This window comes from Paenibacillus sp. LK1 (assembly GCF_002750415.1).
Lineage (GTDB): Bacteria > Bacillota > Bacilli > Paenibacillales > Paenibacillaceae > Paenibacillus > Paenibacillus taichungensis.
The window spans coordinates 402,473-460,143 of the sequence record NZ_PEII01000001.1 but is presented as its reverse complement, the minus strand read 5'-3'; the positions used below and the strand labels follow the sequence as shown (position 1 = coordinate 460,143).

55 protein-coding genes (2 of these 55 running past the window's edge) are annotated in these 57,671 nt (G+C 45.8%); all 55 read left to right on the top strand.

The genetic code is table 11. The features are described from left to right. Positions 1 to 328, top strand: the 3' portion of a protein-coding gene (locus CS562_RS02160) for a flagellar basal body-associated FliL family protein (RefSeq protein ID WP_099853299.1). The gene continues 131 nt to the left of window position 1, outside the view; the window shows 328 of its 459 coding nt (coding positions 132-459); the start codon falls outside the window, past its left edge; it ends in the stop codon at positions 326 to 328. 39 nt (positions 329 to 367) lie between these two features. Continuing rightward, positions 368 to 1,366 carry a flagellar motor switch protein FliM gene (fliM, locus tag CS562_RS02155; RefSeq protein WP_099853295.1) on the top strand — a complete coding sequence of 333 codons (999 nt, stop codon included), beginning with the start codon at positions 368 to 370 and terminating at the stop codon, positions 1,364 to 1,366. Further along, on the top strand, positions 1,356 to 2,624 hold the full coding sequence (fliY, locus tag CS562_RS02150) for a flagellar motor switch phosphatase FliY (RefSeq protein ID WP_099853291.1): 1,269 nt from the start codon (positions 1,356 to 1,358) through the stop codon (positions 2,622 to 2,624). The genes fliM and fliY overlap by 11 nt, the downstream gene beginning before the upstream one ends. A gap of 28 nt (positions 2,625 to 2,652) precedes the next feature. Continuing rightward, the gene (locus CS562_RS02145; protein WP_017689175.1) at positions 2,653 to 3,018 is read left to right on the top strand and encodes a response regulator; all 366 of its coding nucleotides are present in this window, start codon (positions 2,653 to 2,655) and stop codon (positions 3,016 to 3,018) included. Between the two features lie 8 nt (positions 3,019 to 3,026). Then, positions 3,027 to 3,566, top strand: a complete 540-nt coding sequence (locus CS562_RS02140) for a flagellar biosynthetic protein FliO (protein WP_371121409.1) — start codon at positions 3,027 to 3,029, stop codon at positions 3,564 to 3,566. Beyond that, positions 3,563 to 4,318, top strand: coding sequence for a flagellar type III secretion system pore protein FliP (gene fliP / locus CS562_RS02135; RefSeq protein WP_063566400.1), 756 nt, complete (start codon positions 3,563 to 3,565; stop codon positions 4,316 to 4,318). Before CS562_RS02140 ends, fliP begins: the two co-directional genes overlap by 4 nt. A gap of 25 nt (positions 4,319 to 4,343) precedes the next feature. Beyond that, a complete protein-coding gene (fliQ, locus tag CS562_RS02130; RefSeq protein WP_024630226.1) occupies positions 4,344 to 4,613 on the top strand; it encodes a flagellar biosynthesis protein FliQ in 270 nt (89 codons plus the stop codon). 10 nt (positions 4,614 to 4,623) lie between these two features. Further along, complete coding sequence (gene fliR, locus CS562_RS02125; protein WP_099853289.1) at positions 4,624 to 5,412, top strand: flagellar biosynthetic protein FliR; 789 nt, start codon at positions 4,624 to 4,626, stop codon at positions 5,410 to 5,412. 23 nt (positions 5,413 to 5,435) lie between these two features. Beyond that, positions 5,436 to 6,518, top strand: a complete 1,083-nt coding sequence (flhB, locus tag CS562_RS02120) for a flagellar biosynthesis protein FlhB (RefSeq protein WP_099853286.1) — start codon at positions 5,436 to 5,438, stop codon at positions 6,516 to 6,518. A 25-nt stretch (positions 6,519 to 6,543) separates the two neighbouring features. Then, the gene (gene flhA, locus CS562_RS02115; protein WP_099853283.1) at positions 6,544 to 8,577 is read left to right on the top strand and encodes a flagellar biosynthesis protein FlhA; all 2,034 of its coding nucleotides are present in this window, start codon (positions 6,544 to 6,546) and stop codon (positions 8,575 to 8,577) included. Next, positions 8,574 to 9,929 (top strand): flagellar biosynthesis GTPase FlhF, encoded by a 1,356-nt coding sequence (flhF, locus tag CS562_RS02110; RefSeq protein ID WP_099853281.1) that lies wholly within the window; start codon positions 8,574 to 8,576, stop codon positions 9,927 to 9,929. The genes flhA and flhF overlap by 4 nt, the downstream gene beginning before the upstream one ends. Beyond that, positions 9,926 to 10,813, top strand: a complete 888-nt coding sequence (locus CS562_RS02105; RefSeq protein ID WP_099853278.1) for a MinD/ParA family protein — start codon at positions 9,926 to 9,928, stop codon at positions 10,811 to 10,813. Before flhF ends, CS562_RS02105 begins: the two co-directional genes overlap by 4 nt. A gap of 33 nt (positions 10,814 to 10,846) precedes the next feature. Beyond that, positions 10,847 to 12,283: a protein-glutamate methylesterase/protein-glutamine glutaminase gene (locus CS562_RS02100; protein WP_099853276.1), complete on the top strand. Its 1,437-nt coding sequence runs from the start codon at positions 10,847 to 10,849 to the stop codon at positions 12,281 to 12,283. A gap of 32 nt (positions 12,284 to 12,315) precedes the next feature. Further along, positions 12,316 to 14,385, top strand: a complete 2,070-nt coding sequence (locus CS562_RS02095) for a chemotaxis protein CheA (RefSeq protein WP_099853273.1) — start codon at positions 12,316 to 12,318, stop codon at positions 14,383 to 14,385. 42 nt (positions 14,386 to 14,427) lie between these two features. Beyond that, the gene (locus CS562_RS02090) at positions 14,428 to 14,889 is read left to right on the top strand and encodes a chemotaxis protein CheW (RefSeq protein WP_063566392.1); all 462 of its coding nucleotides are present in this window, start codon (positions 14,428 to 14,430) and stop codon (positions 14,887 to 14,889) included. Positions 14,890 to 14,926: 37 nt separating this feature from the next. After that, complete coding sequence (locus CS562_RS02085) at positions 14,927 to 15,520, top strand: chemotaxis protein CheC (protein ID WP_090807429.1); 594 nt, start codon at positions 14,927 to 14,929, stop codon at positions 15,518 to 15,520. Continuing rightward, complete coding sequence (locus CS562_RS02080; RefSeq protein ID WP_063566391.1) at positions 15,513 to 16,010, top strand: chemotaxis protein CheD; 498 nt, start codon at positions 15,513 to 15,515, stop codon at positions 16,008 to 16,010. Before CS562_RS02085 ends, CS562_RS02080 begins: the two co-directional genes overlap by 8 nt. A 3-nt stretch (positions 16,011 to 16,013) precedes the next feature. Continuing rightward, a complete protein-coding gene (locus CS562_RS02075; protein WP_076289519.1) occupies positions 16,014 to 16,457 on the top strand; it encodes a hypothetical protein in 444 nt (147 codons plus the stop codon). A 15-nt stretch (positions 16,458 to 16,472) separates the two neighbouring features. Further along, positions 16,473 to 17,261 (top strand): FliA/WhiG family RNA polymerase sigma factor, encoded by a 789-nt coding sequence (locus CS562_RS02070; RefSeq protein ID WP_072732409.1) that lies wholly within the window; start codon positions 16,473 to 16,475, stop codon positions 17,259 to 17,261. Between the two features lie 74 nt (positions 17,262 to 17,335). Beyond that, positions 17,336 to 18,745, top strand: coding sequence for a flagellar assembly protein A (locus CS562_RS02065; RefSeq protein ID WP_099853270.1), 1,410 nt, complete (start codon positions 17,336 to 17,338; stop codon positions 18,743 to 18,745). A gap of 52 nt (positions 18,746 to 18,797) precedes the next feature. After that, a complete protein-coding gene (locus CS562_RS02060) occupies positions 18,798 to 19,112 on the top strand; it encodes a hypothetical protein (protein WP_076289521.1) in 315 nt (104 codons plus the stop codon). 66 nt (positions 19,113 to 19,178) lie between these two features. After that, entirely contained in the window at positions 19,179 to 19,751 is a 573-nt protein-coding gene (locus CS562_RS02055) for a hypothetical protein (RefSeq protein ID WP_099853268.1), read from the top strand. Positions 19,752 to 19,754: 3 nt separating this feature from the next. Next, a complete protein-coding gene (locus CS562_RS02050) occupies positions 19,755 to 20,387 on the top strand; it encodes an endolytic transglycosylase MltG (RefSeq protein ID WP_099853266.1) in 633 nt (210 codons plus the stop codon). A gap of 240 nt (positions 20,388 to 20,627) precedes the next feature. Further along, positions 20,628 to 21,326: a 30S ribosomal protein S2 gene (rpsB, locus tag CS562_RS02045; protein ID WP_024630243.1), complete on the top strand. Its 699-nt coding sequence runs from the start codon at positions 20,628 to 20,630 to the stop codon at positions 21,324 to 21,326. A gap of 116 nt (positions 21,327 to 21,442) precedes the next feature. Continuing rightward, positions 21,443 to 22,093 (top strand): translation elongation factor Ts, encoded by a 651-nt coding sequence (gene tsf, locus CS562_RS02040; RefSeq protein ID WP_062326078.1) that lies wholly within the window; start codon positions 21,443 to 21,445, stop codon positions 22,091 to 22,093. Positions 22,094 to 22,322: 229 nt separating this feature from the next. Further along, a complete protein-coding gene (gene pyrH, locus CS562_RS02035) occupies positions 22,323 to 23,051 on the top strand; it encodes a UMP kinase (RefSeq protein ID WP_024630245.1) in 729 nt (242 codons plus the stop codon). After that, the gene (gene frr, locus CS562_RS02030; RefSeq protein WP_024630246.1) at positions 23,051 to 23,605 is read left to right on the top strand and encodes a ribosome recycling factor; all 555 of its coding nucleotides are present in this window, start codon (positions 23,051 to 23,053) and stop codon (positions 23,603 to 23,605) included. The genes pyrH and frr overlap by 1 nt, the downstream gene beginning before the upstream one ends. Before the next feature lie 89 nt (positions 23,606 to 23,694). Continuing rightward, entirely contained in the window at positions 23,695 to 24,462 is a 768-nt protein-coding gene (locus CS562_RS02025) for an undecaprenyl pyrophosphate synthase (protein ID WP_063566384.1), read from the top strand. A gap of 16 nt (positions 24,463 to 24,478) precedes the next feature. Beyond that, on the top strand, positions 24,479 to 25,273 hold the full coding sequence (locus CS562_RS02020) for a phosphatidate cytidylyltransferase (RefSeq protein ID WP_099853263.1): 795 nt from the start codon (positions 24,479 to 24,481) through the stop codon (positions 25,271 to 25,273). Positions 25,274 to 25,340: 67 nt separating this feature from the next. After that, the gene (locus CS562_RS02015; protein ID WP_076289525.1) at positions 25,341 to 26,480 is read left to right on the top strand and encodes a 1-deoxy-D-xylulose-5-phosphate reductoisomerase; all 1,140 of its coding nucleotides are present in this window, start codon (positions 25,341 to 25,343) and stop codon (positions 26,478 to 26,480) included. A 113-nt stretch (positions 26,481 to 26,593) separates the two neighbouring features. Continuing rightward, positions 26,594 to 27,865 carry an RIP metalloprotease RseP gene (rseP, locus tag CS562_RS02010; RefSeq protein WP_076289526.1) on the top strand — a complete coding sequence of 424 codons (1,272 nt, stop codon included), beginning with the start codon at positions 26,594 to 26,596 and terminating at the stop codon, positions 27,863 to 27,865. A 62-nt stretch (positions 27,866 to 27,927) separates the two neighbouring features. Beyond that, complete coding sequence (gene proS, locus CS562_RS02005; protein ID WP_076289527.1) at positions 27,928 to 29,382, top strand: proline--tRNA ligase; 1,455 nt, start codon at positions 27,928 to 27,930, stop codon at positions 29,380 to 29,382. A gap of 152 nt (positions 29,383 to 29,534) precedes the next feature. After that, on the top strand, positions 29,535 to 33,854 hold the full coding sequence (locus CS562_RS02000) for a PolC-type DNA polymerase III (RefSeq protein WP_076289528.1): 4,320 nt from the start codon (positions 29,535 to 29,537) through the stop codon (positions 33,852 to 33,854). A gap of 259 nt (positions 33,855 to 34,113) precedes the next feature. Continuing rightward, a complete protein-coding gene (rimP, locus tag CS562_RS01995) occupies positions 34,114 to 34,575 on the top strand; it encodes a ribosome maturation factor RimP (protein ID WP_062326086.1) in 462 nt (153 codons plus the stop codon). Between the two features lie 123 nt (positions 34,576 to 34,698). Continuing rightward, entirely contained in the window at positions 34,699 to 35,796 is a 1,098-nt protein-coding gene (gene nusA / locus CS562_RS01990; RefSeq protein WP_062326087.1) for a transcription termination factor NusA, read from the top strand. Between the two features lie 27 nt (positions 35,797 to 35,823). Then, a complete protein-coding gene (gene rnpM / locus CS562_RS01985) occupies positions 35,824 to 36,132 on the top strand; it encodes an RNase P modulator RnpM (protein ID WP_053783828.1) in 309 nt (102 codons plus the stop codon). Further along, positions 36,122 to 36,451: a YlxQ family RNA-binding protein gene (locus tag CS562_RS01980; protein WP_029880929.1), complete on the top strand. Its 330-nt coding sequence runs from the start codon at positions 36,122 to 36,124 to the stop codon at positions 36,449 to 36,451. The genes rnpM and CS562_RS01980 overlap by 11 nt, the downstream gene beginning before the upstream one ends. Beyond that, positions 36,444 to 39,026, top strand: a complete 2,583-nt coding sequence (infB, locus tag CS562_RS01975) for a translation initiation factor IF-2 (protein WP_076289529.1) — start codon at positions 36,444 to 36,446, stop codon at positions 39,024 to 39,026. The genes CS562_RS01980 and infB overlap by 8 nt, the downstream gene beginning before the upstream one ends. 25 nt (positions 39,027 to 39,051) lie before the next feature. Continuing rightward, positions 39,052 to 39,411 (top strand): 30S ribosome-binding factor RbfA, encoded by a 360-nt coding sequence (rbfA, locus tag CS562_RS01970; RefSeq protein WP_062326091.1) that lies wholly within the window; start codon positions 39,052 to 39,054, stop codon positions 39,409 to 39,411. Positions 39,412 to 39,430: 19 nt separating this feature from the next. Continuing rightward, positions 39,431 to 40,408 carry a DHH family phosphoesterase gene (locus CS562_RS01965; RefSeq protein ID WP_099853261.1) on the top strand — a complete coding sequence of 326 codons (978 nt, stop codon included), beginning with the start codon at positions 39,431 to 39,433 and terminating at the stop codon, positions 40,406 to 40,408. Beyond that, a complete protein-coding gene (gene truB, locus CS562_RS01960) occupies positions 40,402 to 41,325 on the top strand; it encodes a tRNA pseudouridine(55) synthase TruB (protein ID WP_076289531.1) in 924 nt (307 codons plus the stop codon). Before CS562_RS01965 ends, truB begins: the two co-directional genes overlap by 7 nt. Before the next feature lie 66 nt (positions 41,326 to 41,391). Then, a complete protein-coding gene (locus CS562_RS01955) occupies positions 41,392 to 42,330 on the top strand; it encodes a bifunctional riboflavin kinase/FAD synthetase (RefSeq protein WP_063566432.1) in 939 nt (312 codons plus the stop codon). A 159-nt stretch (positions 42,331 to 42,489) separates the two neighbouring features. Next, the gene (gene rpsO, locus CS562_RS01950; RefSeq protein ID WP_056700672.1) at positions 42,490 to 42,759 is read left to right on the top strand and encodes a 30S ribosomal protein S15; all 270 of its coding nucleotides are present in this window, start codon (positions 42,490 to 42,492) and stop codon (positions 42,757 to 42,759) included. Between the two features lie 252 nt (positions 42,760 to 43,011). Beyond that, positions 43,012 to 45,114: a polyribonucleotide nucleotidyltransferase gene (pnp, locus tag CS562_RS01945; RefSeq protein WP_063566373.1), complete on the top strand. Its 2,103-nt coding sequence runs from the start codon at positions 43,012 to 43,014 to the stop codon at positions 45,112 to 45,114. Positions 45,115 to 45,336: 222 nt separating this feature from the next. Further along, the gene (locus CS562_RS01940; RefSeq protein ID WP_257219306.1) at positions 45,337 to 46,332 is read left to right on the top strand and encodes a polysaccharide deacetylase family protein; all 996 of its coding nucleotides are present in this window, start codon (positions 45,337 to 45,339) and stop codon (positions 46,330 to 46,332) included. 98 nt (positions 46,333 to 46,430) lie between these two features. Further along, positions 46,431 to 47,714, top strand: a complete 1,284-nt coding sequence (locus CS562_RS01935; protein WP_076289533.1) for a M16 family metallopeptidase — start codon at positions 46,431 to 46,433, stop codon at positions 47,712 to 47,714. Continuing rightward, entirely contained in the window at positions 47,674 to 48,120 is a 447-nt protein-coding gene (dut, locus tag CS562_RS01930; protein ID WP_170867769.1) for a dUTP diphosphatase, read from the top strand. The genes CS562_RS01935 and dut overlap by 41 nt, the downstream gene beginning before the upstream one ends. A gap of 227 nt (positions 48,121 to 48,347) precedes the next feature. After that, the gene (gene dpsA / locus CS562_RS01925) at positions 48,348 to 49,247 is read left to right on the top strand and encodes a dipicolinate synthase subunit DpsA (RefSeq protein ID WP_099853258.1); all 900 of its coding nucleotides are present in this window, start codon (positions 48,348 to 48,350) and stop codon (positions 49,245 to 49,247) included. Further along, positions 49,244 to 49,840: a dipicolinate synthase subunit B gene (locus CS562_RS01920; protein ID WP_024630269.1), complete on the top strand. Its 597-nt coding sequence runs from the start codon at positions 49,244 to 49,246 to the stop codon at positions 49,838 to 49,840. Before dpsA ends, CS562_RS01920 begins: the two co-directional genes overlap by 4 nt. A 423-nt stretch (positions 49,841 to 50,263) precedes the next feature. Further along, positions 50,264 to 51,481, top strand: coding sequence for an aspartate kinase (gene dapG / locus CS562_RS01915; protein WP_076289534.1), 1,218 nt, complete (start codon positions 50,264 to 50,266; stop codon positions 51,479 to 51,481). Between the two features lie 47 nt (positions 51,482 to 51,528). Further along, a complete protein-coding gene (gene dapA, locus CS562_RS01910) occupies positions 51,529 to 52,404 on the top strand; it encodes a 4-hydroxy-tetrahydrodipicolinate synthase (RefSeq protein ID WP_099853255.1) in 876 nt (291 codons plus the stop codon). Between the two features lie 477 nt (positions 52,405 to 52,881). Next, positions 52,882 to 54,561, top strand: coding sequence for a ribonuclease J (locus CS562_RS01905; protein ID WP_053783840.1), 1,680 nt, complete (start codon positions 52,882 to 52,884; stop codon positions 54,559 to 54,561). A 215-nt stretch (positions 54,562 to 54,776) separates the two neighbouring features. Next, the gene (locus CS562_RS01900) at positions 54,777 to 55,550 is read left to right on the top strand and encodes a ClpP family protease (RefSeq protein WP_373561665.1); all 774 of its coding nucleotides are present in this window, start codon (positions 54,777 to 54,779) and stop codon (positions 55,548 to 55,550) included. Continuing rightward, entirely contained in the window at positions 55,547 to 55,777 is a 231-nt protein-coding gene (locus CS562_RS01895; RefSeq protein ID WP_063566367.1) for a YlzJ-like family protein, read from the top strand. The genes CS562_RS01900 and CS562_RS01895 overlap by 4 nt, the downstream gene beginning before the upstream one ends. Positions 55,778 to 55,867: 90 nt before the next feature. Further along, positions 55,868 to 57,671, top strand: partial view of an FtsK/SpoIIIE family DNA translocase gene (locus tag CS562_RS01890; protein ID WP_099853253.1) — the 5' portion only. The gene runs 938 nt beyond the window's last position; only the first 1,804 of its 2,742 coding nucleotides appear in the window; its start codon is at positions 55,868 to 55,870; its stop codon lies beyond the right edge, outside the window.

The window sequence follows — 57,671 nt, the reverse complement described above, 5'->3', positions numbered from 1 at the left end:
GAAGATGACTGCGGATGAGATTGTTGCAGTGTCCTCAGAGCTTGGAGAAATTAAAACCAATTTGGCTGATATAGACCATATTGTAGTTGTAAGTTTTTCTTTCAAATTGTCAGACAAAAAGGCTAAAGAAGATTTTGAGAAAATCAAGGAAATCACGGTGAAGCCTATTATCATCCAGACTTTTGCGGATACCAAATCTGATGAGCTGGCTACAGCAAAAGGTCGCATTCAATTTAATAAAAAATTGACCGAACTTATTAATGAAGCCTTGCCGGAAGGTAAGCTGACTAGCACTAGTTTTTCTTCTTTTTTGACAGCACCAATATAATGAACAGGACACGCTGTAAATCTGTAAGGGGGTGAGAACATGGTGGATGTATTATCACAAAATGAGATTGACGCCCTATTAGCTGCTCTTTCCTCTGGTGAGATGGATGCTGAGGAATTGAAAAAGGAAGAAACTCAAAAGAAAATTAGATCGTACGATTTTAAGCGGGCGGTTCGTTTTTCCAAAGATCATATTCGAAGCTTGACTCGTATTCACGAAAACTTTGCACGCTTTCTCACCACTTATTTTTCAGCCCAACTGCGGACGTTCGTTCAGATCAATGTCGTTCAGGTTGAACAGTTGCCTTATGACGAGTTTATCCGTTCTATTCCGAAGATGACGATATTGAACATATTTGAGGCGGAGCCATTACAGGGACGGATGGTGATGGAGGTTCACCCCAACGTGGGTTATGCAATGCTGGATCGCCTGCTTGGCGGAACAGGAAATGCACCGACAAAGATCGCATCAATGACGGAAATTGAGACGACGATTATGGAGCGGATTTTCAGCCGTGCGTTTGAAAGTTTGCAGGAAGCATGGAAGACGGTGTTGGATATTTCTCCAAGGATGGAAGCGCTGGAGACCAATCCGCAATTTATGCAGATTGTTTCCCCCAATGAGACCATTGCTTTGATCTCACTGAGTACCAAAATCGGTGACACCACAGGCATGATCAATTTGTGTATCCCGCATGTCGTTCTTGAACCTATTATGTCCCGGTTGTCGACTCATCAGTGGTTTGTTTCGGAGAAAAAGACAAGAGCTCCGGAAGAATATGATGCTCTCAAAGAGCGTGTGAACAAAGCCAAATTGCCCGTCGTTGCGGAGTTGGGAGAATCCAGGATTTCGATTGCTGAATTTTTGGGTCTGTCTGTTGGCGATGTCATTACGTTGAACAAACCCGTTGATGAGGGACTATCTATTAAAGTTGGAGATAGGCTGAAGTATATAGGTAGCCCGGGAACGATCAAGGATCGTGTGGCTGTGCAAATAGACAAGATTGTCACCGAAGGAGTTGAAGAATTTGACGAGTAAGGATTATTTATCCCAAGAAGAAATCGATGCTTTGCTCAGACAATCGGAATCGATGAACAGTTCGGAACCGGCTGTAAAAACAGTTGATGATTTTTTGACCGAGCTGGAACAGGATGCCTTGGGGGAGATTGGTAACATTACATTTGGTAGTGCGGCGACAGCTTTGTCCACACTATTGGGCCTAAAAGTAGATATTACAACACCTAAGGTGTCCATCATCAGTCGGACACAGTTTGATGAAGCATTTCCTAAGCCCCACGTTGCAGTCCATGTGAATTATGTGGATGGATTTGAAGGGATTAACTCGCTAGTCATCAAAAAACGGGATGCTCAAGTCATAGCCGATTTGATGCTTGGTGGCGAAGGGAATCCGATTGATGAAGAACTGAATGAAATCCATATCAGTGCAGTACAGGAAGCGATGAATCAGATGATGGGTTCGTCTGCTACTTCAATGTCCACAATCTTTAACCGTTTCGTGAATATTTCTCCTCCGGGAATTGATATTCTCAATATGGAAAGTGGCGAGGGAGTCAGCAATCTTCCAGAAGATGAGACGTTGATCCAAGTATCGTTCCGTCTGTTGATTGGCGATCTGATTGATTCCAATCTCATGCAGCTGCTTCCAGTCCATTTTGCCAAAGAAATGGTAGAGATGTTGATTGGAGGAGCTCAAGAGTCTACTGCTAGTGCACCAGTTGCGTCAACACCTGAACCAGCACCAACACCGGCAGCAGCACCTGTTGCCGCTGAGCAACCTCCGGTTCAGCAACAGATGCCGCCACAAGCGCAACAACCGCCTGTTCAAGATTATAATGGCTATGGACAGGGCCCGATGGGAATGCCTCAAGGAATGCCGCCACAGCAGCCGTATGGCATGCCTCCGCAGCAACCTTATGGTGTACCGCAGCATTACGGCGGTGTGCCGAATAGGAATGTAAACGTACAACCGGTTCAATTCGCCAATTTGCAAAATGGGGCGTTCGGCCAGGTAGACGAAAACAATTTGAATTTATTGATGGACATTCCCCTTAAAGTCACCGTAGAATTAGGAAGGACCCAGAAGCAAATTAAGGATATTTTAGAACTGTCACAAGGTTCAATTGTCGAGCTGGACAAACTGGCCGGTGAACCTGTCGATATTTTGGTAAATAACAAGTTGATTGCCAAAGGTGAGGTTGTCGTAATCGACGAAAACTTTGGTGTTCGTGTTATAGATATCGTAAGCCAATGGGACCGAATTCAGAAATTACAATAAGCACAATTTAGGGAGGACTTGAATCAAGATGGCAAACCGAATTTTAGTCGTGGACGACGCTGCATTTATGAGAATGATGATCCGGGACATTTTGTCCAAAAACGGATACGAGGTCGTTGGCGAAGCACAGGATGGATCACAAGCAATTGAGAAGTTTAAGGAGCTTCGTCCTGATCTCATCACAATGGATATTACCATGCCTGAGATGGATGGTATTGCAGCTTTGAAAGAAATCAAAAAAATTGATGCTAACGCAAAAGTGATTATGTGCTCTGCGATGGGTCAACAAGCGATGGTTATTGATGCAATCCAAGCTGGAGCTAAAGATTTCATTGTGAAGCCGTTCCAATCTGACCGGGTTATCGAAGCAATCAGCAAAACGCTGGGCGTTTAAGAGACATGATGATGGCTCAGGATAAGATTCCAGATGATGTTGGCACGGGAGTCAATTATTATTTTCAGCTTGTATGGGTGATTGTTGTCCTGGCCGTCATTCTGGTTCTTATAGTCTATCTGATTCGTTTTCTAAACAAACGGAATCAGCGATGGTTCCGGAACGGCACAATTCGTATTTTGGGTGGAGTCGGACTGGGACCAAACAAGTCGCTGCAAATTATAGAAATTGGCGGTAGCGTTTATCTACTCGGTGTGGGTGATGACATACAGCTGGTGGATAAGGTTTCGGATCTTGAAGAGGCACAGCGAATCATTGATTCATTTGAACGGGATGCTTCAGCACAACAGGGAAGCCTTTCGCCTCTCATTGCAAAGCTGGCAGCCCGATTGCGCAAAGATGAACCGCCGCGGGAAATGGAACTCGAGGATACAACCTCTTTTCACGAACTGTTTGAATCTAAACTTCGGCAGATGCCTAACCGTAAAGAGAAGATGGAGAAGGTTCTGGAAGAAGACAATACTACAGATCGGTCGAGGGATTCATGAAGAAAAAGATTTGGTTAGCGTGTTTTTTCATAGGACTCATCAGTCTGGCATCCGTCACTGTTGCCTTTGCCGAACCGATTCCGAATATTGATATTCAAATTGGAAACGGGGATGGGGGCACTCCAAGCACGAGTTCACTGTCCATTATCCTGCTGATCACGGTACTTAGTATCGCACCAGCTTTGCTAGTACTAATGACTAGCTTTACCCGGATTGTTATCGTTCTCGGTTTTGTGCGGACATCCTTGGGTACGCAGCAAATGCCACCCAATCAGGTGCTGGTCGGATTGGCACTTTTTCTAACACTGTTCATCATGTCGCCCACGTTGTCATCCATCAATCAGGTAGCACTTCAGCCATATCTCAAGGGTGACATCACACAAACCGAAGCGTTGGAAAAAGCTGCGGATCCTATGAAGAAGTTTATGTTCTCCCACACTAGGGAGAAAGACCTGCTGCTGTTTATGAAGTACAATCAAACCGAAAAGCCAAGCACATACCAGGATATCCCGATTACTGTGATGGTACCGGCATATGCAATCAGTGAGTTGAAGACAGCATTCCAGATGGGATTCATGATCTTTATTCCATTCTTGGTTATAGACATTGTAGTTGCGAGTACACTCATGGCTATGGGCATGATGATGCTTCCACCTGTCATGATCTCATTACCTTTCAAAATACTGCTATTTGTACTTGTCGATGGCTGGTATCTGGTCGTGAAGTCACTGTTGCTGAGTTTTAACACTTGAGCCGGCATATTAAAGGAGGACGGTCATGACTTCGGAGTTTATTATCGGTCTGGCCGGGAAAGCGGTTTATACTTCACTGCTGGCCAGCGCACCTATGCTTATTCTAGCTCTGGTTGTAGGACTCATTATCAGTGTGTTTCAGGCAACCACTCAAATTCAGGAGCAAACTCTGGCCTTTGTGCCTAAAATCATTGCCGTACTTCTGGCAGTACTTTTGTTTGGTCCTTGGATATTGAATATACTGGTCGATTTCACGTATAACATTCTCGATAATTTATACAGATACATAGGGTAGGCTGTTGCAGATGGAGACATTGTTGCAAAGTTTTCCTGTCGCTCTGCTTATGTTTTGTCGAATAGCATCATTTTTTGTAACAGCGCCAGTCTTCTCAGCTCGAAATGTGCCGAATTCTATTAAAATTGGTTTATCGGCATTTGTAACCTTTACTGTGTATATGGTATACGGCATAGACCAGGTTGTACCTACAGATCTGAGTTATATCTTGCTGGTCATCCGAGAGATATTGATTGGTTTGCTCCTAGGCTTTGTTGCTTATCTGTTAATGACAGCTATACAGACCGCGGGTACTTTTATTGATCTTCAGATTGGTTTTGGTATGGCCAACGTATATGATCCAATGACAGGTGCTTCTGCACCACTTACAGGTAACTTCAAATATGCTTTTGCTGTATTGCTCTTTCTGACAATGAATGGACATCATTATCTACTCGATGCCATCGTATACAGTTATCGTTGGATTCCGTTGTCGAATGTATTCTTTCTACGATTGGCAGACGGAAGTATTGCTGAATTTTTGGTACATACCTTAGGTCAATCATTTATGTTGGCTTTCCAGATGTCTGCGCCGATTGTAGTTGCTCTGTTTTTGACAGATGTAGGATTGGGATTCTTGGCAAAGACGGCTCCTCAATTTAACGTGTTTGCCGTCGGAATGCCGCTAAAGGTACTCGTTGGGCTTGCTATTTTGCTTTTGCTGGTTCCCAGTTTCGCCTTTGTGTTTAGTCAATTGTTCGAAGTGATGTTCAGATCCATGGAAAAATTGCTAGGGACCATTGGACAAAGGCCGGGCTGAGTGAAACGGAGGACAAGATTCGAATGAAATATCAACTCGACCTCCAGATGTTCGCAGGGGAAAAAACAGAGAAGGCTACCCCGAAAAAGAGGCAGGATACGCGAAAAAAGGGGCAGGTTGTAAAAAGTATGGAGCTGTCCGGCGCATCCATTCTCCTATTCACCTTTTTAATTATGATGATGTTCAGTAACTTTTACAAAGAACGTATGGTTCGACTGTTTACAGACATCTTCATTAATCGGCTGAGTATGGAGGTCACTGGGGAGAACGTCGTAGCCTTATTGATGCGTTATGGCATCGAGGTTATGCTATTGCTTGCTCCTGTTTTGCTCGGTGCATTCCTTGTTGCTTTAATCGTTAATTACATGCAGGTAGGTTTCCTGCTTGTAGGAGAGGGATTAAAGCCCAAACTGGAAAAGCTGAATCCGATTAAAGGATTCAAAAACATTTTTTCTCTTCGTTCTTTGGTGGAGTTTGCTAAATCTATTATGAAAATGTCGATTATCGGCTTTCTGGTTTATAGTACCATCACAGGTTATCAGTCAGATATTGCTTCACTGTCTCATTTTTCATTAGATGCGATTCTGCATTTTGCTGCTTCCATCACCTTAAACTTGGGGATCAAGATAGCAGTAGCCCTGTTAGTACTTGCTGTACTCGACTATATGTACCAGAAGTATGATTACGAGAAAAACATTCGGATGTCTAAGCAAGACATCAAGGACGAATATAAAAAAATGGAAGGTGACCCACTGATCAAGGGGAAAATCAGGGAGCGTCAGCGTCGTATGGCTGTTCAGCGCATGATGCAGGAAGTTCCCAAAGCGGACGTAATTATCACCAACCCGACTCACTTTGCCGTTGCGCTTAAGTATGAAGGGTCGGAGATGGAAGCGCCGCAGATTATAGCTAAAGGTCAGGATTACGTCGCCTTGCGTATTAAAGAAATTGCCAAAGAGCACGGTGTCATAACTATGGAAAACAAGCCGCTGGCACGGGCATTGTTCCAGAGAGCCGAGATTGGTGACGCCATACCGGCTGATTTGTTTCAAGCGGTAGCTGAAGTGCTGGCTTATGTATATAAATTAAAGGGCAGAACGAAATAACAGGGGATCGGAGGCCGTACATTCATTGAAAACAAAAGATATAGCTGTCCTTGCGGGTATCATCGGCATCGTGTTGATGATGATTCTCCCGATCCCAACCTGGTTGTTGGACATGTTGCTTGTCATCAATATCTCACTTGCACTGATGATACTGCTTGTTGCAATGAACAGCAAAGAAGCGCTACAATTTTCCATCTTTCCTGCATTATTGCTGATCACGACGTTGTTTCGATTAGCACTCAACATATCGACAACGAAGCTGATTCTGGGAGAAGGAGACGCTGGTTCGGTAGTTGCTACCTTTGGTAGCTGGATAGCTGGTGGACAGATTGCAATTGGATTCATTGTGTTTCTGATTCTCGTCGTTGTTCAATTTATCGTTATTACGAAGGGATCGGAGCGTGTAGCTGAAGTAGCAGCACGATTTACCCTCGATGCGATGCCTGGTAAACAGATGAGTATCGACGCAGATTTGAATGCCGGTTTGATCAACGAGCAGCAAGCACGTGAACGTCGTTCCAAAATTGAACGTGAAGCTGATTTCTACGGGGCCATGGATGGAGCAAGTAAATTTGTAAAAGGGGACGCCATTGCAAGTATTATTATTCTCCTGATCAATCTCATTGGTGGATTTATCATCGGGATGACAGTACATGGTCTTGCTTTTGCCGATGCGTTGTCCACCTATTCCGTATTAACTATTGGGGATGGCCTTGTGAGCCAGATTCCAGCACTTCTGATATCTACAGCAGCAGGTCTTATCGTAACAAGAGCATCATCGGAGGGGAATTTGGCCGATGACATTACGGGGCAATTGTTTACATACCCGACGCTCCTTTATATTGTAGCTTTTGTAATAGCAATGCTCGGTTTTTTCACACCGATTCATATTATTACAACGTTGCCGCTCGCAGGTTTGCTGGCTTTTGCCGGATGGAGGATGCAGAATAATCTCAATCAGAAGCAAGAGGCAGAGGAGCAAATGGAAGAGGAGCAGCAGATTGAAGAAGTTAGAAGTCCGGAGAGTGTAATCAACCTTCTTCAGGTTGACCCAATTGAGTTTGAGTTTGGTTACGGTTTGATTCCTCTGGCTGACAATCAGCAGGGTGGAGACTTATTGGATCGGATCATTATGATTCGTAGACAGTGTGCTCTTGAACTGGGGTTAGTCGTTCCGGTTATCCGGATTCGGGATAATATCCAATTAAGACCGAATGAATATGTCATCAAAATTAAGGGTAATGTTGTTGGCGGCGGAGAACTGTTGTTGAATCATTATCTGGCCATGAGTCCGGGTTATGAAGAAGAATCTGTTACAGGGATCGAAACGACAGAGCCAGCTTTTGGTCTTCCAGCATTATGGATTGACGAAGTAACCAAAGACAGAGCTGAACTTGCAGGATATACGGTTGTAGATCCTCCTTCAGTTGTAGCTACACATCTGACTGAATTGATTAAGAAGCATGCGCATGAGTTACTTGGCAGACAAGAAACGAAAGCACTCGTGGATAATCTCAGAGAGAATTATGCTGCGCTGGTGGATGAACTCATCCCATCCGTCCTGTCCATCGGAGATGTACAGAAAGTGCTCGCCAAGTTGTTGCGAGAGAAAGTTTCCATTCGTGATATGGTTACAATCTTCGAGACACTGGCGGACTACGGAACGTACACCAAAGACCCGGATGTACTGACAGAATATGTGAGACAATCCCTTTCTCGTCAGATTACCCAGCAATTCTCCCAAAAAGGAGAGACGCTTAGAGTTATCACTGTTGGACCTGGTCTGGAGAAGAAAATTGCCGAGAGTGTACAGCAATCCGATCAAGGCAGTTATCTTGCACTGGATCCGGCTTCAACACAAAGTGTATATCAAAAGTTGACTGAACAAGTCAATCGATTGATCCAGTCGGGCCAGCAGCCTGTTGTATTAACTTCTCCAACCATTCGTATGTATCTGCGTCAGGTGATTGAGCGTACCATGCAGGATATACCAGTGCTTTCCTATAGTGAGTTGGAGCCGAATGTTGAAATTCAAAGTGTCGGGGTGGTGAACTTATGAGAGTAAAACAATACGTCGTTGAAACCATGCCCGAAGCTATGCTTCAAATTCGCAAAGACCTGGGAAGTGATGCCGTCATCCTGTCCACCAAGGAAATTAAGGTGGGGGGGGTGCTGGGGATGTTCCGTAAGAAAAGGATTGAAGTTGTAGCTGCTGTAGATAAGGAAGAAAAAAAACAGACTACAAATCAAGTTCAAAATCAATTTTCACCCGTACCTCGCTCATTTGTACCTGAAGCATATCGACAAACGGCTCGTTCGTTTGTCGTTGCTTCTGACGAATCAGCTGCGAGTATCGCTGAAAAAAATGTGCAAGAGAAAACTTCGGATGCCACAGCTGTGTCTGAATCGAGTAAACTCGGTTCAGACATGAGCAACGGCAGATCTTCTTTGAGTATCGAGCATAAACCGCGACCGCAAGGGGCGGATTTTTCGGGTTTAACATCAGCCAGTGGGCAGCAGGAGCAGGCGAACGATCTGCAGCAGGGCCAACTAATGTCTGAATTACAGGAGCTCAAACTGATGATGACCAAGTTGTCTAAGCAAGGAGCAACGGCAGATCCGTTATCTGAGGAGTTTCATGCCCTTCGAGAAAGGTTGATGGAGCAAGACATTTGGCCAGAAGTATGGGAATCTTGGTTTGAGGTTGTTCAGACAAATCTCTCTGAAAAAGAATTAGATGAAGTAGAAGCTGTTCAAGCAGTGCAATTGGAAATATCACATTTTTTGGAGAAACGTATCGACGTGGGCATTTTGCCAACCACACGCATTGTGTATGTAGCTGGGCCAACTGGCGTTGGTAAAACAACGACCATTGCCAAGCTGGCTGCTGAACAGATGTTTAACAAACAGCGAAAGGTAGGGTTCATCACTTCCGATACCTATCGTATCTCAGCTGTAGAACAACTTAGAACGTACGCATCCATTTTAAATGTCCCGCTTGAGGTCGTACAATCCCCAGGTGATACACAACGTGCGATCTCCCGTCTTGAGGAATGTGATCTGATCTTCATGGATACAGCCGGAAGAAACTACAGAAATGAGCTGCTTGTTTCAGAACTGCAAAGTTTACTCGCACCTGTGGAAAATAGTGAAACTTTTTTGGTTTTGAGCATGACTTCCAAAAGTTCCGATATGGTGCAAATAACCGAGCATTTCAGTAAATATGGGCTGGATAAGGTTATTTTTACGAAGATGGATGAGACCGGAAGCTGCGGCCCTATGTTTAACCTACTGCATCGTTTTCCACTTAAACTTGCTTATGTGGCGAACGGACAAAATGTGCCTGATGATTTACTTAAACCTGATGCGGATTCTCTGACCAAACAATTGTTAGGAGAGCTTGTACGATGAAGGACCAGGCAGCCTCACTCAGAAGTATGGTCTCCATGCCTAACGGAGTGGAGGGAAGAGGTCGTGATTCACGCTCCTCCAAAATCATAACCGTTGCCAGTGGAAAAGGAGGGGTTGGTAAATCCAACTTCACACTTAATTTTGCACTGAGCTTACAGGCAATGGGGCAGAAGGTATTGGTGTTTGATGCAGATATAGGGATGGCTAATATCGATGTCCTAATGGGAACCTCATCTCCCTATAATCTGTACCATCTGTTATACCGACAGAAATCCATACAGGAAATCATACAGCTTGGTGCAAGCGGGTTGCCTTATATCGCCGGAGGTTCGGGGATGAAAGAATTGTTCTCATTGTCAGATCGAGATCTGGAGTTTTTTGCTGGACAAGTTGAAGAAATTGCACAGGAGATGGACTATGTCATTTTTGATACTGGGGCAGGACTTTCCAGAGAAAACATGAAATTTATAGGTGCAGCCGATGAATGCCTGATCATCACCACACCTGAACCAACTTCAATAACCGATGCTTACGCTTTAGTTAAAGTTATGCATGGCCAGGAAAATGCCACACCCTTTCGGATGATCGTTAACCGGGTTGAAGACCAGCAAGAGGCGGAAAGGGTGGCGGATAAAATAGCTGGAGTGGCTAAGAGATTTTTACAGATCGATATCCCCCTGCTTGGATATATTTCCGAAGATGCCCAGGTTGTAAAGGCAGTTAAAAGGCAAGTGCCATACAGTCTGGCATATCCGAATGCAAAAGCTTCCAGGGATATATTGAAACTCGCACATCACTATTTAGCTGCACCTGCTGCTCCGGGATCCGAAACCTTGACAGGAATCAAAGGATTTATGAAAAAGTGGCTAAAGCGGACAACATGATTTCTGAATAAAGGAAACAGGGGTGGAAACAACATGGCGGTGTATCAAGTATTGGTTGTCGATGATTCCGCTTTTATGCGTAAAATTGTTTCAGATTTAATTGAAGCAGATTCGGAGTTTAAGGTTACGGCAACAGCGTCAAATGGTAAGGAAGCTATTCAAAAAGCAAAAGATTTGAAGCCCGATGTCATCACAATGGACGTTGAGATGCCTGAAATGAATGGGTTGGACGCATTAAAATCGATCATGAAGCAATCTTTCGTCCCGGTGATTATGCTTTCAGGTATCAATGAACAAGGTATGAAAGAGACCATCATGGCGCTTGAGGCCGGTGCGTTTGACTTCATTCGTAAGCCATCGATTGTGCATGATCAGGATATTGCCCAAGTCGGTAAAGCACTGGTTGAGCGGATGCGAGCAGCTATGGATGAAATCAAGCGAAAAGCCGATCGTGAAGCATCCATGAAGAAACGGGATGAAGCACAGAGCAAACTGCTGCAACAGTCTCAGCGAGTTCAGGTTGATCCTTCTTTACCAGATCGTAAAGGTCTTTTGAAGAAAACGATAGAACCTGCTCAGCCAGGAACACGTCTAGGTAGCGGACAAACTGAATCCTTACGAGCAAAACCAAAGCATCCCATTATTCCACTGACGAAGCAGAATACGGGACGCCTGGACAAAAAGCAGGAGCCTTTGCGAGATTCAAATCGAGCTTCGGATGCCAGCAATGACAAATTAGCAAAGCTAAACAAGCCAACGCAATCTCCTAAGGAAAAACGTTTGTCCAATATATCTCGATTGGCAGAACAGGAAACTGCTGCAGCTTCAGCTGATCCATCCAAAGATATTTCGAAGGTAATTCCTTCTCATAAGGGAGCAGGGCCGGAAGGATCATTCAACAAACTTGTGGCTATTGGTTGTTCAACTGGTGGACCGAGAGCCCTCAAGACTTTGCTGGAGCAACTGCCAGGTGATTTACCTGCTCCAGTCATTATTGTACAGCATATGCCCCCTAACTTTACTCGATCCCTTGCCCAGCGATTGAATACGTTCAGTGAACTGCATGTGGTCGAAGCTGAGGAAGGCATGGTTTTACGAAAAGGAACGGCCTATATTGCTCCTGGCGGCTTCCATGTCAAAGTCAACAAAACTGCTGATGGAAGGTTCACCATAAAGCTGACAGAGGAAGAACCAGTCAATGGACACCGGCCCTCAGTAGATACGATGTTTGAGTCGCTGCTGCCGTACACGTCATTGCAACGACATTTGGTTTTGCTGACAGGGATGGGCAGTGATGGTGCTCGTATGATGAAAAAATTGTATGAAGCGGGTGTCACATCAACCTTTGCAGAGAATGAAGAAACTTGTGTTGTTTATGGTATGCCGCGTTCTGCTGTAGAGCTGCAATGCGTGCGTCATCTTCTACCCTTGCAGGAGATTGCGCCTAAACTTGTTCAAGCTGTGAAATAAACGGAGTAAACTCATGGAGGAGGTGCCTCACAATGGACATGAATCAATATTTATCTATGTTTATTGATGAGTCTAATGATCATCTGCAGTCCCTTAACGAAAATATGCTTCAACTCGAAGGCAGTCCGGAGGATCTGGGAATTGTTCAGGTCATATTCCGCTCTGCTCATACATTGAAGGGTATGGCTGCTACAATGGGGTTTGAGGATTTGGCATCATTGACGCACAAAATGGAAAATGTGCTGGATCTGGTGCGTAACGAAAAGTTGAAAATGCAGGATTTCATTTTTGATACCCTGTTCAAAAGTTTGGATGCCTTGGAGAATATGGTTCAGGATATTACCGGAGGTGGAGAGGGGAAAGCAGATGTCTCCTCCATCGTAGCTTCTCTCCAAGCCATTGAGAGTGGTGAATGGACGGGAGGTACTGCTCCAGTAGCCGAAGTAAATCAATCATCAAGCACAGTAACACCAAGTGCGGTTGAACTGGACGAATTCCAGTACTCCGTATTGGATCAGTCCATAGCTGAAGGTCACCGTGTGCTCTATATTGAAGTTCTTGTCAGCGAGCAGAGCCAACTGAAGGGCGTACGTGCATATATGGTCTTCGATCTGTTAGAACGCTCGGGTGAAATTGTTAAATCGTTTCCAACCGTTCAGGATATTGAGCAAGAGAAGTTTGAGCGCAGTTTTTCGTTGTATTACATAACAACCAAAGAGGCGCAGGAACTTGAAAAAGGCATTATGAGCATCTCTGAAATTGAAAGTGCCAAGGTCATTCAGCTGGATCAAGAGACTCTTCAGCAAATGACCAATCAGGCAGCGGCAACAGCTGAAGTGGAAGCTGCACCTGTTCCTGCTCCAGTAGATGCATCCCCGGAATCGGATTCTTCATCGAAAGAACCAAAGAAACTGGCGGCCACTAAAACTGCACCTAAACAAGCTGCTGCACCTTCACGTACCATCCGTGTGGATATAGAACGTCTGGATGTACTGATGAATTTGTTCAGCGAGTTATTGATTGACCGTTCACGCCTGGAGCAGTTGGCCAGTGAGACGGGTAATAATGATTTATCGGATACTGTAGCTCATCTGAGCAGAGTCAGTACAGATTTGCAAAATATTGTACTGAAGTTGCGGATGGTCCCTGTAGATACCGTATTTAACCGTTTCCCGCGAATGATTCGTGACCTTGCTAAAACACTGGACAAAAAAATCGATCTGGTCATTACGGGTGCCGAAACGGAACTTGATCGGACGGTAATCGATGAGATCGGCGATCCGTTGGTACATTTGCTGCGTAACGCAGTTGACCATGGTGTTGAATCGATCGCAGAGCGTGTAGCAGCAGGTAAACCTGAATTGGGAACAGTTAACCTTCGGGCCTTCCATAGCGGAAATCATGTATTTATTGAGATCGAAGATGATGGTAAAGGCATTTACCGGGACAACCTTTTGAGAACAGCAGTCAAGCGTGGAGTTGTTACCGAAGAACAAGGTGCCAAGATGAGCGATGATGAAGTGAACCAGTTGCTGTTTGCACCAGGCTTCAGTACCGCTGATAAAATCTCGGATATCTCCGGCCGTGGAGTAGGCTTGGATGTTGTAAAATCCAAAATCACTTCTCTTGGTGGTAATGTAACCATTCATTCGACACCGGGTAAAGGGACGAACTTCTCTGTTCAGTTACCATTGACCCTGTCCATTATCGCTGCGATGCTTGTTCGACTGGGATCCGAGAAATATGCCGTTCCTTTGTCTTCCATTGTGGAGACAGCCATTGTACAGCGTGAACAGGTTCGCAACATTCATGGTAATAAAATGATCACATTCCGTGAGTCTCTAATTCCGTACCTGTCGTTGAGCGAAGTTTTTGGAGTGCCTGATTTCAATGACGCGGATGAACAAGAAACTGAAATCGTGGTCATTCGCAAAGGTGAACGTCTTGCAGCTGTAGCCGTTGAAGAATTTATTGGACAGAGTGAGATTGTTCTTAAATCGATGGGTACTTATCTTCCTGCCATTGAAGGAATCTCTGGTGCAACGATTCTGGGAGACGGACAAGTAGCTCTGATTCTTGATCCTAATGCATTTATTAAATAAGCACACAAGATAAGTCTTACATTTAATAGGGAGGTTTTTTACATGGAAGAAGAGTTGAAAGTCATTGTCTTTAAATTAGGATCCGAAGAGTATGGTATTGAGGTAGACAAGGTTCAGACGATAGAGCGTATGATGCCTATTACCCGTGTTCCTAAGACCTTCTCTTTTGTAAAAGGAGTTATTAACTTACGCGGTGTTGTTATTCCCGTCATTGATCTGCGTGGTCGATTCTCTTTGCCGGAAACAGAATATACCGATCAAACACGTATTGTCATTGTAGGTGTAGACGACATGCAAGTTGGCTTTATCGTTGACTCTGCCAATGATGTTATTGACATCAAACGTGATGCAATTGATAGTCCGCCTGAAGTGGTTGGTGGAGTTAAAGCAAGATACCTGCGTGGTGTAGCCAAGCTGGAGGATGCTCGCTTGTTGATTATGCTTAACCTGAACGAAGTATTAAATAAAAGCGAGGTTGTACAGCTGGAAAGTATTGAGGGCTAACACCGTGGAACTGTTCAACCGATTTGAGGGATTCCAAATGGATGTGCTCAAAGAGGTCGGTAACATTGGAGCAGGCAACGCCGCAACGGCGTTGTCTCAGCTTCTTAATAGACCGATTGACATGGGTGTACCTACAGTGCAGATGCTTCCTTTTGAAGAAGTTGCTGAAAAAGTGGGCGGGGATGAACGTATTGTTGTTACTGTATTTCTTCGTGTTGAAGGCGAAGCGCCAGGCAATCTGTTCTTTATGATGGCACCTGAGGCTGCCAAAATGCTGTTGAACCGTCTTGCTGGTTTTGATCTGAAGGAAGGTCTTGCATTCACGGAAATGGAACAATCGGCTCTATCCGAAATCGGAAATATTTTGGCGGGTTCATACCTTTCTTCATTGGCAGATTTCACTAAACTATCTATGTATCCGACTGTTCCTGGACTTGCTATTGATATGGCAGGAGCCATTTTGAGTTATGGTTTGTTGCAGTTTGGTGAAATGGGCGACGATGCATTATTGATTGACACTTCTTTCTTTGAAGGCGAAGATCAGGTAGAGGGTCAATTTTTCCTGATTCCGGATCCGCCATCTTTTGCTAAGATATTTGAATCTCTAGGGGTGCCACTGGATCATGATTGAGGACAAAAGCGTCGTTAAAGTCGGTATGGCGGATTTGAACATTGCTCATCTTCCCGGCGTAATCCGTACGACTGGCTTGGGCTCTTGTGTAGGATTAACAATGTATGATCCGCATTTGAAGCTTGCCGGAATGGCGCATGTCATGCTCCCCACTTCAGAGATTGCTCGTGAAGGAACTTTGAACAAAGCCAAATATGCGGATACGGCATTGCCGGAATTGTTACAAAGAATGATACAACTCGGTGCATCTCGTTCACGTATTGTGTCCAAAATGGCTGGAGGGTCTCAGATGTTTGCCTTCGCGGGAGCAGGGGATACGATGCGTATCGGACCGAGGAATGCGGATTCTTGTCGTGAATGGTTAGAAAAGCTTGGGATTCCACTTCTTGCCGAAGACACCGGTGGGAATTACGGACGAACGATTGAAATGGACTGTGAAACTGGACTTTTGACTATTCGAAGTGTCCAAATGGGTGTAAAGGAACTATAAGACATGATAGGAAACTACCGTATTAATCTTGGAGCAGGCATAGTCGGATTTATTCTGACTTTTTTTGTAGCATACAGCAGCAATGTGTTGATGACCAGCTTAATACGCGGGTTGATCGGCTTTGTAGCCTGGTTTGTCCTTGCTTATGGTTTACGCTGGGGACTGGGATTGCTGCTGAACCCTTCAGTAGAGGGGAATGGGTATGGTTATGATTCACCGGGCGCTCAAGAACTAAGAGGTTCACAGGTGGACATTAAACTCGAAGACGATGGACAAGAACTGAATGACTTGCTCAAACATGGACAGAACGCCTCCTCTGGGGAGAACCTTCCACCATCTGAGACGAAAGCTCCAACGGGATTTGCCCCTTTGGATCCGCCTAAACTTGTCCGGACCAAAGAGCCGGAGGAGTTGGCGCAGGCCGTTCGTCACCTGACAGACAAATAAGGAGGGTGAAAGCAATTGAACGAGCGTAAAGCTTCACATTTGAACCACGCTGACTTGTGGGAAAAGTGGAAAGAACAAGGCGATCTTGAAGCCAAGAAAAGTTTGATCGAAAAGTATCTTCATATTGTAAACTATGTATCCGGGCGTTTGGCTGTTGGTCTGCCCAAAAATGTCCCGAAAGATGATCTGGAGAGCAATGGAGTTATGGGATTGATTGATGCGTTGGAGAAATTTGACTATGAACGTGGTCTGCAATTTGAGACGTACGCATCATGGCGTGTGCGCGGTGCAATTCTTGATGGTTTGCGTCAAGGAGATTGGGTTCCTCGTTCCGTGCGGGAGAAAGCAAAACGAATTGAAGATGCTTACCAGCAGCTAGAGCAAACATACTTGCGTTCTGTTAGTGATGAAGAAATGAGCCAGTATCTCGACGTGTCTACGAAAGACTTTCAACATATGCTTCAAGAAGTGGCAGTTATGTCGCTTTGCTCTCTGGAAGACCCAATCCGGGAAGAAGAGTCCGAGACTCGACTTTCATTAATGGTCGATGAAAAAGCTAAAAACCCGGATTACAAAGTAAATGAATTCTACTTAAAAGAAGCTTTAGTGCAGGGGCTTGAAAAATTGACGGTCAAAGAGAGAACGGTTGTTTCACTTTTATATTATGAAGATCTCTCTCTTAGTGAAATTGCTGAAGTAATGTCTCTTTCTCCGTCACGTATCTCGCAATTGCACTCAAAGGCCATTTTACGATTACGTGGAACACTGGATAAACAGAAAGACTTGCTTATGCGTAAAGATTAATATAGTAATATATGAATAGAGAGTTTTAACATAGGATTTGGGGAGTGGAAAGTCTAAAAGGGGGAAGAAATGCATTGACACAGCGGACTGTTTTGGAACAGTGTTTGAGCATTGTTTTATCAGATGATAAAAGTACGGCCTACCTTGAATTTTCCAAACAGGAAGATGATTTTGCCTGCACACCGGAACAGCTCGAAAAATATTTAGCGAGTCAGGGGATTAAGTATGGTGTGCTGCGCGAAGCGTTGCTTGTTTTTGTGAGTCATCCTGAGACGTATATAAAGGAACAATACAAGATTGCCGAAGGTATAAAACCAGTACAGGGAACGGATGGATTCATCAAGGTATTGGTGGGCATGGACGATTCCAATGAACGGCGACCTTTGGAAGCAGAGAATGGAACAGTCGATTACAAAGAAGTGACTCGCTTAAACAATGTTCGAACAGGTCAAATCATTGCCGAACGAATTCCTCCTGTGGATGGCACGATGGGAAGGGCTGTAACAGGTGAAGAAATACCGTTTCGTCCAGGGAAAGAAGCACGCTTCAAAGTGGGGAAAAATGTTGTCGTTAACCCTGATGGATCCGCGATGTATGCCGCTCTGGATGGATTGGTTACCAAAACAGAAGGCAACAAATTGAATGTGTTTCCGGTGTACGAGATCAATGGAGATGTGGATTATAACACTGGTAACATCGATTTTGTGGGTACAGTTGTCATCCGCGGCAATGTGCTTACCGGATTTAAAGTAAAAGCTGCGGGGGATATACGTGTCGTCGGAGGTGTCGAGGGGGCGGAGTTGGAAGCTGGTGGCTCTGTCGAAATTACTGGCGGTATTATTGGTTATAACAAAGGGCTTATACAAGCAGGGCATAACGTGAAATGTACCTTTATTCAAGAAGGCAACGTCGATGCGGCTGAAAATGTACTGGTATCCCAAAGTATTATGCATTCCACGATTCGTGCAGGTCATGCGGTAATCTGTGAAGGTACCAAAGGACTTATCGTCGGCGGGTCGATCCAAGCTGGAGAAAAGGTCTCAGCACGCGTCGTCGGCAACAGTATGTCTACTGTGACTTCCATTGAAGTAGGGGTACTGCCTAAGCTCCGTAATGAGTTGAGTGACTTACGTAAGGAAGTCAAAGAGCAGATGGATGCTTTGGATAAAACGAAAAAAGCTTTGACATTATTGGATCAGTTAGCTGCTGCAGGCCAACTGACCCCGGATAGAATGTCCATGCGAATCAAACTGAGTGCGACTCAAAAATCTGCCCTTCGTCTTAGCGAGGAAACGAAAACACGCATCTTTGAAATTGAGAAGGTTCTTGAAGATACAAGTAGGGCTCGCGTCGATATCCATAAGATGATTTATGGAGGCTCTAGAATAGTTATCGGCAGATACACCAAATTTATTAAAGATCCGGTAAGTCGAATATCTTTTTATTATCATGATGGGGATATAACGATGGTTCCATTCGTTTAAGTACAGCATTCAAGCACATAAAGAAATCCATTCGATACCGTGAGGTGAGCGTATGAGTTTCAAAGCAGTTGAGTTGCAGATTGCCGTACCTAGAACAAGTGAGGCGGGGCGTTATCAGAATGAAGCCCAGCAGAGACCGGTCATTGACCAGAACCTGCTAGCGGAACAAACGGCCAAAGAAGCAAATGAAGCAAGGCAACGAAGCGAGGCGCTGGATGAAACAGCGCACACAGATGTACGCGATGGTCAATCTAGAAACAAAGAGCAGCAGAGCGGCTCCAACGAACCTGAAGTTACTTCAGCGCTGGAAACTGTCAAACCTGCTGAGCATCCCTACAAAGGAAAACATATTGACCTGTCGTTGTAATGGATGACATGTGACTCACATGTAGTCTTAAACACCGATGGCTGCATTAAAAGGAGAGAACCCAATTTGTCACCATGGATCATTATTGTCATATTAGGAGCCTGCGCAATAGCATATGCGCTTATCATGCCCAAGAAAAATAAAGTGCAGGAGCCTGGGCATCACCTGGTGCAAGAGATGGAATCTACGCTTGAACATTATATGGCTGAGATAGAGAACGATAATGATGCTCTCATTCAGCGTGTTGCTGAAATGAAGGGTGAGGCGACGGCGGCAGATCAGCGTATGCAGTCACAGCTTCAGGAATTACAGCGGAGGCTGGATCAACTGGAAGAAAGTAAAACGATAAAAACAGACATACCCTCCAATATAATTCCGGTACATAGCACAAGCGGATTGCAAGCACAGGCGCTTGTAGACAGTGTGCGAGCAGATTCGGCCCAACAGGTGTCAGAAGCAGAACAGCAGGCCGCTGTACAAGAACCTAAACCTGTACGTGAATCCATTAAGGACCGATATGCAGAGCTGTTTAATCTACATGCTGAAGGAAAGTCAGTGGATGCCATTGCCAAGCAGACAGGCATACAACGTGGAGAAATACAGCTGATTTTACAGCTGGCAGAACGGGAGGAGAGCTAACAGATGGACAAGCGCTCCTTATGGATTGGACTTGGAAGTGGCATGATTGTTGGTGCAGTATTGCTGCAGCTTGCAACGGTTGGACAAAACGCACTGTCTGAGAGTAATCTCGACCCTGAGTTGGCTACGGCCAATCTGACAATGGAACAGCTTGAAGCAGCTGCAAAGAGCATGGACATGAAGCTTGTAGCTTCTGATGATGAGTTGTTTACAGAAGCTGAGTGGGTAGCGAAGAAGAAACAAGAAGGCAGTGAACTACAGGGGAAAACGGCAACGGCACCTGAAGCGGCAGAATCAGCTGTGAAACCGGAGCAACCTGACGATCCAAAGCAACCTGTCACTAATGAAAGCGACAAACAGGACGAAGTCGATCAGCCAAAAACGACCGAACCGTCAAGTCCTAACAGTCCCGAAGCTGCGGCTACTGTATCGTTCAGAGTACGTTCAGGCAATAGTCTGGCCATCGTGGCCGGGAATCTGGAGAAAGCCGGGATTGTCGATAGTGCACAAGCTTTCATAAAGGCAGGCAGAGCAGAGCGAATTAACACTAAAATACAAGTTGGTACCTATGACTTGGAAAAAGGCGAAAGTTTCAAATCCATTATTGCCAAGATTACAAAAGAACCGTCAAACTGAGTGCGCTCAGGCAGGGCGGTTTTTTTGTATAAATAATGACAAGTTCTGTATCGCTATGAAGGAACGGAAATTTGCTTTGAAAGACTGTTGCATCAGGCAATCAGTTATGATATATTAGATAACGGTGTTAAAACACACGCATGTGCTAATTTTGTTGAGGGTGCTTTCCTGATGGAGAGTCTTGGCGAAAAATGATGCCGGCGGAGGACACAATAAAACCATATTAGGAGGTGTGTGAAGATGGCAGTAATCTCCATGAAGCAGCTTCTCGAAGCTGGGGTACACTTCGGTCACCAAACTCGTCGTTGGAACCCAAAAATGGATCGTTATATCTTCACTGAAAGAAACGGAATTTATATCATTGACTTGCAAAAGACAGTGAAAAAAGTCGAAGAGGCTTACAACTTCGTTAAAGGAATCGCAGGAGAGAATGGTACAATTCTTTTCGTGGGTACTAAGAAACAAGCTCAAGATTCAGTTAAAGAAGAAGCTGAACGCGCTGGTCAATTCTACATTAACCAACGTTGGCTCGGCGGTACCCTGACTAACTTCTCAACTATTCAAAAACGTATTGATCGTTTGAAACAGTTGGAAGCTTGGGAAGAAGACGGTACTTTCGCTGTATTGCCTAAAAAAGAAGTAATCTTGCTTCGCAAAGAGAAAGATCGTCTGGAGAAATTCCTCGGCGGTATTAAAAATATGAAAGGCCTGCCAAGCGCCCTGTTCATCATCGATCCACGCAAAGAGCGTATCGCTGTTGCGGAAGCTCGCAAATTGGGTATTCCAATTGTAGGTATCGTTGATACTAACTGCGATCCGGACGAGATCGATTATGTTATCCCGGGTAATGACGACGCAATCCGCGCCGTTAAGCTGTTGACAGGTAAAATGGCTGATGCCGTTATCGAAGCTAACCAAGGCGAAGAAACTTCCGCTTAATAGATTCGAACATATCTAATGAATTAAATGAAAAGGGTGGTTGGTAGGTGGATAACCTCTCACTGCCCTTTTTTTAGAGTGTACTTACAATTACTTATTTTTGGAGGGAATTAATAATGGCAGTTAATGCGAGTGCAGTAAAAGAACTCCGTGAAAAAACGGGCGCAGGTATGCTCGATTGCAAAAAAGCACTGGAAGAAGCAAACGGTGACATCACGAAAGCAGCTGAATTGCTGCGTGAAAAAGGGCTTTCAGCAGCAGCAAGCAAAGCTGGCCGTGCAGCAACTGAAGGCGTTGTAGAATCTTATATCCACGCTGGTGGCCGTATTGGTGTACTGGTAGAAGTGAACTGTGAAACTGACTTTGTTGGTAAAACAGATCAATTCAAAGATTTCGTTAAGGACATCGCTATGCAAATCGCAGCAGCGAGCCCGAAATTTGTTACTCGTGAAGAAGTTCCTACAGAAGAGCTGGAAAAAGAGAAAGAAATTCTGAAAGCTCAAGCTCTGAACGAAGGCAAACCAGAAAAAATCGTTGAGAAAATGGTTGAAGGCCGTATCGGTAAATATTACGAAGAATTCTGCCTGTTGGAGCAAACCTTTGTTAAAGATCCTGACAAAACGATCTCCCAACTGCTGAACGAAAAAATCAGCCAAATCGGTGAAAATATCTCCATCCGTCGTTTCGTTCGTTATGAACTGGGTGAAGGTCTTGAGAAAAAAGTAGACAACTTCGTAGAAGAAGTTATGTCCCAAGTGAACAAATAAGACGGTTTTTAAACCGGCAAGCAGGAATGATTTTCGAAGATATAAGAATGATGAAACTTCGAAGCGCTACTCCCTTATATCCCAGGAAAACTATGCCTTACCGGTTGAACGTTTTTCCTAAAAGAGCGGAACACAACTGTGTTCCTTTCTTTTTAAGCAGGAGGTCATGCGCGAGAAGTTTTGTTGGTTGAACGCCGGAGGTGTTCAATTCAAAGTGGAGGGTGAATAATTGGAACAGCCAGTATTTAAACGTGTTGTCTTAAAGGTCAGCGGAGAGTCTCTTTCCGGTCAAAATGGCTACGGTATTGATGCAGAGACGATCTCGTCGATTGCCCAGCAAGTAAAAGAAGTAGTTGAACTAGGTGTACAGGTTGCTATCGTGTGCGGCGGCGGAAACATCTGGCGCGGAATTGCCGGTAGCGAAAACGGCATCGATAGAGCAACTGCCGATTATATGGGGATGCTGGCGACGGTTATGAACTCGCTCGCCCTGCAAGATGCACTGGAACAGATTGAAGTGCCTACTCGCGTACAGACATCGATTGCCATGCAACAAATTGCGGAGCCTTATATTCGTCGTAGAGCTATCCGTCATCTGGAGAAAGGCCGGGTCGTTATTTTTGCAGCAGGTACAGGTAACCCGTTCTTCTCCACCGATACAACAGCAGCACTGCGCGCAGCAGAGATCGAAGCAGAAGTCATCTTAATGGCCAAAAATAAAGTTGATGGTGTATACTCAGCAGATCCGTTTAAAGACAGCACAGCTGTCAAGTTTGATCAGTTGACTTACATGGATATACTTAACAAAGATCTTGGTGTAATGGACTCAACGGCGTCCTCGCTGTGTAAGGACAACAACATTCCGTTGATCGTATTTGCCATTACGGAACAAGGTAACATCAAACGTGTTGTTCTTGGTGAACGCATCGGGACAATCGTTAAAGGGAGTGTAGATTAATGCCACAAGCGGTTAAAAAACATGCCGAAGAACGTATGGATAAAGCGATTCAAGCGTTACGACGTGATCTTGCCACTTTGCGTGCAGGTCGTGCAACTCCGGCTCTTCTCGACCGGATTCAAGTAGAGTATTACGGTGCAATGACTCCGCTCAACCAATTGGCTAATATCAGTACACCGGATTCCCGGACACTGATGATCCAGCCGTGGGATAAATCCTCCATGGGGGATATTGAGCGTGCAATTATGAAATCGGATCTTGGCCTTACGCCAGCGAACGACGGAACTATGATTCGTCTGTCCATTCCGGCACTTACGGAAGAACGCAGACAAGAACTTGTGAAGTTGACGAAAAAGTTCGGTGAAGAAGGCAAAGTAGCCATTCGTAATATTCGCCGTGATGCGAATGATGATATTAAAAAAATGGAGAAGTCAGACATTTCCGAGGACGAGTCCCGGAGACATCAAGACGACATCCAAAAATCGACCGATAAGTTTATTGCTGAAGTCGATAAGGTACTCGCTGCCAAAGAAAAAGAAATCATGGAAGTGTAAGACAAGCGCAGCCCCTCCAATACGGTGGGGTTTTGTCTCTTTTTCCAAGCTTCAGGTGAAGAAACTTCAGGGATTTTGGAGGAACAGGAATGATCAAACGGGTTCGGTCGTGGTGGAATGGGGCTGACAAGCAGGAAACGCTGACTATATCCGAGGATAATATCCCGCAGCACGTCGCCATCATTATGGACGGCAATGGACGATGGGCGAAACGTTTGGGTCTCCCACGAATAGCTGGCCACCAGAATGGGATGAAGGCGGTCAAACGTGCGACCATCGCGGCGGATGAACTGGGCATCAAATATCTGACGATGTACGCTTTTTCGACAGAAAACTGGACGCGTCCAAAAGAAGAAGTGGATTTTCTGATGCGGCTTCCGCAAGAATTTTTGGCGATAGAGCTGGATGAGCTTATAGAAAAAAATGTACGCATCCGTATGATGGGCCAGGAAGAACATTTGCCTTCCCATACCATTAATGCTTTGCGTGAAGCTATTCGTCTTACGGAACATAACACAGGGCTTGTTTTAAATTTTGCAATGAACTACGGAAGTCGTCGCGAAATGACGGACTGTGTCAAACAGATCGCTCTGCAGGTAAAGTCGGGGGAACTATCGGCAGACGACATTACGCCTGAACTCATTGACAGACATATGCTCACTGGGGATATGCCTGATCCGGATTTGCTGATCCGGACGAGCGGAGAGTTGAGATTAAGCAATTTCATGCTTTGGCAGCTCGCATATAGCGAATTATGGTTTACGGATATATACTGGCCCGAATTTGGCAAAAAGCATTTGCTTGAAGCAGTAGCCGAATATCAGCGCAGAACAAGGCGTTACGGCGGTTTGAAATAGATGGAGGATGAAGCCGTTGAAACAGCGATTAACGACAGGAATCATAGCAGGTGTGTTGTTTTTGGGTTTTTGCATGCTGGGCGGACCCTGGTACCATGGCTTGGTATTGCTCATGGCTCTCATCGGTTATTATGAATTTGTTAAAATGACCGGGGTACAGCCTTTTTCGGGTGTAGCCCTAATTGGTTATGCAGGTATCTTTGCGATTGTGTTTCCTTGGGAAATGATTTGGGAAGCTAGACCACTAACGTTATTCCAGATCGGATGGCTTGTGATGCTTGTATTAATGACTGCCTCTGTGGTAACTAAAAACAAGATTCCTGTAAACACTGTTGCCATGCTCTTTCTGGGAGTAATGTATATTGGAATCGGTTTTTATTACATCGCGGAATCCAGACATTTGCATCATGGGTTGTTCTGGACGTTTCTGCTTCTGGGCTCCATATGGGCAAGTGATGCAGGTGCCTATTTTGTAGGGAAACTTATCGGGAAGAACAAACTTTGGCCGTCGATCAGTCCTAATAAAACGGTGGAAGGTGCACTGGGTGGTATTGTGATCGCTGTAATCACTTCTGTTGTTTTTGCATTGGTGTCAGACGGCTTGTTGTCTTGGCAAAGAGCGGTATGGATTGGGATTGCATGTGCGATTGTAGGACAAATGGGAGATCTGATTCAATCTGCTTACAAACGTGTGTATAACATCAAAGATTCCGGCACTTTGCTCCCGGGGCATGGCGGTATTCTGGATCGATGCGACAGCTGGATTGTCGTTTTTCCATTCGTACATATACTAATGCTTCTGCCCTATTAAAAATGAGCACAAGCCATATGACGAACTATTCGTCATAGGCTTTGGATAAATAAAGATGAGGTGCAGCATGAAAAAAATTGCGATTCTTGGGTCAACCGGTTCCATTGGAACTCAGACACTGGATGTAGTCGATATGCATCCCGAACGCTTTCAAGTAGAGGGACTGGCTGCTGGGAGCAATATAGAGTTGCTGATTGAGCAAGCGAAGCGTTATCGACCCAAAAAGGTATCAGTTGGCTCAAAGGAGCTAGCAGAGACAGTGGCACCGCACTTACCTATCGAAACACAGCTTTTTTATGGCAAAGAAGGACTGGTGGAAGTCGCTGCCGGAACGGAAGCAGATACGGTTGTCACTGCTGTAATGGGGAGTGTTGGGCTTGAGTCGACCCTGGCTGCTATTGATGCAGGTAAACAGATTGGGCTGGCTAACAAAGAGACGCTAATTACAGCGGGACATATTGTTACTGCCAGAGCGGCTGCGAAAGGGGTACCGATTCTGCCTGTGGATAGTGAGCACTCGGCTATCTTCCAATGCTTGAATGGAGAACCTCGTGAACGCGTGATGGGAATTACACTTACGGCTTCTGGAGGATCATTCCGTGATTTGACTCGTGAACAGCTGAAGGAAGTTACCGTAGAAGATGCACTCAAACATCCCAACTGGTCGATGGGGTCGAAGATTACGATAGACTCGGCGACGATGGTGAATAAAGGGCTGGAAGTTATTGAAGCGCATTGGCTGTTTGGACTAAGTTATGATCAGATTGATGTGTTGCTTCACCCGGAGAGCATCATTCATTCCTACGTGGAGTTTAATGATACAAGCATTATTGCCCAGCTTGGTAATCCGGACATGCGTGTTCCCATTCAGTATGCACTGACCTATCCTGACCGCTTACCATCGCCTTCACAACGTCTATCCCTAACACAAGTGGGCAAGCTGCATTTCCGTGAGATGGATATGGAACGGTTCCCTTGTTTAAGAATGGCATACGAGTGTGGTAAAATGGGAGGAACCGCAGCAACGGCGTTTAATGCAGCCAACGAGGTTGCTGTAGCACGTTTCTTGCGTAAAGAGATTTCGTTCCTTAAAATAGAGGATATTATTGCTTCTGTGCTGGAGGCACACCGCAATGTGGACGAGCCTGATCTGGAGGAAATCGCAAGATGTGATCAGGAGAGCCGTCAACTTGCGTTCAGTCTGTAATCTCTTTTTTCAAGATAAAATGGAAGAAGTGATTCTCTTGTGCGGCATCAGAGAATAATGATAATCTAAAGGGACAGACTGCGGTTCGTGCCGTGAAGGAGGATGGATAGGGATTGGAAACCATACAAGTGGTATTTCTAACGGTGCTCATGTTCTTTGTCATCGTGACGGTTCATGAATGGGGACATTATTATTTTGCCAAACGCGCCGGTATTCTTGTACGGGAATTTGCGATCGGTTTTGGTCCCAAATTGTTCTCATATAAAAGAAACGAGACCCAGTTCACACTGCGTCTGCTGCCTTTTGGCGGGTATGCACGTATGGCTGGGGAAGATCCGGAACTGGTAGAAATTCAAGAAGGTCAGACCATTGCGGTAAGATCAGCTGATGACCAAGTCAAAATGATCTACCTCGATCAATTGGATAATCGCAAAAATGTAATTCGAGGTGAAGTCATCTCCATTGATATGGAGAATGCACTGAAATTGCAACTCGATGTGGATGGCGAAATTCAGCAGTACCGGATTCATCCGCAAGCGATGTTGGTGAGTCGGGGCAAACAAACCCAAATTGCACCTAAAGATCGTCAATTCGGCAGTAAAACGGTTGGTCAGCGGGCAATGGCGATTTTTGCCGGACCACTCATGAATTTCATCCTGGCATTTGTTTTATTTGCAGTCTATGCACAAATGGCTGGGGTTCCAGTTGAGAATCCGAAAAATCTGGAAATTGGCGAAGTGCTTGAAGGTGGAGCTGCCTACCAAGCGAACCTGCAAAAGGGAGATATCATTGAGACAATCAATGGTACGGCCATCGGCACGGATTCGCAAAAAATGGTGAGCATGATAGCTGATTCCAAAGACAAGCCGATGGAATGGACACTGCGCCGGGGGAATGAAACGTTTAATATTACGATCACACCTCGCGCGGTAGAAGGCCAGGAAGGCGGTAAAGTTGGTATTGTACCTACCCTGCCAACTCGTTCTGTTGGATTCGTGGAAACATTTAAAGTGTCCGGAGTAGCTATGGTAGATACGACCAGAGTAATCTTTGAAGGATTCAGACATCTCATTAATCAATTTAACATGGACGATATCGGTGGTCCGGTGCGTACGTTTGAGGTTACGGGCCAGATTGCAAAACAGGGTATTGAGCAATTAACCAGATGGGCTGCCATTTTGAGCCTTTATCTCGGTATCTTCAACCTGTTGCCTATCCCTGCGCTTGACGGTAGCCGTTTGGTTTTCCTGGGGATTGAGGCGCTTCGTGGCAGACCTGTTGATCCGAACCGGGAAGGTATGGTTCATTTTGTCGGCTTCGCCATGTTGTTTGTACTGATGCTGGCAGTAACATATAATGATATATTACGATTAATTAACGGATAATTATGGTTTGACTACGCTCTGTTTATTCAGAGATAGTCGTAATGGGAGGACGCTGGAGTCTTATGTCAAAGGAAAATGATAAACAGTTCGTGACTGAAATTACACCTCAGGGCGAGGATTTCTCACGCTGGTACATTGATGTTATTAAAAAAGCTGATCTCATGGACTATGCACCCGTACGCGGTTGTATTGTTTTCAAACCAGACGGATTTGAGATCTGGGAACATATTAAGGATGAGTTGGATCGTCGTTTCCGTGAAACGGGCCATCGCAATGCTTACTTCCCGATGTTCATTCCTGAGAGCTTTTTCCAAAAAGAAAAAGAACATGTTGAAGGCTTCAATCCCGAATTGCCTTGGGTTACGGAAGCTGGGGGAGAGAAGCTGGAAGAACGTCTGGCAATCCGTCCTACATCCGAAACGATTATTGGTCACATGTATTCCAAGTGGATTCAGTCTTATCGGGATCTTCCGGTATTGATCAACCAGTGGGCTAACGTAGTCCGTTGGGAAAAAAGAACGTTGCCTTTCCTTCGCACAAGTGAGTTCCTGTGGCAGGAAGGTCACACTGCGCATGAGACCGAAGAAGAAGCACGTGAAGAAACAATGAAGATGCTTCAGATTTATCGTGAAGTGGTTGAAGAGTATTTGGCTATTCCGGTAATTGTAGGTCAGAAAACCAAATCCGAGAAGTTTGCGGGTGCGGTGGATACGTACTCGATCGAAGCCATGATGAAGGATGGACGTGCTGTACAAGCAGGTACATCACACTACATGGGAACTAACTTTGCAAAAGCATTTGAAATTCAGTATCTTAGCCGTAATAATGTGCTGGAGCTGGCTTACACCACTTCATGGGGGGTAAGCACACGTTTAATCGGTGCGTTAATTATGGTTCACGGAGATGACCGTGGTCTGGTTCTTCCTCCTAAAGTTGCACCAACGCAAGTGGTTATGATTCCAATTGGACCGCCAAAAACACGTGATGCCGTTGTAGGCCGTGCGGACGAGTTGTTCGCTGAACTGAAACAAGCGGGAATTCGTGTGAAAATGGATGATCGCAGTGATGTTCGTCCAGGCTGGAAATTCAACGAATATGAGATGCGTGGTGTTCCGATTCGTCTCGAAATTGGTCCGCGTGATATGGAGAACGGTGTATGTGTTCTCGTTTCCCGGATTACTGGAGAGAAGAAAGTCGTTGAACAAGCAAATCTGGTGGAAGAAATCCAGACTATGCTGACTCAAGTGCAAGCCGATATGCTGCAACGTGCTCGCACGTTTATGTCGGACAACTTCTACTCTGTAGATACGCTTGATGAGATGAAGGAATTGATGGAAAACAAACGTGGGTTCACACTGGCTGGATGGTGCGGTTCTGAAGCTTGCGAAGATAAAGTAAGAGAAGTAACAGGTGCAACAAGCCGGAACATTCCGTTCCAGCCTGCGGAAGAAAAGCATACGTGCCTGGCTTGTGGTGAAGAGGCGAAACACACGGTAGTGTTTGCAAGAGCGTACTAAGTCAGGATAACCTGACTAACGGCACTTATTCACCGTAAGAGTAAGGAATGGAGAGCTTCTGTCGGATAAAATGAGTCGGTGCGGGTTCGGATCGGGGACATTTTTGAATGCAGAGGCTTTTCCTGTTTTAAGGGGGTACAAGGAGGAACACGATGAGTGGATTCGAGGAGAAGAGAAAACGGTTTGAGTTGTTGATGAAACAGACGGAACTTCCGGCTGGTCTAATAGAGCCCTACTTTTTGGATGGATGGATTGAACGGGTGGAGACAAGCCGTAGCAACCGCGACTGGACTATTGTGATTGCAAAAGATACCTTGGTTCCTGCTCCAATCTATCGAACATTTTGCCTGCACATTCAGGAGAAAATGAATCACATTTCCAAGATCACGTTTGGTTTCAAATATAGTGATCAGGTCGAGATTGGTGATATTGTCAGTGAGTATTGGAACTTGTTCCTTGAATGGGTTACAAGGGAAATTCCATCTGTTAATGGTTGGATGAACCGCACCAAGTTCGAATGTGAAGCAGATCTGCTGCAATTGACCATGAGTGATGCCATGTCGATGGAGCTTGCGAAGAAGAAACAGATCGATCAAGCTATAACTACTTTTTATGATAAGTATTTTCAACTGCCCTTGCGGGTCAAATTGCTGGTTGGTGAGGTTGAAAGCAACAAAGAGGCGATGGAACAATTCCAGCTCAAGAAGCGGGAAGAAGAGCTTCAAGTTATTGAGCAGATGATGAGTGAAGTGGACTCGGAAATGCCTGAAGAGGAAGAACAGGGCGATGTTCGTTTACAGATGGGATATGATATCAAGGAACCACCTGTACCTATGCAGGAAATTCAGGATGAAGAGAAAAAGGTTACGTTGCAGGGAACGGTCTTCGGTCTGGATCGCAAGGAGTTGCGGAACGGGAATACGTTGTTTACTTTTTATCTGACGGATTTCACGGATTCCATGCAAATGAAGATGTTTGCCAAAACAAAAGAGGATGTCAAAATCCTGAGCTTGCTGGCCAATGGAAAATGGGTGAAAGTGCGTGGCCGTGTAGAATACGACCGGTTTATGCAAATTCCGGAACTTGCCATGATTCCTTCAGATTTGGTTGAAGTAAAGGCACCGCCATCCCGTAAGGATAATGCAGCTGAGAAACGGGTTGAGTTCCATCTGCACTCCACAATGAGTACAATGGATGCCGTAACTTCGATCGACAAATACGTAAAGACTGCAGCGGAATGGGGACACAAGGCAATCGCAGTAAGTGATCATGGCGGTGTGCAGGTGTATCCGGAGGCGTCCAAAGCTGCCAAGAAAAACGGAATTAAAATGATCTACGGCCTTGAGGCTAATGTGGTGAATGATTCGGTTGCTGTTGTTATGGCACCACAGCCGTTGGAACTCAAATCAGCGACATATATCGTGTTTGATATTGAGACCACAGGTCTGTCTGTAACCCAGAACAAGATCATCGAAATTGCGGCAGTGAAGGTAGAGGACGGTAAAGAAATTGACCGCTTTGCTACGTTTGTAAATCCGCATGAGCGCATCCCATATAACATTCAGCAGTTGACTAATATTAACGATGAAATGGTGAAGGATGCACCTGAGCTAGAACCGGTTATTCATGATTTTGTGAAGTTTGCCGGAGATGGCGTACTGGTTGCACATAATGCGCGATTCGATATGGGCTTTATTCAGGCTTCGCTGAAACAGCTTGGCATGCCTGAGCTTCAGAACCCTGTACTCGATACTTTGGAACTGGCACGGTTGTTATATCCAAAAATGAAGAACCACCGTCTGAATACGCTGGCGGATAAATATAAAGTAGCACTGGAAAGTCATCACCGGGCGATTGATGATACGATTGCGCTCGCTGGTATACTGAATGGATTGGTTAATGATGCCGCTCAGATGAAAGGCCTGACCATGCTTGATCGGCTTAATGATTATGTCGGAGTTGATCTTTCAAATACGCGTCCATTCCATTGCGGCATCTATGCTTTGAATGATGTCGGCAAAAAGAATCTCTATAAACTGGTATCACTTTCTCATACAGAGCATTTCAAACGGGTGCCTTGTATTCCAAAATCGAAGCTTATCAATTTGCGTGAAGGTCTCATTATTTTATCGGGTTGTGAAAAAGGCGAGTTTTTCGAGGCTGTGTTGAACAAATCGCTTGAAGAGGCGGAAGAGATAGCGCATTTCTATGACATTCTGGAGATCCAGCCTTTGACAATGTATATGCATTTGGTGGACAAAGGGCTCGTGGCTACGCCAGAGGAATTGAAGCTCGCTGTTCGTAAAGTTGTTGACATTGGTCAAAAATTGGGGAAACCGGTAATAGCCACAGGTAACGTGCATTATCTCGAGCCGCGCGACAAGCTATATCGGGATATCACGATTCACGGAATTACGGGGTTCAGCCCGCTCAAAGATCAACGTAAACCGGATGCTCACCTAAGAACAACGGATGAAATGCTGGAAGAGTTCCAGTACCTGGGCCAAGATAAAGCCTACGAAGTCGTTGTTACGAATACGGTTGAATTGGCGGATCGGTTCGAGGAAATCAAGCTGTTCCCGGACAAGCTGTTCACTCCGATTTTGGAAGGTGCAGACGATGAAATCCGTAATACCTGCTATAATACCGCCAAGTCGATTTATGGTGAGGAACTGCCGGAAGTCATTGTGGCACGATTGGAGAAAGAATTGAACCCAATTATCAAATACGGTTTTTCTGCCAACTATCTGATCTCGGAGCGTTTGGTTAAAAAATCGAATCAGGACGGGTACCTTGTCGGATCACGGGGATCAGTGGGTTCTTCTGTAGTTGCTACTTTCCTGGGGATTTCCGAGGTTAATCCGTTGCCAGCACACTATATTTGTGTGAATCCAGAGTGTAAGCACAGTGAGTGGTTCCTCGACGGAAGTGTGCCGAGTGGATTTGACCTTCCTGAGAAAGAATGTCCTGATTGTGGAGGCCGATTAAAAGGCGAAGGGCAGGATATTCCGTTTGAGACTTTCCTTGGTTTTAAAGGGGACAAAGTTCCCGATATTGACTTGAACTTCTCGGGTGATTATCAGCCGCATGCCCATAACTATACGAAGGTGCTTTTCAGCGAAAAGAGTGTTTTCCGTGCGGGCACAATTGGTACGGTAGCTGAGAAAACAGCATTTGGTTTTGCCAAGAAATATGAGGAAGAACATCATAAGAAATGGCGAGGAGCAGAACTGAACCGCTTGGCCTCCGGTTGTACTGGGGTTAAACGTAGTACAGGACAGCATCCCGGTGGTATTGTTGTTGTACCGGATTATATTGAAGTGGAAGATGTAACGCCTGTGCAATTCCCGGCGGATGACGTTAATGCGGAGTGGAAAACAACACACTTTGACTATCACGCTTTCGAAGAGAACTTGCTAAAACTCGATATTCTGGGGCACGATGATCCAACTATGATGCGGATGCTGCAGGATTTGACAGGTATCGATCCAACGACCATTCCGATGAATGATCCTAAGGTCATGAGCATGTTCAACTCTACCGAAGCACTCGGCGTTACGCCAGAGCAGATTCGTTCACCAGTTGCCACTTTTGGTGTACCAGAGATGGGGACTAAGTTTGTACGTCAGATGCTTATTGAATCCCAGCCTTCGTCTTTTGCCGATCTACTCCAAATCTCCGGATTGTCTCATGGTACGGGGGTATGGCTTGGTAATGCACAAGATCTAATCAAAAATGGAACTTGTAACATCAAAACGGTGATTGGTTGCCGGGATGATATCATGTTGTTCCTGATCTATAAGGCGGGCATGGACGCCAGTCTTGCCTTTAAAATTACGGAGAGTGTGCGTAAGGGACGTGGTTTGCCGCAAGAATGGATTGATGAGATGAAAAATTGCAAGGTGCCGCAATGGTACATTGATTCCTGTCTTAAAATCCAGTACATGTTTCCAAAGGCCCACGCGGCCGCTTATGTTATCTCAGCAGTGCGTACAGCTTTCTTTAAGCTGTATCACCCAATTGAATACTACGCGACATACTTCACAGTTCGTGCCGATGAGTTTGACATTGAACTGGTATGTCAGGGCTATGAGCCCATCTATCGGAAGATCGTAGAGATTGAACAATTAGGTTTCCAGGCACCGCCAAAAGAAAAAAACATGCTGCCTGTCCTTGAGATGGCATTGGAAATGGCAGCACGCGGATTCTCACTCAAGCCGATTGATCTGTATCGTTCGGAAGCAACGAAGTTTATTGTTGACGGAAATTCTCTTATTCCTCCGTTTTCTGCACTGGGGGGAATAGGGGATAATGCTGCACGCAATATCGCTGCGGCAAGAGAGCATGGAGAATTCCTTTCGATTGAAGATTTTCAGCAAAAGTCCAAAGCAAGTAAAACAATTGTTGAGTTGCTGACGGGCATGGGATGCTTCCGCGGTTTGCCGGAAAGCAATCAATTATCCTTGTTCTAAAATGGCATTTTGAGTATCTATTTATGGTCTGTAATGTGATTACGTAAATTTTTCTTCATTAGTGGTTAAAATGGCTGAGTGATCGCTTACTTGTCACTATTACCAGACTATGTTATAATTTTTGAAGTGAACGAGATAGTACGAATTTCTAAAGAGTGGGGAAACCCACTCTTTAGTCTTTGGTATACAAGAATCTTGGGTAATGAAGAAATTGCCAGCCATTATTTGCTGGTGTAACCTAAGTTGGAGGTTATCGGTTTTGAGCACAACGAACATTAAATCTACCGTGGAAGAAATGATCCAACCCTACTTGAACGAACAAGGCTTCGAGCTGGTTGACATCGAATACGTCAAAGAAGGCAGCAACTGGTTTTTACGGGTGTATGTCGACAAAGAGGGTGGCATCGACATCGATGATTGTGTCTTGATCAGCGAAAAGCTAAGCGCCAAGCTGGATGAGAACGATCCGATTCCGACCATCTATTTCCTTGAAGTGTCTTCTCCCGGTGCGGAGCGTCCACTGAAAAAACCGGAGGACGTTGCCAAATCCGTAGGTAAAAACGTATTTGTTACAACCTACGAGCCGGTAAATGGTATAAAGGAATTTGAAGGCAAGCTGCTTTCCTTTGATGACGGGGAACTTGTGATCGAAGCAGGCAAGAAACAGCATGCCATTCTTTATGACAAGGTTGCGAGTGCGCGCCTGGCCATTCTGTTTTAAGTGCCTTGTTCACTTATTAATGAAAAAAGACACATCTCACGATAACGGCAAGGTGCTCATGAGTTTAGAGCCTTTCGCCGTTTTACGTATGAGATGCCATGTTTGAAAGGGGGATCAACATTCATGAGTATGGATTTTATTGAAGCAATGAATGAATTGGAGCGGGAAAAAGGGATCAGCAAGGATGTGCTGTTTGAAGCGATCGAGGCAGCACTCATCTCCAGCTACAAGCGTAATTTCAACACCGCCCAGAATGTGCGTGTTGACATGAACCGTAATACGGGTGTTATCCGGGTGTATGCCCGCAAATTGATCGTGGAAGAAGTCCTGGATTCACGTACCGAAATTTCATTGCCTGCTGCACGAGAGATCAACCCACACTTCCAGCTGGAAGATATTGCGGAGATTGAAGTTACGCCGCGTGATTTCGGACGTATCGCCGCACAAACTGCCAAACAGGTAGTGACCCAGCGGATTCGTGAAGCCGAACGCGGCCTGATCTACAACGCTTTCGTTGATAAGGAAGAAGATATCGTTACGGGAGTGGTGCAGCGTCAGGATTTGCGCAATATCTACATCGATCTGGGCAAAATCGAAGCGGCATTGCCGCTGACCGAATTGATGCCGAACGAGAAGTTTGTTCATGGTGACCGTATTAAAGCTTACATCACCAAGGTCGAGAATACGACCAAAGGGCCGCAAATCATTTTGTCCCGTACACATCCGGGCTTGTTGAAACGTCTCTTTGAACTGGAAGTACCTGAAATTTTTGACGGTGTAGTCGAGATCCGCTCCGTCGCACGTGAAGCGGGCTTCCGCTCCAAAATTGCTGTTCATTCCCGCAATGAGGAAGTTGATCCAGTTGGATCATGTGTAGGTCCTAAGGGAATGCGCGTGCAGACCATTGTGGGTGAGCTGCGCGGTGAAAAAATTGACATCGTTCGTTTCTCCGACCAGGTAGACGAATATGTGGCAAATGCACTTAGTCCTTCCAAAGTATTGGAAGTTCAAGTATTCGAGGAAGAAAAGATGGCTCGGGTTATTGTTCCTGACTATCAGCTGTCCCTCGCCATTGGGATCAAAGGCCAAAATGCCCGATTGGCAGCCAAACTGACCGGCTGGAAAATCGACATTAAGAGCGAGAGCCAGGCGGAACAGGAATTCGGCAGAGAGAAAGATTCTTCTTCGGAAATGCACCAAGATTCCGTCTCCGTCGACTAAAGTAAAGCACGGGGGGGGCGCTAACGTATGAAAACTAAAAAAGTACCGCTGCGCAAATGTGTGGCGTGTCAGGAAATGATGCCCAAAAAGCAGCTGATCCGTATCGTTAAAACGCCAGAGGATGAAGTGCTGATCGATTTGACTGGCAAAAAGTCCGGACGTGGTGCTTATTTATGCGGCAAAGAGTCCTGTTTTAAGCTTGCACTCAAAAACCGGTCTTTGGATCGGGCGCTCAAGGGCAAAGTCTCACCGGAAATTTATGAGCAATTGGCAGCTGATTTCGTTGCGGTAGAGGACGAATTCATAGCAGCACAGGAGCGTGAACATGATGAATAATAAAACATTGTCTTATCTGGGACTCTCCATGCGTGCAGGCAAACTTGTAACAGGTGAAGAAATTGTACTTAAAGCGATCCGTTCTTCCGAAGCTAAAATGGTTATTGTTGCGGGTGACGCCTCGGCCAATACACAAAAGAAATTTCGCGACAAATGCGGGACATATAAAGTTCCACTGGTGATCGGATTTGACCGGGATAGTCTGGGTTCAAGTATCGGTAAAGAAACGCGGGTTGTTCTTGCAGTAACGGATCGAGGGTTTGCAAAAATGATCTCCAAGCAAGTCGGTATAATGTCGGAGGTGGAGTATATTGAGTAAACAGGAAAACAAGGATAAATTGCGAGTTTATGAATATGCGAAGTCCCTTAATATGAGTAGTAAAGAAATTATAACCATTCTTAAAAAGCTGGATATTCCCGTAAACAATCATATGAGTGTCATGGAGAATGGTTCAGTCGGTAAGGTGGAACAATTTTTTAAAGATATAAAATCCACTGCCGCTTCCAAACAAAGTAACGAAGCAAAATCCGTTGCTACTTCGTCAGTGCGCAGTGACAAAACAGTGGACAGCAACAAGCCGGCCGGCGGAGTGAACACGCCGAATAGCAGCAACCCATCCGGTAGTCCCGTACAAACAAAAATACAACAGGAAAAGCAGGTAGGTATGAACAATAGACCAAATTCCAACAATAACAATGGCTCCCAAAGACCTAGCGGCCAAGACAGCCGCAACAGAACGAACTCTTCCCAAGGCTCAAGCCAAGGAGGACAATCAAGTAATCGTCCAAGACCAGCTCAAGGTGGACAAAGCAGTACAGCATCCCGTCCGCAAAGTACGGGTCAACGTCCAGCGAATAGTGGTGGCGGTCAAACAAGAAGCGCAGGACCGAACAGCGGTGGCAACACTGGCACTGGCGGCAACCGTACTGGTGGCCAAGGACAGAGCTCAGGACAAGGCCAACGCAGAGGCGGCCAAGGTAATTCCGGCAATAACAACAATAGCGGCAACCGTTCAAACAGCGGTGGCGGTGGACGTCGTTATGACGACAACCGTGGCGGCAACTTCCGCGGTAATCGTGGTGGCAAGAACAATCGCAACAGAAATCAACAACAGTACCAACAACGTGAGAAAATTGATAACACACCTAAGAAAATCATCGTACGTGGTGACATGACTGTTGGTGAAACAGCGAAGTTGCTCCATAAAGATGCTTCTGAAGTTATCAAAAAACTCATTGCAATGGGTGTAATGGCAACGATTAACCAAGAGCTTGATATCGAAACAATCCTGCTGCTTGCTGGAGAATTCGGTGTTGAGGTTGAAGTGAAAATTGTCCTTGAAGATGACCGCTTCGAAACACTTGAAGAGAATGATGATCCTGCTGACTTGCAGTCCCGTCCTCCGGTAGTTACGATCATGGGTCACGTTGACCATGGTAAAACAACATTGCTTGATGCGATTCGTTCAACGAATGTAACGGGTGGAGAAGCAGGCGGTATCACGCAGCATATCGGTGCTTATCAAGTTGAAATTAACAACAAAAAAATCACGTTCCTGGATACACCAGGTCACGAAGCGTTTACTGCTATGCGTGCACGTGGAGCACAGGTTACGGATATTACAATTATTGTTGTAGCTGCAGATGACGGTGTTATGCCACAAACGGTTGAGGCGATTAACCATGCCAAAGCTGCTGGACTGCCAATTATCGTAGCTGTCAACAAAATTGACAAGCCGGGTGCAGATGCGGATAAAGTAAAACAAGAATTGACCAACTATGAACTCGTTCCGGAAGAGTGGGGCGGTGACACCATCTTTGTTAACGTTTCGGCGAAACAAAGAATTGGTCTAGAAGGTCTGCTTGAAATGATCCTGCTCGTTGCAGAAGTGAACGAGTACAAAGCGAACCCGGACAAACGTGCCCGTGGTACAGTGATCGAAGCCGAGCTGGATAAAGGACGTGGCCCAGTTGCCCGTATTCTCGTACAGCACGGTACATTGAAAGTCGGAGATGCTTTTGTTGCAGGTAACTGCTTCGGTCGTGTACGTGCGATGGTGAATGACAAAGGTCGCCGTTTAAAAGAAGCTGGACCTTCAACACCTGTAGAAATTACGGGTCTGACTGAAGTTCCAGGTGCGGGAGATCCGTTCATGGTGTTTGAAGATGAGCGTAAAGCGCGTTCTATCGCCGACAAACGTGCCATTACACAACGTGAATCCGATCTGGGTACAAACACACGTGTGACATTGGATGATTTGTTCCAACACATCAAAGACGGTGAAATCAAAGACTTGAACGTAATTATCAAAGGTGACGTACAAGGTTCGGTTGAAGCATTGAAAGGTTCCCTTGCGAAGATCGAAGTTGAAGGTGTACGCGTGAAGATTATTCATAGCGGCGCTGGTGCAATCACAGAGTCTGACATCATTTTGGCTGCAGCATCCAATGCCATCGTGATTGGTTTCAACGTTCGTCCTGATAATCAGGCGAAAGCGACTGCAGATCAAGAGCAAGTAGACATTCGTCTGCATCGCGTTATCTACAGCGTTATCGAAGAAATTGAACAAGCGATGAAAGGCATGCTTGATCCGATTTACAAAGAAAAAGTAATCGGTCATGCTGAAGTTCGGAGCACGTTCTCCATCAGTAAAGTCGGCACCATTGCTGGATGTATGGTTACCTCGGGTAAAATTACGCGTTCCGCGGAAGCACGCCTGATTCGTGATGGCATCGTCCTTTACGAAGGCAAGCTGGATTCCCTGAAACGTTACAAAGATGATGCCAAAGAAGTAGCCCAAGGTTACGAGTGTGGTATCACGCTGGATAAATACAATGATCTCAAAGAAGGCGACGTTATCGAAGCCTTCATTATGGAGACAGTACAACGATAAGCAAGGAAGCATGAGGTGAACAACGATGGCTAAGATTCGTACAGGTAGAGTGGGCGAGCAGATCAAGAAAGAATTAAGTCTGCTCATCCAGTCTGAACTGAAAGATCCTCGTATCGGCTTTATTACCGTAACGGGAGTCGAAGTGACAGGCGACTTGTCGCAAGCCAAAGTTTATCTGAGTGTCTTTGGTGAACAGGAACAAAAGGATAACTCGCTTAAAGCGCTGGCAAAAGCAAATGGATTTTTGCGTTCAGAACTGGGCAAGCGTATCCGTTTTAGACACGTTCCCGAGTTGATATTCAAGATTGACGAATCTATTGCATATGGCAGCCGAATTGAGAAGCTGCTTGGTGATATCGGTACCGACAAGAACGAATCCGAGTAACAGAATAAAGGAGACGGCAATGCACACTTATGAACAGGCGCTTCAGGACGGAAAGCAATTTCTGCTGGAGCATGATGATTACCTGGTCGTGTCGCATGTACAGCCGGACGGTGACGCAGTCAGCTCGACGGTAACGGTGGGCTGGCTGCTGTCATGTCTGGGCAAGACATTCACGATGATTAATGAAGGTGAAATTCCACAACGCATGAACTTTCTGTGGGAAGCTGGCAAGATCGTGAACATGACCGAACAACCACCGGCGCGGAAATATAAAGCGATTATCTGTGTGGATTGTGCAGACTTTTCCAGAGTAGGCCTGACTCGTCATTATTTTGAAGATGATGCTGTTATTTTAAATATTGATCATCATCCAACCAATGACGCGTATGGAACAGTAAACATCATTAAGCCAGACGCAGCAGCAACGGCTGAAATTCTGTTTGATTTCCTCAATCTTTTCCCAGTGAATTGGAATAAAGATGTGGCTACAGCAGTCTATACAGGATTGCTAACAGATACAGGTGGATTCCGCTATGCGAATACGAGTCCTAATGTGATGACCACTGCATCCAAATTGCTTGAACATGGTGTGAATGGACCTTATCTTGCACAGATTTTGCTTGAGCAGGTTACGCTCCCACAAGTCCGTATATTGAATCAGGCACTCTCAAGCCTGCAAATGACTGACGATGGCAAGATTGCCTGGGTGGTCATTACGCCTGAAGACATGATTGCTTGTGGAGCGGCTAATGAAGATCTTGAAGGGGTAGTCAATTACCCGCGTAACATTCAAGGTGTGGAAGTGGGCATCTTTTTTAAAGTAATCAATGACAATGCGGTGAAAGTATCTCTTCGGTCAGCTGGGAAGGTTGATGTCGCCTCGCTTGCACAGAACTTTGGTGGAGGCGGACATGTACTTGCAGCTGGATGTCGCGTAGAGGGCAAGTTGGAAGATATCGTCGAACTAGTGCTGAAGCAGGTGAATGCTCAATGGTAAAACCATTTGAAGGTGTACTTCCAGTGTATAAACCAGCGGGATTTACTTCTCATGATGTTGTGGCTAAAATGCGTCGCATTCTCAAAATGAAACGTATTGGTCATACAGGCACATTGGACCCGCAAGTTACTGGCGTACTACCGCTTTGCCTAGGACGGGCAACACGTGTGGTGGAGTACATGCAGGAGCTTCCCAAGGAATACCTGGCAACGCTACGACTGGGTCTGTCTACTGACACGGAGGATATGACAGGTGAAGTTATTGAACGGTCGGAGACAGCTGTTGAGGTGACACAGGAGCAGGTTCAGCAGGTGCTGGAGCAATTCCTGGGCACCATCTCACAGGTTCCACCTATGTATTCCGCGGTCAAAGTGGATGGGAAACGTCTCTACGAGCTTGCTCGTGAAGGAAAAACGGTAGAGCGTAAGAGTCGTGAAGTTACGATCTATGAACTGGAATTGACAGGAATTGAGAATCAAGGCGACACTACGGATATATCGTTCCGTGCTTTATGTTCCAAAGGAACCTATATTCGAACGTTATGCGTGGATATCGGCAAAAAATTGGGCTATCCGTCCACCATGCTACATCTGGAGCGTACGATATCGGCTGGAATCTCTGCTGATCATTGCCTTCATTTTGAAGAAGTGGAACAACGCATGATCGATGGAACGTTAGCCGAGGTGCTGATTCCGGTTGATGAAGCTATCTCTTCCATTCCAGCACATACGGTGGGTGCGGATCAGGCCAAGGGAGCCCTTCAGGGCCAGAAATTATCGGCGCGTTTGCTCGAACCGCCTGCAGAGCAACCTGGTCTACTGCGGTTATATGATCAGGATGGGACGTTTCTGGGGATATTTGAGCGGGATGAATTGAAAGCAACGGTGAGAGCTGTTAAAGTCTTTTTACCGGAATAAAGAGGTTCCTGGTTTGAGTGGTGGTACTCAAGCCTGGCCTATCAAGTGAAATGCAGGTGAATGATTGTGAAAACCGTAATGCTAACCTATCCGCAGACGTTACAATCGGCTGTTCAGGGCACACATCCCCAAGTGCTTGCGATCGGTCAATTTGACGGGCTGCATCTCGGACATGCAAGTGTCATTTTGTCAGCTGTCCGCATTGCACGCGAAACGGGCATGCAGGCAGCGGTGATGACCTTTCATCCTCATCCGAAGGAAGTTATGCGCAAAGGGGATTACGAGGGTTATTTAACTCCCTTGAGAGATAAAGAAGACATCCTGGCAGGGATGGGTGTAGACGTACTCTATGTGGTCGAATTCAATGAGGAGTTCTCAAGATTGACGCCACAGCAATTTGCACATGATCTGCTGCTTCCGCTTCAGACTCGAACAGCGGTAGTTGGTTTTGACTTCCGCTTCGGTCACAAGGGAGCAGGGGATGAGCAGCTTCTTCGCACATTGGGAGAAGGTGAAATGACGGTCGAAACTGTGCCTCCATTCCTGTTAAATGGTGAGAAGGTAAGCAGTTCTCTCATTCGTGGCCTGTTGAAGCGTGGAGAAATGGACGAAGCCAGCCAATGGCTCGGACGACCTTATAGTATCAGGGGAATTGTAATTCATGGAGAGAAACGTGGGCGAACCATTGGTTTTCCTACCGCTAACCTTGAACTTACGGATCATTATGTTACGCCAGCGAAAGGTGTTTACGCTGTTCGTGTGCAGTATGGGGAGCAGGAACTGCGCGGCGTCATGAACCTTGGTGTGAAACCTACCTTTCACGAAAACGGGATGAAACCTACGTTTGAGGTGCACTTGCTTGATTTTGATGGGCAGATATATGACCAGGAATTAAAGGTTGATCTCGTTCATTACATTCGTGCAGAGCGAAAATTTGACTCGATTGATGCCTTGATCAGTCAGATTCGTGAAGATGCATTAACCGCCGCCCGTCTGTTATCCTAAGGTCCAGGACAAAATACATGTTTACATTTACTTTGTCTGGGCAACTATGATATAATGTACTACGTTGTCGTTTGAGACAACACATAACCTTGGCTTGGTTACTTGCTCTCACCGGCGGTGACGAGGCTAATGGCGATTATAATGAAGGAGGTGAATAGGATGGCATTGACTCAAGAACGTAAACAACAACTGATCGACGAGCACAAAACTCATGAGTCCGATACTGGATCACCTGAGGTGCAAGTTGCTATCCTTACGGAAAACATCAGAAGTTTGACAGACCACTTGCGTACGCATAAGAAAGACCACCACTCACGTCGTGGACTTTTGAAAATGGTAGGTCAACGTCGTAAGCTTTTGGCTTACGTGAAAAACAAAGATGTTAAACGTTACAGCGCACTGATCGAAAAACTCGGATTGCGTCGTTAATTATCGTACATGTTTTCAAAATCAACCTGGCTGTTATCCGTCATTCCTTTGTCTAAAAGGACAAGCGGAGCTTACAGCCGGGTTGTTTTGTAGATGAACATGTTGCCATATATTTGTAGCTGATGGCTCCGCAAGGAGCTTTTGTTTTGCAAGTGAGCATGCTGCTGTGGAGTTAATGAATGCAGGACAAGCAGGAAATACTGTGAAAATGCAGAATCCATTGTGTTAGGAACGAATAAAAGGAGGGATTTCATGGAACAGCGTGTTGAAATGCAGCTTGGTGGAAGAACGCTTACGCTTGAAACAGGGCGTTTGGCCAAGCAGGCTAATGCTGCCGTTAAGGTAACATACGGGGATACCGTTGTATTGTGTACCGTGACAGCATCAAGTGAGCCTAAAGATCTGGACTTTTTCCCATTAACGGTAAACTATGAAGAAAGATTGTATGCCGTAGGTAAAATCCCAGGTGGATTTATTAAACGTGAAGGCAGACCAAGTGAGAAAGCGATTCTTTCGAGCCGTTTGACAGACCGTCCGATTCGTCCTTTGTTCCCTGAAGGTTTCCGGAATGATGTACAAGTTCTGAATATCGTTATGAGTGTGGATCAGGACTGCGAACCGCAAATTGCTGCCATGATCGGTACATCGGCTGCACTGAGCATTTCAGATGTTCCATTCAGCGGACCGATTGGTGGCGTAAAAGTTGGACGTATTAATGGTGAGTTCATCATCAACCCAACGATTGCACAGCTTGAGGTAAGTGAGATTGAACTCGTTGTTGCAGGAACCAAAGATGCCATTATGATGGTTGAAGCGGAAGCGAACGAAGTTCCGGAAGAAGTAATGCTGGAAGCAATCATGTTCGGACATGACGAGATCAAGAACATTGTTGCAGTCATTGAACAACTCGTACAAGTGGCCGGTAAAGAAAAAATGGCAGTTAAATTGCATGCCGTTAATGCTGAAGTTAACAGCAGTGTACGTGAGTTCGCCAGTGCTCGTCTGGTTGAAGCTGTTAAAATTGCTGAAAAACATGCACGTCAGGATGCAATCGATCTTGTGAATGACGAAACCGTTGCTCACTTCGAAGAGAAGTATATTGAGACTCCAGAACTGCTCAAAGATGTGAAAGAAGTGCTGCACGATATCGTTAAAGAAGAAGTGCGTCGCCTAATCACTCATGATAAAGTTCGTCCGGATGGACGTGGACTCGCTGAGATCCGTCCAATTGAATGTGATACTTCCCTGCTGCCACGTACTCACGGTTCAGGTTTGTTCACTCGTGGTCAAACACAGGCGCTCAGCATTTGTACACTTGGTGCACTGGGTGATGTTCAAATTTTGGATGGAATCAGTCTTGAAGAAACGAAACGTTTCATGCATCACTATAACTTCCCACCGTTCAGCGTAGGTGAAGCTCGTCCATTGCGTGCTCCAGGCCGTCGCGAAATCGGACATGGTGCACTGGGTGAACGTGCTCTTTCCAAAGTAATTCCTTCCGAAACAGACTTCCCATACACGATTCGTCTGGTATCCGAAGTATTGGAATCTAACGGTTCAACTTCACAGGCAAGTATCTGTGCCAGCACATTGGCTATGATGGATGCAGGTGTACCAATCAAAGCTCCGGTTGCGGGTGTAGCTATGGGTCTGATTAAAGACGGAGATCATGTATCCATCCTGAGTGATATTCAAGGTATGGAAGATCACCTCGGTGACATGGACTTCAAAGTAGCAGGAACACCTGATGGTGTAACAGCAATTCAAATGGACATCAAAATTGATGGAATTGATCGTCAAATTTTGTCTGAAGCATTGGCTCAAGCCAAAGAAGGTCGTATGCACATCTTGAGCAAAATGACCGAAGTGATGAAAACTCCACGTGAGCAGTTGTCACAATATGCCCCTAAAATTACAACCATGCATATCAATCCGGACAAAATCCGTGATGTTATTGGTGCAGGTGGTAAAATTATCAATAAAATCATCGAGGAAACCGGTGTTAAAATTGATATTGAACAGGATGGACGTGTCTTTATCGCCTCTTCTAACCAAGAGATGAATGATAAAGCTAAATCGATCATCGAAGGCATTGTACGTGAAGTACTGGTCGGCGAGATTTATGTAGGTAAAGTAAAACGTGTTGAGAAGTTTGGTGCATTCGTTGAAGTGCTGCCGAACAAAGAAGGTCTGGTACACATCTCACAATTGTCCACAGAGCGTGTTGCTAAAGTGGAAGATGTTGTTGCTATCGGTGATTCCATTACGGTAAAAGTAACGGAAATTGACCCACAAGGCCGTATCAACTTGTCCCGCAAAGCCGTATTGACTGCTGAAGCTCCAGCTCAATCATAGGCTGCGTGCCATCGTTTTTTTGAAAAGATAGATTGAATGAAGAGACAGAATGTGAATTTCTGGCTCTTTTTTTAACGTTTAAATATCTTTATGACATCGATTGTCTACTCATAAGGCCTTTGAATCCAGCTTTGTAGATACTTTACATGAACAGCTTGTTTTATTCATATTCTTGCACTTGTCCTCATATGATGGGGACAAAGACGGCGGGAGGATGGAGCTGTGGGAAACCAATCCAAAAAGCTGGCGGCTGTTCTGGTAGGTATGGCAGCTGTCATACTGGTCGGACAAGTGGGCAGTGTACGTACATACATTACGGAAATTCGTGATGGACCAGGCACGCAAAATGCATTTGATATGTTCAAAGAGGCAACCGGAGAAGATCAGCTGTTGTCGGCGATCCGGGATAAAGCGGCCGAAACGAAAATCGCTCCGGTAAATGCCAGAGTGGATCGGGTCTGGAAAGCGATACCCGGGTATAACGGAATAGAAATTGATGTGGAAGCCACGTATCGCAAAGCACTTGGTGGCACGCTGAATACCAAGATAGCGTATGTCTATCGGCAGACTGTACCTGAAATCCAACTTAAAGATTTGGGTGCACACCCGATTTACCGGGGGAATGCCGAGAAACCAATGGTATCTTTCATGATTAATGTAGCGTGGGGCAATGAATTCATTATCCCAATGCTAGATACGCTTGACGCCGAAAAAGTCAAAGCTACTTTTTTTCTGGATGGAAGCTGGTTGAGCAAAAACGAGGAACTGGCCAAGGAAATCCAAAAGCGTGGACATGAGTTATCGAATCATGCATACTCACATCCGAATATGAGTCGGTTGAGTACGGAGCGAGCCAAGCTGGAAATCAGTAAAACCCAGGACCTGCTCAAACAAAAGTTGGGTGTGGAGAACCATTGGTTTGCTCCACCTTCCGGTGATTTTAATCAACAAACGGTCGACATTGCTTCCGGCATGGGACTTCAAACGGTACTTTGGACACTGGATACGGTGGATTGGCGCAAACCAAGTTCTGCTTCTGTTGTAGCCAAGATCGCCAAAAACGTAGAAGCCGGTACATTAATTCTGATGCACCCCACGGCTGCTTCTTCAGGAGCTTTAAAAGGTATGATTGATTCCATACGGGCCAAGGGTTTGACGCTTGGAACCGTTAGCGAAACACTGTCATCCGAGCGCGTGAAGGGATCAGCGGTTGAGTGAATGATGTTTTTTTGTTACTATCAAACAGTTGGAACCAAATGTCGATTTCAATTTTGCGTTGAAATCCAGGCAATTATAGAGATGTAGGAGGGCCAACCGTGAAAAAAATTCAGCTGGGCAATGGCCTCAGAGTTGTCATGGAACAGATTCCGACCTGTCGTTCCGTGTCATTTGGAATATGGGTCAAGACAGGTTCTCGCAATGAGCAGCCTGCAAGCAACGGAGTGTCCCATTTTATTGAGCACATGCTGTTCAAAGGAACGGATCGTTATGATGCCAAAGCGATTGCGGAGCAATTTGATGCCATTGGTGGTAACGTGAATGCGTTCACTTCAAAAGAATACACTTGTTATTACGCCAAAGTATTGGATGAACATCTGCCAATAGCTGTAGATGTGTTGTCCGATATGTTCTTCCGCTCTAAAATGGATGATGGTGAACTGCTCAAGGAGAAAAACGTCATTCTGGAAGAAATATCGATGTATGAGGATACGCCGGATGACATGGTCCATGATCTTATGGCTTTGGCCGCCTATGGTGAGCATCCGCTCGCTTATCCGATTCTGGGTACAGAAGAGCGTCTCAAGGCGATGGACTCCAGCCATTTGCGTGCATATATGAAGGAGCACTACACGATTGAGAATACCGTTATTAGTATTGCAGGTAACATTGATGACAGTGTGATTGATTTGATGGAAAAGCATTTTGGTGCTTTTGATGTCAACGGTGTAGCTGAACAAGTCACACTGCCTGCATTCCAGAGCGGACAACTCTTTCACAAAAAGAAAACGGAACAGAATCATATCTGCATCTCGTTCCCGGGATGTAAGATTGGAGATCCGCTCCAATTCGCCATGGTCGTGTTGAATAATGCGATTGGCGGAGGCATGAGCTCCAGACTCTTCCAGGAAATTCGGGAGAAACGCGGCCTTGCTTATTCCGTTTACTCGTATCATAGTTCCCATGCGGATAGTGGACTCTTCACCATCTATGCAGGTACAGCGCCGAAACAGACGAAAGAAGTTCTGGATCTGACCAAAGAGGTTCTACACGATCTGGCTGTAAATGGATTGTCTGAAGATGAACTTCGTAAAGGAAAAGAACAGCTGAAAGGAAGTCTGATCCTCAGTTTGGAAAGCACGGGCAGCCGGATGAACCGTCTGGGTAAAAACGAGCTGATGCTGGGCAGACACCACACGCTGGACGAAATGATTGCCAAAATTGAAGAAGTAACGATGGACGATGTTGATGCTGTGCTGGACCTGATGTTTGCAGAGCCATTTGCGCTTGCTATGGTCGGTGCTTCGGATCGTACGATCGCTGGATTAAGAAGGGATGATTTTGTTGCATTACGTTCAAATTCAAAAGTTACCGGGCAATGAAGATATTAAGTTGCCTCAAAAAATGTCAGAGCTGGCCTCCGGCTTTGATGTAGTTGCGGCATTACAAGAAGAGGTTGTATTGCAGCCGGGACAGCGTACGTTGATTCCTACGGGACTCGCGATGGCAATGCCTGCTGGATTGGAGGCACAGGTTCGCCCTCGTAGCGGTCTCGCTTTCAAACATGGGATTACGTGTCTGAACACACCTGGCACCATTGATGCCGATTATCGCGGTGAGGTTAAGGTACTTCTGATTAATCTGGGTCAGGAGCCATTCACCATTGTACGTGGGGAGCGAATTGCCCAAATCGTCTTTCAAACCGTTCCTGCAGTTGAATTAACCGAAGTCGCTGAACTGTCGGAAACTGTACGTGGAGAAGGCGGATTCGGTCATACCGGAAAATAAATGCTCTGAAACTAAGTTGTAAATAGGAGCATCTTCTGTAATTAGAGCTTTAAAGTTTGATTTACTGAGCATGTTCTCGAAGAGTCGTCCCTGAGGGGCGGCTCTTTTTTCTTTTTTTGAACGATAGAGACAATGTTTTCTTTGCATGCTTCAATTTTAATGTTTCACCCCCCTGTGGGCCACTGCATACGATAAGGCATACATGTGGTGAAAGGAGTGACGTCCCGATGCTGACCGGTGTCCGGATTATAGTCCTGGGCGGAGATGCGCGGCAGCTTGAAGTCATTCAAAAATGCGCAGAGCTGGATGCTACGGTAAGTGTGGTGGGCTTCGACAAGCTGGAGCGTTCCATACCGGGTATCGAACACCAGGAATTGGAGGACGATGTATTTGCTTCGGCAGATGTGCTGGTGCTTCCTGTGGTCGGGTGTGATGATCAGGGTAAAGTGAGCACTTCGTTCAGTGATACACCGATTTTTCTGAAAAAGGAACATGTTGCGGCATTGCCGGAGCATTGTATTGTGTTAACAGGTATGGCGAAGCCTTTTTTACGTGATTTGTGCCGGGAAAATGGTCTACGGCTTGTTGAAGTACTCGATCGTGATGACATCGCGCTCTACAACTCCATTCCGACTGCTGAAGGCGCAATTGCTATGGCGATTCGGGAGACGGACTTCACGATCCACGGCTCGGAATGCATTGTGCTTGGCTTGGGTCGAACAGGTTTCACAATGGCCAAAACGCTTCAGGGACTTGGGGCAAATGTACGGGTGGGAATCAGGCGCGAAGAGGATGCTGCTCGAGCAGCCATAATGGGCTGGAAGCCTTTCATGACAACGGATTTGGCCGCTCAAACCGGGGAAGTTGACTTGCTTTTTAATACGATACCGACTATGATAATCACAGCACAAATCCTGTCCAAAATGCCGCAAAAAGCAGTCATTATCGACCTCGCATCCGCTCCTGGCGGCTGTGATTTCCGATATGCCGAAAAACGCGGTATCAAAGCGCTACTTGCGCCTGGCCTCCCCGGCATTGTTGCTCCCAAAACGGCTGGCGGCATTATTGCCGACGTGTTAATCCGTTTGCTTTTGGAAGAACAAAACGCACGGGAGGTTGAACAATGAACTGGCAGGGAAAAACGGTAGGTTACGCAATTACAGGTTCTCATTGTACGTTTGAAGAGGTTATGCCGGTGATTAGCCGCTTCGTGGCCGAAGGTGCCAATGTTGTCCCGATTATTTCCAATTCGGTTCTGACTACGGATACACGCTTTGGGACCGCGCAAAATTGGCAAAAACAGTTGAAAGATATAACGGGGAATGATATCATTTCTACAATTGTTGAGGCAGAGCCGTTAGGGCCTTCCAAGTTGCTCGATGTGCTCGTAATTGCTCCATGCACAGGCAACACGACGAGTAAACTGGCTAACGCCATGACGGACAGTCCGGTTTTAATGGCAGCCAAAGCCCAGATGCGAAATCAGCGTCCGCTGGTACTCGCCATTTCCACCAATGATGGCCTTGGGTTGAATGCTGCGAACATCGCCAAACTGCTGGTGGCCAAATATCTGTATTTTGTGCCATTTGGGCAGGATGATCCGGTGAAAAAACCGAACTCGTTAGTGGCCAAAATGGAGCTCATTCCGGAGGCATGCTGGAGTGCGCTTGAAGGCAAACAGTTACAGCCAATGATTGTGCAGCGTTCTGCACAGGCTTGATAGTTCTTGGGTCCGCCGTAACATTAGTTTGTTTATAGACATGGTTCTGTACAGACTTAGTTAAGGGGATAACGGTTATTCGCTTGAAGAAATGAAGATGGTTCGAGAGACAAAGAAAATCATGAGGGACGTTATGCTGGCATAAACAGCTACCTGTGTCCACGTTCCTTTCATTAAAAGGGAATTCCTGCTTGCAACGATTAGGTTAGGCAAGCGGGATCAGTGCACGGGGAACGTGTGCGACATGATCTCGATAACAACCGCGGCCTTCATATGGGATTGTTTCACTAATCTTTGATGAGGAGCGGCATGAAATGCCGTATAAAATGCTGAAATTATCGCATCGGAACGCTCCCTAGGGTGATCCATTTGTTGATTTGACCCGTGTCCAGTCTTCTTGCGTACACAAATGGAGGAATAAAGATGCGCATCATGGTACAGAAATTCGGAGGTACATCTCTCTCTACCGTTCAGGCGAGAGAGCATGTGCTCCGTCATGTTAAACGTGAACTTGAAGCAGGATTTAGTCTGGTCATTGTTGTGTCAGCGATGGGTCGCCGTGGTGAGCCTTATGCGACTGATACGTTACTGGACTGGGCTGCACAGAACGGAAATGCACTCTCCGCACGCGAAAAGGATTTACTGCTGTGCTGTGGTGAAATTATTTCTGCGACGACTTTAAGCAGTCTGCTCGAACATGAAGGCATTCCAACTACAGTGCTGACCGGTGCACAAGCAGGTTTTGTGACGGACGACAATTTCGGGAATGCCCGAATTTTGGATGTCCGTCCTGTTCGTGTGCTGGAGCAGCTACAGAGTGGGCGTGTTGTCATTGTTACAGGGTTCCAGGGGCAGACCGAAAATGGTGACTTTACGACCCTTGGTCGTGGAGGAAGTGATACGTCAGCCACAGCTCTTGGTGCAGCATTACACGCTGAGATGGTGGACATATACACGGATGTAAATGGAATACTGACAGCAGATCCACGTATCGTGGAGGACGCTCGTCCGTTGACTGTTGTGAGTTATGCCGAGATATGTAATATGGCCCATCAAGGAGCCAAAGTAATTCACCCACGTGCAGTCGAGATTGCGATGCAATCCCAGATTCCAGTGCGTGTGAGATCTACCTTTGCAGATAGTGAAGGGACGCTGGTAACGCATCCAGAAGGATTCCAGGATGTGCAGACAGGCATTGTCGACCGATATGTAACAGGGATTGCCTATGTAAGTAATGTTACGCAAATAACGGTGGAAGTGCCGGGTGGTGCAGATCGTTTGCAGCTGAAAGTGTTTAAAACGATGGCTGAAAATTCGATCAGCGTAGATTTTATTAATGTTACCCCTCTGGGGGTTGTCTATACCGTTTTCGATAGTGATTCCGAGAAAGCTATACAGGTACTGCAGGAAATTGGTCTTAAACCGCAAAGTCTCTCCGGTTGTGCCAAAGTTTCCGTCATCGGCGGAGGTATCAACGGAGTGCCAGGCATTATGGCACGGATCGTGGAATCCTTGACTCTTGCGGACATCCAGATCCTGCAATCTGCAGATTCCAATACAACGATTTGGGTACTTGTGAAAAAAGAAGATATGGTTCAAGCTCTGAGGGCACTTCACGCCTCATTCGAACTTCACTTGTAGTACTTTGAAGTCAGCGGAGCCGGACCTGTTTTGAAGGAGGAATCGAATTGGACTTTGGAAGATTGATTACAGCAATGGTCACTCCGTTCAACGAACAAGGGGAGATCCATTGGGAGGAAACTGCACGTCTGATTGATTATTTGATTGATGATCAAAAGTCAGAGACGCTCGTTATTTCAGGAACAACTGGAGAATCTCCCACGCTTAGCGACAAAGAAAAAGTAGAACTATTCGAATTCGCGGTAAAACATGCGGCTGGACGGTGCAAAATCATTGCTGGAACGGGTAGCAATAACACCGCTCATTCAATCCATCTGACTCAGGACGCTGAACGTGCTGGTGTAGATGGTGTTTTGCTGGTTGTTCCTTATTACAACAAACCAAGTCAAGAGGGAATGTTTAGACATTTTGAAGCGATCGCGAACGCGACGAAACTGCCAATTATGTTGTATAACGTTCCTGGACGTACAGCAGCTAGTCTTTCGGCTGCAACAACGATTCGTTTGGCACAGATTCCTAACATAGTAGCTACGAAGGAATGTGTATCGTTGGAGCAAGTCACGCAGATTGCTGCGGGTGCACCGGGACATTTCAGGGTGTATTCCGGTGACGATGCTTCTGGCTTGCCAGCCATTGCTGTAGGTGCTTACGGGATCGTTAGCGTTGCTAGCCATGTGGTAGGCGCTGAGATGAAACAAATGATTGATTCCTACTTCGGTGGTGCACCTGTACAGGCGGCTCAGATACATCAGAAGCTGTTTCCGGTGTTCAAAGGTCTATTTGAGTGCCCACAGCCTTTACCGAACCCTGTAGCGGTGAAATACGCTCTGACATTACGTGGTCTGAACGTAGGATCTGTACGCCTGCCGCTTATAGCTGCAACAGAGGATGAGCAAGGCTTTATTCGTACCTTGTTCAACTAGCAATAATACGATATTGAACTGATTCGTTAACTTTTATAGACCCATAGAAATTGCAGAAGAACCGCTCCTCATTTAAGAGGAGGCGGTTCTTTTTTTTGACGACGATGGTTAGGTTTCTTTTCACAACTGGAGGCAAACCTAGAGGTTAACGAGAGAGTGACTTGTTTTTTTTGTTTTTAATCATGTATAATGATGTCAAGTGACTGGGTGCGGTATTTTTTTGAAATTGAAAGCGACATCGTTTCTTGGTGTAGCTTTGTGGTGAAAAAGGAAGGAACGGCTAAGAAGGATCATTTCAAAATCCATCTTGTTGGTGAAGGGGAATAACTTCGAAGAACTTCTTCCAAATATCGTGAATAAAGGTGCTCTTTTGCATTCATCCCTATTTACGGGCATGGGTGTGATGGACTGCTTTTCTTAACTTACAATAAAATAATAAGGTACGACGTCCAACTACCATAGGAGGTTTAGATTCATTTGTCTAAGAAAAATAACAACGATAAACTGATGATTTTTGCTTTGGGCGGCGTAGGCGAGATTGGTAAAAATATGTACGTCATCCAATACGCGAACGACATTGTAGTCGTAGATGCTGGTCTTAAATTCCCGGAAGAAGATATGCTTGGAATCGACATCGTCATTCCTGACATCTCTTATCTAACTGAAAACCGTGACAAAGTAAGAGGTATTATTTTGACTCACGGACATGAGGATCATATTGGTGGTCTGCCATATGTTCTGAAACACTTGAATGTTCCTGTATACGGAACAAAGCTCACTCTCGGACTTGTGGAGAACAAGCTGAAAGAAGCCAATTTGCTGGGTGAAACAAAACGCATTCTGATTGATGCGGATTCCGAGATTCAACTCGGCTCTGTATTGAAAGCAACGTTCTTCGCTACTAACCATAGTATTCCGGATTCCGTCGGCGTATGTGTCGAAACACCGGAAGGCGCTGTTGTTCATACAGGTGACTTCAAATTTGATCACACTCCAGTAAATGGTCAATATGCAGATCTCCAGCGTATGGCACAGATCGGAACCAATGGCGTACTCGCCCTCTTGTCCGATAGTACCAACGCAGAGAAACCTGGATTTACACCTTCGGAGAAAAATGTGGGTATCGTTCTGGAAGATATCTTCCGTAAAGCAAGCCAACGTGTCGTTGTAGCAACATTTGCTTCCAACGTACACCGGATTCAACAGGTTATCAATGCAGCTGAAGTAACTGGACGTAAAGTCGCAGTTATTGGACGCAGTATGGTAAATGTGGTGGGTATTGCTTCTGAACTGGGTTACCTTGAGATTCCAGACGGCATGATCATTGAGCCGGAAGAAGTAGGCAAAATGGCTGCTGACCGTGTAGTAATTCTCTGCACAGGTAGCCAAGGCGAGCCAATGTCAGCATTGACACGTATGGCTCGTTCCACTCATCGTAAAGTAGATATTTTGCCTGGTGATACAGTAATTATTGCTGCAACTCCAGTTCCAGGTAATGAGAAATATGTAGGCCGTACGATTGACGAACTGTTCCGTCTGGGTGCCAACGTGCATTACAGCGGTGCAAACAGTGGCGTTCACGTATCCGGTCACGGTAGTCAGGAAGAGCTGAAACTGATGCTTAACCTGATGAAACCGAAATATTTCCTGCCGATTCACGGTGAATTCCGTATGCAGCGCCGTCACGCGGTATTGGCTGAATCTGTAGGTATTGATCCAGACAACATTTTCATTACGGATATCGGTGAAGTGGTTGAAATTCAAGGCGGAGCAGCACGCAAGGCAGGTAAAGTTACTGCAGGTAACGTGTTGATCGACGGCTTGGGTGTAGGTGATGTAGGTAACATCGTATTGCGTGACCGTAAATTGCTGTCACAGGATGGCATTCTGGTTGTCGTGGTAACACTGAGCAAACAGGATGGCAAAATTGTTTCCGGTCCAGACATCATCTCCCGTGGATTTGTCTATGTACGCGAATCGGAAGGACTGCTTGATGAAGCCAATCGCATTGTCAGCAGCACACTGCAGAAGTTGATGAGTGAGAACGTTAACGAATGGGCTTCACTCAAAACGAATGTTAAAGATGCACTCGGACGCTTCTTGTATGAGCAAACTCGTCGTAGACCGATGATTTTGCCAATCATTATGGAAGTTTAAAATAAATCAAACAAAAACATAAATTCAGGCACACAGTCGCCCCTTCTCTACGAGTAATATTGGACGGTTCCTCGTAGAGAAGGGGCTTTTTTTGTTGTTTTCTGGCCCTACACCAGATTGTGGAGAAATTGATGAATAATCGGGTATAAGTCAGCTGGAACATTCCCCATACTAAGGAAATACATTACATGTTTCTGGAGAAGGGGAGTAATCGAATGAGCGAATACATGAAAAACAAGCAAACACCGAAATCGGAACAACCGGGCACCGAGGCACCGGAAGTGCCTGCACAAGAGGAAAAGGGTATGTCACCTGTAACGGAGGCTATTCAGCAATTTGGACAGACGCAGTCACCTGCAGCTGAATCGAACATTTTCTGTATGACCATTATCGGTCAGGTGGAAGGGCATTTAATTTTACCTCCGCAAAACAAAACAACAAAGTATGAACACCTCATTCCTCAGCTGGTTGCAGCAGAGCAGAATCAGCGAATCGAAGGCATTTTGATCATTTTAAATACGGTAGGAGGAGATGTGGAGGCGGGCCTGGCTATTGCCGAAATGATTGCTTCACTTAGTAAACCTACGGTTACCGTCGTCATTGGAGGAGGGCACAGCATTGGGGTTCCGATCGCGGTTGCCTCAACCTATTCCCTGATTGCGGGTAGTGCAACAATGACCATTCATCCGATCCGTATGAACGGACTCGTGATAGGCGTGCCTCAGACGTTTGAGTACATGGAGAAGATGCAGGAACGTGTCGTAAGATTTGTTACATCGCACTCCAATATCTCTGAAGAAATGTTCAAGGAACTGATGTTTAAAACGGGTGAACTCAACCGCGATATCGGAACAGCTGTGGGTAGCGCTGATGCAGTTAAATATGGATTGATGGATGCCGTAGGCGGGATCGGACAGGCCATCGCTCAGTTGAATCAACTCATAGGAGACAAAAGACAGACGCTGCAGGCAGGAGGCTATACCCAATGACACTTTACACAGTGATGCCACCTGAACTGCTGTGGTCAGGGATGTGGAATGAAGGAGAAGACACCCGTGAGATCAAGATGAACGGATTATTGATGCAGGTCAGACCTGTTAATGAAAATGAGGCTGTTATAGTACGTTTACTTGAATGCCCCTTGGAAGCTTATCTGAATCCCGCTAATATGCCCGGATCTATCGTTCCACTTTCGGGTAACCCGGGACCAACATAACGCGACCAAATAAGACAAATTGAGCAGAAAAAGAACATATGTACGGATTATATTTGTATGGTATAATATTCTTCTGGGGGTGACCTGATTTTGGCCAGAAGAAAAAAGAGGAAAAAAAAGGCCGCAGCTTTTAGCGGCGTTTTAAAATATGAAATTTACGGCATTGTGCTTATAACCCTTGCCGTCATTGCTTTGTCGGGTGAAGCAACCGTAGGGCGCTCGCTTTCCAAGATGTTTGGGTTGATGCTTGGCAAGTTCTATTTTGCGATTCCGCTTATAGGGATCTATTATGGCTTAATGGTGATGATTCATCGAAAATGGCCGAGCGGCTGGACAACGCGCAAGACAGGGCTCGTATTGCTGGTGTTTGCTTTAACACTGATGAGTACCGTCTCTGCCATGCACCAGAAACTTATACCAGTTGGAGCCCTGGAGCCAGGTGCTGTACTTACACAGATACATAATGATATGCAAACCGAGTTGCTCACGCCTGCTGCGCCAGGCGAACGGGATTCGATGCTCAATAAGGACATTAGCGGCGGTTATATAGGAGCGGCGCAGTTTGCCTTGTTCTTGTGGTTGTTTGGCAGCTTGGGAGCCCGATTGATTATGATCGTCATGTTCGTTATCAGTTTCATGTTGATTACCAATCTTTCTTATGTCGATCTGATTCGCATTTTCAGAACGAAGATATGGGATGCAGGTAGTGCGATGTACAAAAAGCTGGAGGCTAGACCAGCAGCACGTGCTACTTCAAGCTCTGCGAGCAAGAAAAACGGGAATGTTCGCAAAGTGGTACCTGTTCCAGTAGACGACGAGGAAGATGATGACGATTACGATGATCTGCAGAATCAACAGCTACCGAAACGAAAAGCACCGATTTTTTTCCAACTCTTTGGAAAATGGGGTTCTGATCGGGAACGGACGAAGGCTGAGCGTGGAGTGGACGAGGATGATTCTTTAGACGCGGAACATGTCGTCTACCGTGCGGAGCAGGAAACTCCTGCGGATTCATGGCATGATGAGCCAATCATCGCATCCGATGTAATGGCTCCTGCAGCAGTTCCTGTGCAATCAAGACCTAATTCGGCACCAATCATTCGTGACTTCTTTGAACATGTCAGATCCGAGGATGCTGGTAAAGATGATGATCTGGATGATGCGTATCCTTTCCCAGATGATCTAACGGATAACATGCAGGCAGAAGAGCCTCCAATCAAGATCTCAGATGAACTTGTGGATAACAATGAGTGGCCTGAAGCGGCGGATGCTGGAATAGCTACGATGGATGCTGTTGAGGGTAGTTCGGACGTTGGGTCTACGTTGAGTAATGGGGCTCAAGGTTCGGTTGTTTCAGATACGGAGGGGCAGGAAGTGCAGCCAGTTAAGCCACCACCACCTCCTCCGAAACCTTATAAACTTCCGTCATTCAGACTTCTTTCCAAGCCTAACAATGGAGGTAAGGGTGGCGACCAGAAGGATTACATGCAGACTGCACGCAAGCTGGAAGCAACGCTGGAAAGCTTCGGTGTTCGTGCCAAAGTACTTGAAGTAGTCAGAGGCCCTGCTGTTACACGTTATGAGATCCAACCGGATATTGGTGTGAAGGTTAGCAGAATTGTAAGTCTGACAGACGATATTGCTTTAGCCCTGGCGGCTAAGGATATCCGAATGGAAGCACCAATTCCCGGCAAATCCGCAATTGGTATTGAAGTACCTAATGGAGAGGTATCCGTAGTAACAATGCGGGAGGTTATGGAGACTGCCACATTCCAGGAAGCCGAATCCAAAGTGACCATTGCATTTGGACGAGATATCTCTGGACAGACGATCATCGGTAATCTGGCTCGTATGCCCCATTTGCTGGTGGCTGGTGCGACGGGTTCAGGTAAAT

Coding starts and splice junctions, on each gene's coding strand:
- fliM (WP_099853295.1), top strand. CDS start 368: ATGGTGGATGTATTATCACAAAATGAGATTGACGCCCTATTAGCTGCT.
- CS562_RS02145 (WP_017689175.1), top strand. CDS start 2,653: ATGGCAAACCGAATTTTAGTCGTGGACGACGCTGCATTTATGAGAATG.
- CS562_RS02140 (WP_371121409.1), top strand. CDS start 3,027: ATGATGGCTCAGGATAAGATTCCAGATGATGTTGGCACGGGAGTCAAT.
- fliP (WP_063566400.1), top strand. CDS start 3,563: ATGAAGAAAAAGATTTGGTTAGCGTGTTTTTTCATAGGACTCATCAGT.
- fliQ (WP_024630226.1), top strand. CDS start 4,344: ATGACTTCGGAGTTTATTATCGGTCTGGCCGGGAAAGCGGTTTATACT.
- fliR (WP_099853289.1), top strand. CDS start 4,624: ATGGAGACATTGTTGCAAAGTTTTCCTGTCGCTCTGCTTATGTTTTGT.
- flhB (WP_099853286.1), top strand. CDS start 5,436: ATGAAATATCAACTCGACCTCCAGATGTTCGCAGGGGAAAAAACAGAG.
- flhF (WP_099853281.1), top strand. CDS start 8,574: ATGAGAGTAAAACAATACGTCGTTGAAACCATGCCCGAAGCTATGCTT.
- CS562_RS02105 (WP_099853278.1), top strand. CDS start 9,926: ATGAAGGACCAGGCAGCCTCACTCAGAAGTATGGTCTCCATGCCTAAC.
- CS562_RS02100 (WP_099853276.1), top strand. CDS start 10,847: ATGGCGGTGTATCAAGTATTGGTTGTCGATGATTCCGCTTTTATGCGT.
- CS562_RS02095 (WP_099853273.1), top strand. CDS start 12,316: ATGGACATGAATCAATATTTATCTATGTTTATTGATGAGTCTAATGAT.
- CS562_RS02090 (WP_063566392.1), top strand. CDS start 14,428: ATGGAAGAAGAGTTGAAAGTCATTGTCTTTAAATTAGGATCCGAAGAG.
- CS562_RS02085 (WP_090807429.1), top strand. CDS start 14,927: ATGGATGTGCTCAAAGAGGTCGGTAACATTGGAGCAGGCAACGCCGCA.
- CS562_RS02080 (WP_063566391.1), top strand. CDS start 15,513: ATGATTGAGGACAAAAGCGTCGTTAAAGTCGGTATGGCGGATTTGAAC.
- CS562_RS02075 (WP_076289519.1), top strand. CDS start 16,014: ATGATAGGAAACTACCGTATTAATCTTGGAGCAGGCATAGTCGGATTT.
- CS562_RS02060 (WP_076289521.1), top strand. CDS start 18,798: ATGAGTTTCAAAGCAGTTGAGTTGCAGATTGCCGTACCTAGAACAAGT.
- CS562_RS02050 (WP_099853266.1), top strand. CDS start 19,755: ATGGACAAGCGCTCCTTATGGATTGGACTTGGAAGTGGCATGATTGTT.
- rpsB (WP_024630243.1), top strand. CDS start 20,628: ATGGCAGTAATCTCCATGAAGCAGCTTCTCGAAGCTGGGGTACACTTC.
- tsf (WP_062326078.1), top strand. CDS start 21,443: ATGGCAGTTAATGCGAGTGCAGTAAAAGAACTCCGTGAAAAAACGGGC.
- frr (WP_024630246.1), top strand. CDS start 23,051: ATGCCACAAGCGGTTAAAAAACATGCCGAAGAACGTATGGATAAAGCG.
- CS562_RS02025 (WP_063566384.1), top strand. CDS start 23,695: ATGATCAAACGGGTTCGGTCGTGGTGGAATGGGGCTGACAAGCAGGAA.
- CS562_RS02015 (WP_076289525.1), top strand. CDS start 25,341: ATGAAAAAAATTGCGATTCTTGGGTCAACCGGTTCCATTGGAACTCAG.
- proS (WP_076289527.1), top strand. CDS start 27,928: ATGTCAAAGGAAAATGATAAACAGTTCGTGACTGAAATTACACCTCAG.
- CS562_RS02000 (WP_076289528.1), top strand. CDS start 29,535: ATGAGTGGATTCGAGGAGAAGAGAAAACGGTTTGAGTTGTTGATGAAA.
- nusA (WP_062326087.1), top strand. CDS start 34,699: ATGAGTATGGATTTTATTGAAGCAATGAATGAATTGGAGCGGGAAAAA.
- rnpM (WP_053783828.1), top strand. CDS start 35,824: ATGAAAACTAAAAAAGTACCGCTGCGCAAATGTGTGGCGTGTCAGGAA.
- CS562_RS01980 (WP_029880929.1), top strand. CDS start 36,122: ATGATGAATAATAAAACATTGTCTTATCTGGGACTCTCCATGCGTGCA.
- rbfA (WP_062326091.1), top strand. CDS start 39,052: ATGGCTAAGATTCGTACAGGTAGAGTGGGCGAGCAGATCAAGAAAGAA.
- CS562_RS01965 (WP_099853261.1), top strand. CDS start 39,431: ATGCACACTTATGAACAGGCGCTTCAGGACGGAAAGCAATTTCTGCTG.
- truB (WP_076289531.1), top strand. CDS start 40,402: ATGGTAAAACCATTTGAAGGTGTACTTCCAGTGTATAAACCAGCGGGA.
- rpsO (WP_056700672.1), top strand. CDS start 42,490: ATGGCATTGACTCAAGAACGTAAACAACAACTGATCGACGAGCACAAA.
- pnp (WP_063566373.1), top strand. CDS start 43,012: ATGGAACAGCGTGTTGAAATGCAGCTTGGTGGAAGAACGCTTACGCTT.
- dpsA (WP_099853258.1), top strand. CDS start 48,348: ATGCTGACCGGTGTCCGGATTATAGTCCTGGGCGGAGATGCGCGGCAG.
- CS562_RS01920 (WP_024630269.1), top strand. CDS start 49,244: ATGAACTGGCAGGGAAAAACGGTAGGTTACGCAATTACAGGTTCTCAT.
- dapG (WP_076289534.1), top strand. CDS start 50,264: ATGCGCATCATGGTACAGAAATTCGGAGGTACATCTCTCTCTACCGTT.
- CS562_RS01900 (WP_373561665.1), top strand. CDS start 54,777: ATGAGCGAATACATGAAAAACAAGCAAACACCGAAATCGGAACAACCG.
- CS562_RS01895 (WP_063566367.1), top strand. CDS start 55,547: ATGACACTTTACACAGTGATGCCACCTGAACTGCTGTGGTCAGGGATG.